Source organism: Culturomica sp. (genome assembly GCF_003524185.1).
In the GTDB taxonomy this organism is placed as follows: Bacteria; Bacteroidota; Bacteroidia; order Bacteroidales; family Marinifilaceae; genus Culturomica; species Culturomica massiliensis.
Genome location: NZ_DOED01000023.1, coordinates 48,134 through 103,257, shown reverse-complemented (window position 1 = coordinate 103,257; position 55,124 = coordinate 48,134). Strand labels below are relative to the sequence as shown.

45 protein-coding genes are annotated in these 55,124 nt (G+C 42.2%); 28 read left to right on the top strand and 17 right to left on the bottom strand.

Annotated features, from left to right (window positions below; genetic code table 11):
- Positions 1-195: 195 nt before the first annotated feature.
- From DD657_RS08345 to DD657_RS08285, 13 genes are all read left to right on the top strand, one after another.
- Entirely contained in the window at positions 196-1,434 is a 1,239-nt protein-coding gene (locus DD657_RS08345) for a sigma-54 interaction domain-containing protein (RefSeq protein WP_021987945.1), read from the top strand.
- 40 nt (positions 1,435-1,474) lie between these two features.
- On the top strand, positions 1,475-1,996 hold the full coding sequence (locus DD657_RS08340; protein WP_021987944.1) for an LptE family protein: 522 nt from the start codon (positions 1,475-1,477) through the stop codon (positions 1,994-1,996).
- 13 nt (positions 1,997-2,009) lie between these two features.
- Positions 2,010-3,200: a DUF8458 domain-containing protein gene (locus DD657_RS08335; protein ID WP_287049562.1), complete on the top strand. Its 1,191-nt coding sequence runs from the start codon at positions 2,010-2,012 to the stop codon at positions 3,198-3,200.
- A 2-nt stretch (positions 3,201-3,202) separates the two neighbouring features.
- Positions 3,203-3,577 carry a preprotein translocase subunit SecG gene (gene secG / locus DD657_RS08330; protein ID WP_287049560.1) on the top strand — a complete coding sequence of 125 codons (375 nt, stop codon included), beginning with the start codon at positions 3,203-3,205 and terminating at the stop codon, positions 3,575-3,577.
- A gap of 298 nt (positions 3,578-3,875) precedes the next feature.
- Entirely contained in the window at positions 3,876-4,145 is a 270-nt protein-coding gene (locus DD657_RS08325; protein ID WP_021987940.1) for a co-chaperone GroES, read from the top strand.
- 99 nt (positions 4,146-4,244) lie between these two features.
- Positions 4,245-5,873 (top strand): chaperonin GroEL, encoded by a 1,629-nt coding sequence (gene groL / locus DD657_RS08320; RefSeq protein ID WP_021987939.1) that lies wholly within the window; start codon positions 4,245-4,247, stop codon positions 5,871-5,873.
- A gap of 216 nt (positions 5,874-6,089) precedes the next feature.
- A complete protein-coding gene (locus tag DD657_RS08315; RefSeq protein WP_068691565.1) occupies positions 6,090-7,856 on the top strand; it encodes a Na/Pi cotransporter family protein in 1,767 nt (588 codons plus the stop codon).
- 41 nt (positions 7,857-7,897) lie between these two features.
- Positions 7,898-9,589, top strand: coding sequence for a Na/Pi cotransporter family protein (locus DD657_RS08310; RefSeq protein WP_021987937.1), 1,692 nt, complete (start codon positions 7,898-7,900; stop codon positions 9,587-9,589).
- Between the two features lie 94 nt (positions 9,590-9,683).
- Positions 9,684-11,237, top strand: coding sequence for a glycine--tRNA ligase (locus DD657_RS08305; RefSeq protein WP_287049556.1), 1,554 nt, complete (start codon positions 9,684-9,686; stop codon positions 11,235-11,237).
- Positions 11,238-11,475: 238 nt separating this feature from the next.
- Positions 11,476-11,904 (top strand): hypothetical protein, encoded by a 429-nt coding sequence (locus DD657_RS08300; protein WP_287049554.1) that lies wholly within the window; start codon positions 11,476-11,478, stop codon positions 11,902-11,904.
- Complete coding sequence (locus DD657_RS08295; RefSeq protein WP_287049552.1) at positions 11,894-12,193, top strand: Imm26 family immunity protein; 300 nt, start codon at positions 11,894-11,896, stop codon at positions 12,191-12,193. The genes DD657_RS08300 and DD657_RS08295 overlap by 11 nt, the downstream gene beginning before the upstream one ends.
- Positions 12,190-12,672, top strand: coding sequence for a hypothetical protein (locus DD657_RS08290; protein ID WP_287049551.1), 483 nt, complete (start codon positions 12,190-12,192; stop codon positions 12,670-12,672). The genes DD657_RS08295 and DD657_RS08290 overlap by 4 nt, the downstream gene beginning before the upstream one ends.
- Positions 12,673-13,047: 375 nt before the next feature.
- The gene (locus DD657_RS08285) at positions 13,048-14,298 is read left to right on the top strand and encodes a DcaP family trimeric outer membrane transporter (protein ID WP_068691551.1); all 1,251 of its coding nucleotides are present in this window, start codon (positions 13,048-13,050) and stop codon (positions 14,296-14,298) included.
- A gap of 181 nt (positions 14,299-14,479) precedes the next feature.
- Here DD657_RS08285 and DD657_RS08280 read toward each other — a convergent pair whose 3' ends face one another.
- The 9 genes from DD657_RS08280 to DD657_RS08240 form a co-directional block, all read right to left on the bottom strand.
- On the bottom strand, positions 14,480-15,412 hold the full coding sequence (locus DD657_RS08280) for a bifunctional riboflavin kinase/FAD synthetase (RefSeq protein WP_068691549.1): 933 nt from the start codon (positions 15,410-15,412) through the stop codon (positions 14,480-14,482).
- Positions 15,413-15,707: 295 nt separating this feature from the next.
- Positions 15,708-18,245: an adenosylcobalamin-dependent ribonucleoside-diphosphate reductase gene (locus DD657_RS08275; RefSeq protein WP_021987931.1), complete on the bottom strand. Its 2,538-nt coding sequence runs from the start codon at positions 18,243-18,245 to the stop codon at positions 15,708-15,710.
- 312 nt (positions 18,246-18,557) lie between these two features.
- Complete coding sequence (rimM, locus tag DD657_RS08270) at positions 18,558-19,100, bottom strand: ribosome maturation factor RimM (protein ID WP_287049549.1); 543 nt, start codon at positions 19,098-19,100, stop codon at positions 18,558-18,560.
- 7 nt (positions 19,101-19,107) lie between these two features.
- Positions 19,108-19,680, bottom strand: coding sequence for a 30S ribosomal protein S16 (locus DD657_RS08265; RefSeq protein ID WP_021987929.1), 573 nt, complete (start codon positions 19,678-19,680; stop codon positions 19,108-19,110).
- A 118-nt stretch (positions 19,681-19,798) separates the two neighbouring features.
- Positions 19,799-21,070 (bottom strand): Nramp family divalent metal transporter, encoded by a 1,272-nt coding sequence (locus DD657_RS08260; RefSeq protein ID WP_021987928.1) that lies wholly within the window; start codon positions 21,068-21,070, stop codon positions 19,799-19,801.
- Positions 21,071-21,193: 123 nt separating this feature from the next.
- Positions 21,194-22,132: an adenosylcobinamide-phosphate synthase CbiB gene (cbiB, locus tag DD657_RS08255; RefSeq protein WP_021987926.1), complete on the bottom strand. Its 939-nt coding sequence runs from the start codon at positions 22,130-22,132 to the stop codon at positions 21,194-21,196.
- Positions 22,122-23,135: a pyridoxal phosphate-dependent aminotransferase gene (locus tag DD657_RS08250; RefSeq protein WP_287049546.1), complete on the bottom strand. Its 1,014-nt coding sequence runs from the start codon at positions 23,133-23,135 to the stop codon at positions 22,122-22,124. The genes cbiB and DD657_RS08250 overlap by 11 nt, the downstream gene beginning before the upstream one ends.
- Positions 23,136-23,168: 33 nt before the next feature.
- Entirely contained in the window at positions 23,169-24,641 is a 1,473-nt protein-coding gene (locus tag DD657_RS08245; RefSeq protein ID WP_287049544.1) for a cobyric acid synthase, read from the bottom strand.
- Between the two features lie 30 nt (positions 24,642-24,671).
- Positions 24,672-25,187 carry a histidine phosphatase family protein gene (locus DD657_RS08240; protein WP_287049542.1) on the bottom strand — a complete coding sequence of 172 codons (516 nt, stop codon included), beginning with the start codon at positions 25,185-25,187 and terminating at the stop codon, positions 24,672-24,674.
- A gap of 106 nt (positions 25,188-25,293) precedes the next feature.
- Here DD657_RS08240 and cobU point away from each other — a divergent pair, with 106 nt between their 5' ends.
- The 4 genes from cobU (at position 25,294) to cobC (ending at position 28,254) form a co-directional block, all read left to right on the top strand.
- Positions 25,294-25,818 carry a bifunctional adenosylcobinamide kinase/adenosylcobinamide-phosphate guanylyltransferase gene (cobU, locus tag DD657_RS08235; RefSeq protein WP_287049540.1) on the top strand — a complete coding sequence of 175 codons (525 nt, stop codon included), beginning with the start codon at positions 25,294-25,296 and terminating at the stop codon, positions 25,816-25,818.
- Between the two features lie 97 nt (positions 25,819-25,915).
- The gene (gene cobT, locus DD657_RS08230) at positions 25,916-26,953 is read left to right on the top strand and encodes a nicotinate-nucleotide--dimethylbenzimidazole phosphoribosyltransferase (RefSeq protein WP_068691541.1); all 1,038 of its coding nucleotides are present in this window, start codon (positions 25,916-25,918) and stop codon (positions 26,951-26,953) included.
- A gap of 10 nt (positions 26,954-26,963) precedes the next feature.
- On the top strand, positions 26,964-27,713 hold the full coding sequence (cobS, locus tag DD657_RS08225) for an adenosylcobinamide-GDP ribazoletransferase (protein ID WP_287049538.1): 750 nt from the start codon (positions 26,964-26,966) through the stop codon (positions 27,711-27,713).
- A gap of 13 nt (positions 27,714-27,726) precedes the next feature.
- Positions 27,727-28,254, top strand: a complete 528-nt coding sequence (gene cobC / locus DD657_RS08220; RefSeq protein WP_118773561.1) for an alpha-ribazole phosphatase — start codon at positions 27,727-27,729, stop codon at positions 28,252-28,254.
- A gap of 74 nt (positions 28,255-28,328) precedes the next feature.
- On the opposite strand, the gene DD657_RS08215 is transcribed toward cobC, so the two are convergent.
- From DD657_RS08215 to DD657_RS08200, 4 genes are all read right to left on the bottom strand, one after another.
- Entirely contained in the window at positions 28,329-28,925 is a 597-nt protein-coding gene (locus DD657_RS08215) for a flavodoxin domain-containing protein (protein WP_021987918.1), read from the bottom strand.
- Between the two features lie 118 nt (positions 28,926-29,043).
- Positions 29,044-29,748, bottom strand: coding sequence for a hypothetical protein (locus DD657_RS08210; protein WP_068691539.1), 705 nt, complete (start codon positions 29,746-29,748; stop codon positions 29,044-29,046).
- Between the two features lie 15 nt (positions 29,749-29,763).
- Positions 29,764-29,928: a hypothetical protein gene (locus tag DD657_RS08205; RefSeq protein ID WP_021987916.1), complete on the bottom strand. Its 165-nt coding sequence runs from the start codon at positions 29,926-29,928 to the stop codon at positions 29,764-29,766.
- Positions 29,929-30,042: 114 nt separating this feature from the next.
- Positions 30,043-32,100, bottom strand: coding sequence for an acetate--CoA ligase family protein (locus DD657_RS08200; RefSeq protein WP_287049535.1), 2,058 nt, complete (start codon positions 32,098-32,100; stop codon positions 30,043-30,045).
- A gap of 374 nt (positions 32,101-32,474) precedes the next feature.
- Here DD657_RS08200 and DD657_RS08195 point away from each other — a divergent pair, with 374 nt between their 5' ends.
- The 7 genes from DD657_RS08195 (at position 32,475) to DD657_RS08165 (ending at position 44,445) form a co-directional block, all read left to right on the top strand.
- Entirely contained in the window at positions 32,475-33,734 is a 1,260-nt protein-coding gene (locus DD657_RS08195; RefSeq protein WP_021987914.1) for an aspartate kinase, read from the top strand.
- 187 nt (positions 33,735-33,921) lie between these two features.
- A complete protein-coding gene (gene ileS, locus DD657_RS08190; protein WP_068691535.1) occupies positions 33,922-37,362 on the top strand; it encodes an isoleucine--tRNA ligase in 3,441 nt (1,146 codons plus the stop codon).
- 64 nt (positions 37,363-37,426) lie between these two features.
- Positions 37,427-37,807: a TraR/DksA family transcriptional regulator gene (locus DD657_RS08185; RefSeq protein ID WP_021987912.1), complete on the top strand. Its 381-nt coding sequence runs from the start codon at positions 37,427-37,429 to the stop codon at positions 37,805-37,807.
- Between the two features lie 61 nt (positions 37,808-37,868).
- Positions 37,869-38,528, top strand: coding sequence for a lipoprotein signal peptidase (locus DD657_RS08180; protein ID WP_021987911.1), 660 nt, complete (start codon positions 37,869-37,871; stop codon positions 38,526-38,528).
- Positions 38,529-38,722: 194 nt separating this feature from the next.
- The gene (gene topA / locus DD657_RS08175; protein ID WP_287049532.1) at positions 38,723-41,059 is read left to right on the top strand and encodes a type I DNA topoisomerase; all 2,337 of its coding nucleotides are present in this window, start codon (positions 38,723-38,725) and stop codon (positions 41,057-41,059) included.
- A gap of 162 nt (positions 41,060-41,221) precedes the next feature.
- Positions 41,222-43,348, top strand: a complete 2,127-nt coding sequence (locus DD657_RS08170; RefSeq protein ID WP_021987909.1) for a peptidylprolyl isomerase — start codon at positions 41,222-41,224, stop codon at positions 43,346-43,348.
- A gap of 161 nt (positions 43,349-43,509) precedes the next feature.
- Positions 43,510-44,445, top strand: a complete 936-nt coding sequence (locus DD657_RS08165; RefSeq protein WP_118773559.1) for a UDP-glucuronic acid decarboxylase family protein — start codon at positions 43,510-43,512, stop codon at positions 44,443-44,445.
- On the opposite strand, the gene DD657_RS08160 is transcribed toward DD657_RS08165, so the two are convergent.
- Together DD657_RS08160 and DD657_RS08155 are read right to left on the bottom strand one after the other, a co-directional pair.
- Positions 44,440-45,225: a class I SAM-dependent methyltransferase gene (locus tag DD657_RS08160; protein WP_021987907.1), complete on the bottom strand. Its 786-nt coding sequence runs from the start codon at positions 45,223-45,225 to the stop codon at positions 44,440-44,442. The two genes, DD657_RS08165 and DD657_RS08160, sit on opposite strands and share 6 nt — an antisense overlap.
- 4 nt (positions 45,226-45,229) lie before the next feature.
- Positions 45,230-46,369, bottom strand: coding sequence for a glycosyltransferase (locus tag DD657_RS08155; RefSeq protein WP_287049528.1), 1,140 nt, complete (start codon positions 46,367-46,369; stop codon positions 45,230-45,232).
- A 102-nt stretch (positions 46,370-46,471) separates the two neighbouring features.
- Between DD657_RS08155 and DD657_RS08150 the strand changes: the two genes are divergently transcribed.
- Entirely contained in the window at positions 46,472-47,395 is a 924-nt protein-coding gene (locus DD657_RS08150; protein WP_068692371.1) for a glycosyltransferase, read from the top strand.
- Positions 47,396-47,420: 25 nt separating this feature from the next.
- Here the strand turns inward: DD657_RS08150 and DD657_RS08145 are convergent, their stop codons facing one another.
- Complete coding sequence (locus tag DD657_RS08145) at positions 47,421-49,895, bottom strand: YfhO family protein (protein WP_287049525.1); 2,475 nt, start codon at positions 49,893-49,895, stop codon at positions 47,421-47,423.
- A 123-nt stretch (positions 49,896-50,018) separates the two neighbouring features.
- Here DD657_RS08145 and DD657_RS08140 point away from each other — a divergent pair, with 123 nt between their 5' ends.
- The 3 genes from DD657_RS08140 to DD657_RS08130 are packed head-to-tail and all read left to right on the top strand — an operon-like array spanning position 50,019 to position 54,098.
- Positions 50,019-51,818, top strand: coding sequence for an aminotransferase class I/II-fold pyridoxal phosphate-dependent enzyme (locus tag DD657_RS08140; protein WP_287049524.1), 1,800 nt, complete (start codon positions 50,019-50,021; stop codon positions 51,816-51,818).
- Complete coding sequence (locus tag DD657_RS08135) at positions 51,815-52,867, top strand: NAD/NADP octopine/nopaline dehydrogenase family protein (RefSeq protein ID WP_287049522.1); 1,053 nt, start codon at positions 51,815-51,817, stop codon at positions 52,865-52,867. Before DD657_RS08140 ends, DD657_RS08135 begins: the two co-directional genes overlap by 4 nt.
- A 10-nt stretch (positions 52,868-52,877) precedes the next feature.
- Complete coding sequence (locus DD657_RS08130; protein WP_287049520.1) at positions 52,878-54,098, top strand: CDP-glycerol glycerophosphotransferase family protein; 1,221 nt, start codon at positions 52,878-52,880, stop codon at positions 54,096-54,098.
- On the opposite strand, the gene DD657_RS08125 is transcribed toward DD657_RS08130, so the two are convergent.
- The gene (locus tag DD657_RS08125; protein ID WP_287049519.1) at positions 54,091-55,074 is read right to left on the bottom strand and encodes a glycosyltransferase family 2 protein; all 984 of its coding nucleotides are present in this window, start codon (positions 55,072-55,074) and stop codon (positions 54,091-54,093) included. The genes DD657_RS08130 and DD657_RS08125 overlap by 8 nt on opposite strands.
- Positions 55,075-55,124: the final 50 nt, after the last annotated feature.

The window sequence follows — 55,124 nt, the reverse complement described above, 5'->3', positions numbered from 1 at the left end:
AAATCATAAATCTAAAATCGTAAATCTAAAATTCATTTTATACCTATATATATTAGGTCACATATTTATAAAAACGCCACCACCATCCAATCGGAAAACAATCCCACTTTTTCGACTACATTTCATAATATTAATGGCAAATTGTCAGGAGAAACTGCTATTTTTGCAGAAAGGAATATTCAACTGGTCGAAAAGATGGAGGAATTACAGGCGATCAAGCAAAGATTCGAGATTATCGGGAATAATGAAGGCTTAAACCGGGCTATCGATGTCGCCCGACAAGTAGCACCGACAGATTTATCCGTGTTAATTACCGGCGAAAGCGGTGTTGGAAAAGAAATTTTTCCCCGCATCATTCACAGCTACAGTTCCCGGAAACATGCCCCATACATTGCCGTAAACTGCGGGGCTATTCCGGAGGGTACAATTGATTCCGAATTATTCGGACACGAAAAAGGAGCATTTACAGGAGCATTATCCGACCGGAAAGGCTATTTTGAAGTAACGGACGGAGGCACCCTGTTTTTGGATGAAGTGGGAGAACTCCCGCTCTCTACACAAGCCCGTCTGTTACGGATTCTGGAAACCGGTGAATTTATCCGGGTAGGCTCATCCAAAGTGCAGAAAACAAATGTACGGGTTATTGCAGCCACGAACCTCGATATGTCTACCGCCATTAAAAACGGAAAATTCCGGGAAGACCTTTATTACAGACTGAATACAATTCCGATCTCTATACCTCCTTTGCGGGAACGGGACGGAGATATTCAACTGTTATTCCGGAAATTCGCGGCCGACTTTGCTGAAAAATACAGAATGCCGGCGATCCGGTTGACAGAAGACGCAATCCGGCTATTAGAAACCTATCGTTGGCCGGGAAATATCCGGCAATTGAAAAACATCACCGAACAAATATCCATTATTGAGCAAGAACGACTTGTCGATGCCATAACATTGAAAAAATATATTCCGGCAGATACTCCGATACTACCGGCGCTCACAGGTACACACGACAATTCTGAAAATAATTTCGCGTCAGAAAGGGAAATTCTATACAAAATTCTTTTTGACATGAAAAAAGACATGAACGACTTGAAACGGCTGGTGTACGGCATTATTGAAAAAGAGGATCTGCCGGAAACACCCGCAACTACCAATACATCTCTAATATTAAGAAATCAATATCCTCCTCAAACATCAGAACTGCTAAAGCATTCGGCCGTTCCGGTCAACACCAAACAAGCCGAAGATCAGATACAGGACACGGAAGCTTTTATCGAAGAGTCTTTTTCTATTGAAGAGAAAGAAAAGGAACTCATCAAAAAAGCATTGGAAAAAAACCACGGAAAGCGCAAACTGGCAGCCAAAGACCTGGGTATATCAGAACGTACACTCTACCGAAAGTTAAAAGAATACGACATCGAAAATTTCTAAAACTAATATTACTATATTTGTCAGAATAATCTCAATACACATGAAATACTTTAAGCCTCTCGTTTTCACGCTATTTATTGTCCTCTGTTGCGATTCATGCAAATTAGCAAAAGTGAGTTACAACATGACAGGCGGTTCATTGAACCCTGATATCAAAACATTCTCCGTAGACTATTTCCCCAATAAAGCATTACTCGTAGTACCTTACCTGAGTACCCTATTTACGGAGAAACTACAAACTTACATGCGTACCAAAACGAGTCTCAAAGAGGTCACAGACAACAACGGCGACATCCGCTTTGAAGGTCAGATCGTCGGATATAACCAACGTCCTATAGACATCCAACGAGACGAGGTAGCAACCAACAACCGCCTGACTATTGAAATACAGGTAAAATATACCAATACGAAAGACGATAAATTCGACTTCAATACCCGCTTTTCCAATTACAAAGATTATGGTATAGACGAAGACTTCAATTCCATAGAAGAAAGTCTGATCAATGAAATCCTTGATAAAATCATTGACGATATATATAATAAAGCCATCGTAAACTGGTAACCTCCGGAAAAACATGAAAGCAGACAGGTTGATAGAACTGACATGCCACCCTGAAAAAATGGGGAGCGATGATTTACGGGAATTAGATACTCTCGTGAACCGCTATCCCTATTTCCAGGCCGGCAGAGTACTCTATCTCAAAGCCCTGCACATCTTTGCCAGTGTACGATTCCGCAATGAACTAAAAGCAGGGACCATTCACATTGCCGATCATAAGCAATTATACAAATACCTGAATAATTTATTAGAATTCGATTATCTACAACCGGAAAACAAAAAAGAAAACTCTTCTTTAAGTGATATCGTCACCGACCGGATAAAAGAGATCAACGGTTACATTCCGGTCAACACGGTCGGGATTCCGGCGCAAAAAACACCTCCGGATCGTCTCCAACAAACCGAAGACGAAACGTTGATTGATATCAATTATCAAGCGCAGCAAACGGTTTCACCTCCTGTCAGTACAGTATCCGGCAAGCCGGATACGGAAACCATCTCAAATCCGATCCTGCTGGATGGAATACCGGGGATTGTCAATGATTATGCCCAACCGGAAATTGTCGGACAAAACAAACCGGTATTTGAAAAAGTTGAGTCCCATGAGTATGAAGGTTATATTATCGAAGCCGTTCATCCCGATAAGCCGGTCCAACCGGAGACAAGTCCGGAGTCTGCCACTGATTCCGAAGCCGGAAAAATCACATACTCACCGATAGAATTGATCGAAGAAGAATTTTTCATCCCCGAAAAAGAAGAGCCGGTTGAAAAGGAAACGGTAAAAAACGTAGAGAAACACCGGCAACCGGCAATTACGCCGAAAGAATTACCGGAAATAATGGGAGCTTATCTTCTATCTGACGACACAGAGGAACAAGAAATTCCACTCGGGGAACTGGCAGGAGAATTAAAAAAGAAAAGGAAAAAACAGGAAAAAGAAAATCTGATTGACAAATTTATCAATGAAGAACCTTCCATTCCCAAAGGGCAATTGGATAGTGTAGACGACAAAGATCTATCGGAGGAAAGCAGCGCAGAAAAAGAAGATCTTTTCTCTGAAACACTTGCCAAAATATACATCAAACAAAAGCTATACGAAAAAGCCATAGCAACTTATATAAAATTAAGTTTGAAATTTCCGGAAAAAAGTGTTTACTTTGCAAACCGAATTGAGAAAATAAGGGAAAATATTAATAACAACGAATAATCATGTATACTGCAATTTCAGTTTTAATCGTAATAGTCTGCATTTTACTAATTTTAATCGTATTAGTACAAAATTCAAAAGGCGGTGGTTTAGCCTCTTCTTTTGCTGCCTCCAATCAAATTATGGGTGTAAGAAAAACAACCGATTTTTTGGAAAAGGCAACCTGGGCATTAGCTGGTGCGATGTTGCTATTATGTGTAATAGCCGCTTTAGCTATTCCGAGAGACGAAGTAGGAGGTAAATCCGCTATTCAGGAACAAGTTCAAAATGCTCCGGCAAATCAGGTAATTCCTTCTTTTACCACTCAACCGCAAAACAATGATAACGGTACGACCTCCGGAGGTGAAACGACACCGACCGAAGAACCGCAACAATAATTTATAGTTGTCAATGAAAAATAAAAAATGTCAGTATGTCAGTCATACTGACATTTTTTATTTCCTCCCTGTCAGCCTTCTTCAGACCCCACTCCAACTCCATTATTACTCTCATATTAATTTTCAATAAGTTACATTTTTTATTTATTAATCATCCTCTCCTTTCTATTTTTTGGCACAGAATATGATTTAGAAGAGACAGTTGTAACATTACAGACGTTACAACCGTTTCAACGAATATTGGTGTTGAAACCTCTCAAAGAATTTTATATAATTTATAAACTAAAAAAATAGAATCATGACACTGAAGACTGTACTTAACAAAGTAATTGTTGAGCCTGCTGAAGCAGAAACGGTAACCAAAGGGGGAATCATCATTCCCGATACCGCATTGGAAAAACCACAAAAAGGTACGATTATCGCAACCGGCCAGGGTAAAGCAGACGAGCCGATGGAGCTAAAAGCTGGTGACACGGTATTATTCGGAAAATATTCCGGAACGGAAATTCATATCGATGACAAGAAATACCTGGTCATGAACCAATCTGACATCCTGGTAGTTCTATAAGTATAAATTGTAGATTGTAACTGTAAGTTAATCCAAAATTAAAATACATTGAACTCTATAATTTAAAATCTAAAATTTAAAATCTATAATTAAATTGTTATGGCAAAAGAAATAAAATTCAATATCGAAGCCCGGGACCTGATGAAAAAAGGTGTCGACGAATTAGCAGATGCAGTAAAAGTAACTCTCGGCCCGAAAGGACGCAACGTTGTGATTGAAAAAAAATTCGGAGCTCCGCATATCACTAAAGACGGCGTGACTGTTGCCAAAGAAATCGAGTTAGCTGATCCGTATGCAAATATCGGAGCCCAAATGGTAAAAGAAGTTGCCTCCAAAACCGGTGACGATGCCGGAGACGGTACGACAACAGCTACCATCCTGGCTCAATCCATCATCAATGTAGGATTGAAAAACGTTACAGCCGGAGCCAATCCGATGGAATTGAAAAGAGGTATAGAAAAAGCGGTTGCTGCTGTAGTTAAGCATTTGGAAAGCCAAAAAGAAGTTGTAGGCAACAATTTTGAGAAAATCCGTCAGGTAGGCCGTATTTCAGCCAATGGGGACGAAACCATCGGTAATTTAATCGCTGAAGCGATGGAAAAAGTAGGCATCGAAGGTGTTATCACCGTAGAGGAAGCCAAAGGTACCGAGACTGAAGTAAAAACCGTAGGGGGTATGCAATTCGACCGGGGCTATATTTCTCCGTATTTCGTAACCGACAGTGAAAAAATGACGGTTGAATTTGAAAATCCGTATATTTTACTTTACGATAAGAAAATCTCTTCCATGAAGGAATTGCTTCCTGTTCTGGAACCCGTTGCTCAATCCGGCCGTGCTTTATTGATCATCGCTGAAGATGTTGAAAGCGAAGCATTGGCAACCCTGGTTGTCAACCGTTTGAGAGGTTCTTTGAAAATCGCCGCAGTAAAAGCACCGGGATTCGGTGACCGCCGGAAAGAAATGCTGGAAGACATCGCTATTTTAACCGGTGGCGTTGTAACCTCTGAAGACAAAGGTTTAAAGCTGGAAAACCTGACAATAGACATGTTAGGACGTGCCGACAAAATTACAATCGACAAAGAAAATACGACTATCGTAAAAGGGGCCGGTAAAAAAGAATTCATTCAGGAAAGAATTGAACAAATCAAAAAATTGATTGAAAATTCAACTTCTGACTACGATAAAGAAAAACTGAAAGAACGTTTGGCTAAATTGTCAGGAGGTGTAGCCGTACTGTATGTAGGAGCTGCTTCTGAAGTGGAAATGAAAGAAAAGAAAGACCGCATTGACGATGCTTTACATGCCACCCGTGCTGCCAGCGAAGAAGGTATCGTACCGGGAGGTGGTGTAGCTTATATCCGCGCACAGGCTACTTTGGATGGTTTGAAAGGAGAAACGGAAGACGAGCAAACCGGTATTGAAATCATCAAACGTGCTATCGAAGAACCGTTACGCCAGATTGCTTACAATGCCGGAGTAGAAGGTGCTGTTGTCGTACAAAAAGTACGTGAAGGCAAAGGCGATTTCGGATACAACGCCCGCAAGGATGTATACGAAGATCTGAAAAAAGCCGGTGTGATCGATCCGAAGAAAGTAACCCGTGTGGCTTTGGAAAACGCTGCTTCTATCGCCGGAATGTTCCTGACAACGGAATGTGTACTGGTTGAAGAGAAAAAAGACGAACCCGCAGCACCTGCAATGGGTGGCGGAATGCCGGGGATGATGTAATCCTGAATTTTCTATAAATAAAGAGAGCCTCCGAAAAACGGAGGCTTTTTTTATTCCCGAAATTTTTTAAAGCCGCCTGCCGTAATTCCTGTATCTCAAACGGAATATGTTAAAAACATTTGATTTTTATATCAAAAAGTTTATGGTAATATTTTCGTAATTAAATCGAGTTATTTACTTTTACGTTGCGAAAAATCAAATCTAAAAACAGCTCCAATGGATTATGGAATCTTCGAATTGCTGAAGCTGATCGGATCATTAGCATTGTTCCTTTATGGAATGAAGTTGCTGAGCGAATCTCTCCAAAAGCTGGCTGGCAATAAAATGCGCCAGATTTTGACAGCAATGACTTCTAACCGTGTCACAGGTGTCCTTACCGGCTTAATTATCACGGCTCTTATCCAAAGTTCTTCGGCGACCACCGTAATGGTTGTTAGTTTTGTAAATGCCGGCTTGCTTGATTTAGTCGGTTCTATTGGTGTAATTTTAGGTGCGAATGTAGGGACGACCGTAACGAGCTGGATGGTAGCTATCCTGGGGTTGGGCAAATTCAGCATGAGTGATCTGGCATTACCGATTATCGGCTGTACACTGCCGCTGCTGTTTTCAAAGAAGCGCTCCCGAAAAAACTGGGGGGAAATGTTTATCGGCTTCGGTCTGTTATTTCTAGCTCTGCGCTTTTTACAGGAAAGTATGCCGTCGAATATCCACGATTATCCCGGTGTCGGTGAGTTTATCCAACAGATCAGTTTTCTGGGATTCCGGTCGTGGATGATCTTTCTGTTTATCGGAGCTGCCTTAACAACACTTTTCCAGTCCTCCTCTGCAACGGTTGCACTGACACTGGTTATCTGTTCCAAAGGGTGGATCGGGTACGAAGATGCTGCAGCCATGATTATGGGAGAAAATATCGGGACGACAATTACAGCCAATCTGGCGGCAACAGTGGCCAACGTCCAGGCTAAACGGGCAGCCCTCGCTCATTTTATAATCAATGTATTCGGAGTTGTCTGGCTCTTTGTCATTTTCACTCCTTTTCTCCACTTTATCGGCGATTTATGCGTTACCCTCCATATCTCAAAATACAACCCCATCTATTCCGATCCCCGGCTGCTGACCGAAGCATTCTCACCGGAAGCCCGAGCCGGAGTCACCGCCTCCATCAACATGGCTATGCCGCTTGTCCTCTCCCTTTTCAACACATTAGCCAAAGGAATCAATGTCGCTCTGTTAATCTGGTTCACCAAATTCATCGCCCGCCTGGTAAGCCGTATCATACCTCCGAAGACAGGAGAAGATACATTCAAGCTAAAACATATTAAAATCGGAATGCTTTCGACACCGGATGCGTCGTTATTCCAAGCCAAGCAGGAAATATGCCATTACGGACAAAACACCCTGGAAATGTTTCACAAAATGGTACGGGCATTCAGTATGTCCCGTAACGAATATGAAAAAGAATTCGATCAGTTGCTAAAACTGGAAGATGAAAGCGACCAGGTCGAGATCGAAATTGCCGATTACCTGACGATGGTATCGGAATCCAAGCTTTCGACAGAAAACTCACAACGTGTCCGGGCCATGTTCAAAATCGTATCCGAAATCGAAAGTGTGGCCGACTCTATATTAAATGTATCTAAAGCCATATACCGCCGCAATGAGCAAGGCGTTGTCTTTCCGGAGGACTTAAGCAACAAACTGAAGCATATGTTCTCCCTGGTCGATGAATCGATCGTTATCATGTGTCAGAATCTAACGACAGAATATACCCAGGTAAATGCCAAAAAAGCGTATGAAATTGAAGACGCGATCAATAGTTACCGCACAATTCTGAAACAGGAACATTTATTGGCCATCGAAGAAAAACGATACGATTACTCAACGGGTATCTTATATAATGACATGTTTTCCGAATGTGAAAAAATCGGGGATTACACAATAAATGTAACACAATCAATCAAAGAAATTGGGCACGAAGATTAAATCCCAATCTCCTAATTTTTAAATTTTCAAATAAATTATTTATGGATTACGGACTTTTCGATTTTTTAAAGCTAATTGGTTCACTGGGGGTATTCCTCTTTGGAATGAAATTGATGAGTGAGGCCCTACAGAAAGTAGCCGGTAATAAAATGCGCCAAATTCTATCGGCTATGACCTCTAACCGGGTAAAAGGAGTAATCACCGGTATACTGATTACAGCTATTATCCAGAGTAGCTCGGCCACAACTGTTATGGTTGTCAGCTTTGTAAATGCCGGATTATTGAGTTTGATCGAATCGATCGGAGTAATCATGGGTGCCAACGTAGGTACAACTGTAACGGCCTGGCTGATCTCCATTTTAGGTTTTAAAATCAGCATGGCAGAAATATCTTTACCCCTGATCGGTCTTTGCCTGCCTCTATTATTCTCCGGAAAGCGTTCCCGGAAAAGCTGGGGAGAGTTGATTATCGGCTTCGGCTTGCTATTCATCGGCTTGGAATTTTTAAAAAATGCCATGCCCGATCTGCATAAAAATCCGGAAATATTCACATTCTTAAAGGAATATACGGACATGGGCTACGCCTCTTATATTCTTTTCATGTTAATCGGTACGGTACTGACAATCCTGATACAATCTTCTTCCGCAACAATGGCACTGACTTTGGTTATGTGTGCCAATGGCTGGATCAGCTTTGAAATCGCAGCTTCGATGGTATTGGGAGAAAACATCGGTACCACAGTAACAGCTAATCTGGCAGCCGTCGTCGCCAATACGACGGCCAAACGGGCGGCACTTGCCCATTTTGTATTCAATTTCTTCGGAGTCCTTTGGGTATTGGCTATATTCCCCATTTTTTTGAATTGGATCGAACAATTGTGTATATTTCTGGGTATCGGTAACCCGGCCACGAATGCCAGTTCCGTCCCGATGGCACTCTCCCTGTTCCACACCGTATTCAACATCACCAATGTTTTGATTTTAATCTGGTTTACCCGATTTATCGCACGGATCGTAACCAAATTGATTCCCATACGGGAAACCACAGAAGATGCTTTCAGTCTGAAACACATCAAAATCGGATTACTTTCTACCCCGGATGCCTCTTTATTCCAGGCTAAAGAAGAAATCACACTTTACGGTAAAAACACCTTATCCATGTTTCGTAAAGTAATAGAATGTCTCGATCTTCCCGCCAAGGATTTCGCTAAACCATTCGAATATTTGGTAAAACTGGAAGACGAGAGCGATAACATTGAAGTTGAAATTGCCAATTATTTGACAAAAGTTTCCGAATCCAAGCTGACAACCGAAAACTCACAGCGTGTCCGGGCCATGTTTAAAATCGTATCCGAAATCGAAAGCATTGCCGACTCTTCTCTGAACGTAGCCAAAGCCATCAACCGCCGGAATGACCAAAAAGTGACTTTCCCGGAAGAACTGACAGTAAAACTGAAACACATGTTCAGCCTGGTAGATGAAACATTGGTAACCATGTGTAAAAACCTGGCGACGGAATACAGGGACGTAAATGCTAAAAAGGCTTACGAACTGGAACATGCCATCAATGACTACCGGACGATACTGCAACAGGAACATTTGCTTGCAATTGAAGAAAAACGCTATGATTATCCGACAGGGATACTTTACAACGACATTTTCGCCGAATGTGAAAAAATCGGGGATTATGCAATCAATGTTACCCAGGCAATCAAAGAAATCGGACATGAATAAATGGTGACCGAGGATTCAATGAATCTTCGATCGCATGCTTATTTCAGGTAATTATTTCTACTTTTGTAATTCAATTATATAGACTCATAATATTATGGCACAAGAAGACGTTTTTAAAAAATTAGTAGCCCACTGCAAGGAATATGGATTTGTATTTCCGTCATCGGATATTTACGACGGGCTGGGTGCTGTGTATGACTATGGCCAGTACGGTGTGGAACTGAAAAACAATATCAAACGGTATTGGTGGGAATCCATGGTCCGGTTACACGAAAACATTGTAGGAATCGATTCTGCCATTTTTATGCATCCGACAATCTGGAAAGCATCCGGACACGTAGATGCTTTTAATGATCCGTTGATCGACAATAAAGATTCGAAGAAAAGATACCGGGCCGATGTATTGATAGAAGATCAGATAGCCAAATACGAGGATAAAATTGAAAAAGACGTCGAAAAAGCACGGAAACGCTTCGGAGAAAAATTCGACGAAACATTATTCCGCCAAACCAATCCGCAAATATTGGAACATGCAAGGAAAAAAGAGGCACTACACGAGCGGATGGCTGATGCTTTAAATGCGAATGATTTGAATGAACTACGGCAGATCATCCTCGATGAAAAAATTGTCTGCCCGATTTCAGGCACCTGTAACTGGACGGAAGTACGCCAGTTCAACCTGATGTTCTCCACCGAAATGGGTTCGACAGCAGACGGTACCAGCAAAATATATCTACGTCCGGAAACAGCGCAGGGTATCTTTGTAAATTTCCTGAATGTTCAGAAAACCGGCCGTATGAAAATACCTTTCGGTATTGCACAAATCGGTAAGGCTTTCCGGAATGAAATCGTCGCCCGTCAATTTATATTCCGGATGCGCGAATTCGAACAAATGGAAATGCAATTTTTCGTACGTCCGGGCTCGGAACTCGAATGGTTCAAAAAATGGAAGGAAACACGTATGAAATGGCACCAGCTACTCGGTTTCGGTGCAGAAAACTATCGTTTTCACGACCACGAAAAATTGGCACATTACGCCAATGCGGCTTCGGATATCGAATACCGTTTCCCGTTCGGATTCAAGGAAGTAGAGGGTATCCATTCCCGTACCGATTTCGACTTGTCCCAACATCAAAAATTTTCCGGTAAAAAGATTCAATACTTCGATACCGAACTGAATGAATCTTATGTACCTTACGTTGTCGAAACCTCCATCGGAGTAGACCGTATGTTCTTGCAAATTGTTTCTGCTGCATACTGCGAAGAAGACTTAAGCAAAGACGGCAAACAGGATTCGCGGGTCGTTATGCGCCTTCCGGCAGCTTTGGCACCGGTAAAAATGGCCATCATGCCATTGGTCAAAAAAGACGGTCTGCCGGAAAAGGCACAGCAAATCATGGACTTGTTGAAATACGACTTCAACTGCCAATACGATGAAAAAGACTCCATCGGCAAACGCTACCGCCGTCAGGATGCTATCGGTACGCCATTTTGTATTACCATCGACTACCAAACCGTAGAAGACAATACGGTAACCATCCGCAACCGCGATACCATGGAACAAGATCGTGTAACCATCGACAGCCTATTCGGTATTCTCAAAGAAAAGTGCGACATCCAAACGCTGCTGCGTAAAATCACAGACTAAACCAAACGACATACAAAACCCAAAGAGCCTGTCTATAGATTATTATTTAGACAGGCTCTTTTCATTCTGATTTTCTTTTCTTTCAAAGTCATCTTTTTCCCATCCACTGCAATAAAGATAGTCCGGGAGATATTTATCCCAGAGGAAAGCCGGAGAGGCTACGTATGAATATGACCATTCCGGCCATCTGTTAAAAGATTCCCGCAGGGCTTTGAAATTTAAGTATAATCTTTTAAATTTGACAGAACGGGCGGAGGATTTGTCGGGATTGGAGGTGATCCGCTACGTATATGGCTACGACGGGCTGAAGAATAGAGCGATAAGCGGAGCCGGTATAGAATACGTCTATCTGGGTTCTTTGATATATATGGGCTTTGCGCAATCTCTGAATCCGGAAAGCATTGTTTTTCCGGAGGGTCGTATTGCTTTTTCCGGTCAGGTTCCGCAAACTTATTACCACCTGACAGACCATCTGGGGAGTGTGCGGACGATTCTGTCTTCCGATGGCAGTGTCAGGGAACGAAACGGCTACTATCCCCTTCGGTGCCCGTCATTCCCGCAGCGATTATCCCCAACTGGCACAAAACCGCTACAAATACAACGGCAAAGAATCGCAGCAAAACTGGAAACGATAACAAAGAACCGTTGGTGCAATTTTGAGAACTGATTTAGAGGATGATTATTACAATTATGCACAGATTTTGGAATTTGGAGTAACTTTCTTTGATATCCATGTAAAAGAAGCCAAATTAGAAAGTTTGGATATCTTATTCGAAAAACCAATTTTATTTATTGTAGAAGTATACAATGATATGATTACAAGGGGAAGATGGATAAAAGTCGGAAAATTACCCATCATTGATTTTGAAAACTATGCAAGGCGAGTAATCGGACTTCCTATTCGCCCATACGATTTAAATCACAGTAAAACAATAAGAACCAATTCTACAAAATGAAAACACATATTTATTTGACGCTAATTTATTTGAATATTTTTTTTAATTTAAATGCCCAAACAGGAATTGCAGGGAATGAACAATATAATTCTTATGAGCAATGCATTTATATTGATAATTTGGCACAAAAATTAACTCCTGACATCTTTGTTAGCCTATATTATTCTAAACTTAAAACATCTGATTTTAAAACTTCGCAAGTAATTGACACCATTCACCAAAAAAGAGAAGTGCATACCTACACTAAAAAAGCAAAAGACGGTTATTTATTTGTGAATAAAAGCATTATGGATAAAATTAGAGGTTTAGATTACGATTTGGACAAATTGAAAGTATCCTATGTGTATAACAATAAAGCTGTAACGACAAAGGAAGATGTAATGCGGATTATTAAGTTAAGAAAAAAACATACTCAGATTTTTAAAATTTTACAAGATAAACAGCCGGGAGTAATAACTGTATATATTTTCGACAAATAGTACCGATTGGCGTAAGTTTTCGAACTTGCGCCTTTTTCTTTTCAAAAACGTGATTTTGTGAAAGACTTTCGAAAAGAGAAGTAATCTTTCCTCCGCACTTAGCTATACGCCTTTTCCTACAACAGTGCCGGACGTTTTACGGACAGCCGCCGGTATACCCTGAAAAACGGATCGATGAGTCCGGACAATTATTTCTGTGAAAAAATCTCACCTTATGATTTAAAGTGCCAGACGGGTCTTCTTTATTTCCCATTATTTTTAAACGATAACAAAAACGGGAATATAACATTCAACGAATTTATTTAACACCTCACATCCAATCTTTTAAGTAGACCGACCGTATAACAGCTTGTAATAAATAAAAACACACAAGCTATGAGAAAAATTTTTGCACTGATTTTACTGACATTTATCGCTGTTGCTCTCTGCCGTCCGGTAAAAGCGCAGAAAATAAATGTAGCATCTATCTCTGAAAAAAAGGATCTGCATAATTTTTACAAAATGATGAAAGAAGCTTTTCCTTTAGCCTATAATGATCCGGCAGCTCCCCGTTTTATCTTTTTTGACAACGACAGACGTTTTGTTTTCGGTATCGGAGGTTATGTACAGGCAACCGGAGTATATGATTTCAACGGAGTGGAAGACTACAACTTTTTCACAACTTCGGCCATTGCCCCCAAAGGCCATCAGGCCGGTTCCAGTTTCGGCATGACCGTCAATCAATCCCGGATTTTCTTCAAATTAGTCGGCGATACAGACCGGGGACGTTTGGTGTCTTACATCGAAATGCAGTTTGAAGGACCGTCAAATACACCCAAATTAAACCAGGCCTTTGTTCAGTTTAAAGGTTTTTTGGTAGGGCAAGCCTGGAGTACTTTCTGTGACATGCCCGCCGTTCCGACCACGATCGATCAGGAAGGTCCCTCAAGCAGCATAGAAGTCAGACAACCCCAGGTCCGGTATACTCACAAATTCAACGATAAATGGCAGGCATCCCTGGCTCTGGAATACGCTGTCCCGGATTATACAAATCAGGCAGATAATTATACGGCCAATATACGCCAACGGATTCCGGATATCCCATTGGTAGCCAAATATACCTTCAAAAACGGAGGACATTTACAGGGAGGTGCTATTCTACGGAATATCTACTACAAAGACAATGTCCGGGACAAAGACAAAGTTGTCACCGGATGGGGTACAACTTTAAGCGGAGTCATTCCGATGTGCCAAAAAACAAGTTTTATGTTCCAGGGGGTATACGGTAAAGCCATAGCCAATTACATACAGGACATCAGCGACCTCGGTTACGACCTGATCCCGAATCCGGATAAAAACGGACGTCTGAAAGCGTCCGCCATGTGGGGATTTTTTGCCGCTGTACAACAAAACTGGACACCGGATTTATATTCGACATTGACCTACAGTTATGCACGCATGGAAAACATTGGCGACCTAGCTTCCACCAATTACAAATATGCCCAATATGCCGGCGTGAATTTACTTTGGAATTTTACAGAATACGGAACAACCGGTATCGAATATGTTTTCGGCCGCCGCAACAATTTCGACAAGAACTACGGTAATGCCAATCGTATCAATGCCATGTTGCAATACCGGTTCTAATAGATTCCATTCATAAAAAATGAAAGTCCATAAAACCGAATAGCCGGTCATATTTATACGGCCCCTTCAATTTTAGATTTATGATTCTTCCTTTTTACCGGAGAGGATTGTGTATTCAATCTAAAACCGTAAATCTAAAATCTACAATACAGATGAAGGATTTATTCGGTTTTATGGACTTTCAACCCTCATTTTTCAGCCTTAAAACGGCTTCTTTGTCTTTCTGCAACTGAAGTTGTAACTCGCCGGTATTTTCGAATTTCCGCTCTCCCCGGATCCGTTCCAATACAGTCACCGTAATACCGGCTCCGTAAATATCCCGGTCAAAATCAAAAATATGCACTTCCAGGCGGACAATACCCGAGGTACTGACTGTCGGGCGGACACCGACATTAAGCATTCCTTCGTATGTTTCCCCGTCTATGTATACATGAGCCGCATATACACCTGCTGCGGGCAATAGTTTCCGATGGTCACTTACATTTATATTCGCTGTGGGGAAGCCCATCTGCCGTCCGATTTTATCACCGTGTACGACAATCCCGCTGATAGGATAGTCATAACCAAGCAAAGCCTTCACCAAACCGACATCCCCCAATTCCAAAGCCGTCCGTATCTTGGTGGAACTGATATTGACTTCCCGGGTAACACAAACCTCTTCCTGTTCTATGTGAAAATGATATTTTCCGGCTAAAATCTTCAATGCCTCAAAATCACCTTCCCGGTCCTTTCCGAAACGATGGTCGTATCCCACAACCAAACCGGCGATACCGATCTTATCCACCAATATATGTTTGACAAAATCATCATACGTCAAATTAGCCAGTTCTTCCGTGAATTTTAAAACGATCAAATGCTGAATGCCGTATTCGGACAATATTTTTATCTTTTCATCCAAGGTCGTCAAAATACCGGGACGCTTTTCTAAAGGGTAAAGAACTTCCCGGGGATGGGGATCAAAACTGATGATTACCGATTCACCCTGCAACTTCCGGGCACAACGTCTCAAACCCTCAATCACCTGCACATGCCCTTTATGTACCCCATCGAAACTTCCGATCGTCACAACCGGTTTCTCGATACGTATATTTTCTAATCCGTAATGAACTTGCATTCTATCCAAATAAAAATGAAAAGTGAAAATAGCTTTTCGGTTGAGGATACAAAAATACGAAATTGTTACAAGTTAACAAGTTGCCAAAGGACAAAGAAAAGAGGGATTTCACATTTCAGATTTATGATTTCTGATTTTCGATTCCTTCTTAATCCGACAGACAACCGTTTATTTAACTATGCATATCATATCCTGCAATTTACAGATCGTATTTCATAAAATTATACCTAAAACATACCCCCGAAGTCGGATAAAACTTCGGGGGTATTTCAGTTTTCATGAGTTGTTATACCTGTTACCCGCATTTAGAAGTTCCGCAGGTTTTACAAATCAGGCAACCTTCCTGATAAACAACAGGAGAGCCGCAATTCTCACAAACCTCTCCGGCAGCCTCCGTGCCATCCGGAACATATTTTTTCAAGGCTCTTTCAACACCGTTTTTCCAGGTATTGATATTCTCGTTATCGAATTCCATTGTACCGATCAGTGCAATAATCTGGTGTATCGGCATTCCATAACGCAATACCCCGGAAATCAATTTTGCATAATTCCAGTATTCTTTATTGAACTTATAAGAAAGTCCTTCAACGGTTGTCTTAAAACCTCTTTTGTTACAGAACTGGAAGTCGTAGCGGGAATTGCCTTCTTCGTCATAATGTTTCACGATTTTTCCGGTTACAACAGACTTCGGCAGCATAATGCCTTCCTCGTCATCAGCAATACCCGTAAATATTTCATAAGGACGTCCCTGATACAAACCGACAAAAGCAATCCATTTCTCTTTATTGTTCTGAAAACGTACCACCTCTGCATCCAATTCGGCCGGTCGTTTGGAAGGCATTTTGAATTCATCCGGTCCTTTTTTCTCTTTTGCAGAAACCAATACGCCGGAACGGGAACCGTCGCGATACACGGTACATCCTTTGCAACCGCTTTTCCAGGCTTCGATATACAACTGTCCGACCAGTTCTTCGGTTACATCAGACGGTAAATTTACAGTCACACTGATAGAATGGTCTACCCATTTTTGAATCATTCCCTGCATTCTGACTTTAGCCACCCAGTCAATATCATTGGAAGTCGCTTTATAATAAGGCGATTCAGCTACCAAACGGTCTATTTCCTCATCCGAATAATGCTTGGTCATATCATAACCGTTAACCTTCATCCACTCGGCAAATTTATGATGAAACACGATAAATTCCTCAAAAGAATCTCCGGATTCATCCACAAAATCCACATGCACATTCACATCATTCGGATTCACCTTTCTTCTTCTCTTATACACCGGCATAAATACAGGCTCTATTCCGGAAGTCGTCTGGGTCATCAAACTGGTCGTGCCCGTAGGTGCAATTGTCAGACAGGCTATATTACGACGTCCGTATTTCACCATCTCTTCGTACATATCCGGAGCAGCTTCCCGTAAACGTTGAATATACGGATTATTCTCTTCCCGCTTGGCATTGAAAATCTTAAAACTACCTCTGTCCTTAGCCAGATTTACCGACGAACGGTAAGCTTCTACAGCCAGGGTTTTCTGGATTTCTACCGCAAAATCAGTAGCTTCGTCACTACCGTAACGCAAACCCAAAGCTGCCAGCATGTCTCCTTCTGCCGTAATGCCGACTCCCGTACGTCTTCCCTCTTTAGCTTTCCGGCGGATTTTCTGCCACAAACGGATCTCGACACCTTTTACTTCCTCATCTTCCGGATCGGTGTCAATCTTTTCCAGAATTGTATCGATCTTCTCTAACTCCAGGTCGATAATATCATCCATGATCCGTTGTGCTATGGCTACATGCTTTTTAAACAAATCAAAGTCAAAGCTGGCATTCTTCGTAAACGGATTCTGCACGTAAGAATACAAATTGATGGCTAACAAACGACAGGAATCATAAGGACACAAAGGAATTTCTCCGCAAGGATTTGTCGATACAGTACGATATCCCAGATCCGCATAACAGTCGGGAACACTTTCCCGGATAATCGTATCCCAGAACAATATGCCCGGTTCTGCCGATTTCCATGCGTTATGGACAATTTTATTCCACAATTGCCGCGCATTGATGTCTTTTACATTTTTAGGCGTATCGGAATAGATCGGATATTTCTGCGTATACTCGTGATCATCAACCACTGCCTGCATAAACTTGTCATCAATTTTTACCGATACATTCGCTCCCGTCACTTTTCCTTCCGTCATCTTTGCATCAATAAAGCTTTCTGAATCCGGATGGTTAATAGACACACTCAGCATCAATGCTCCCCGGCGTCCATCCTGAGCAACTTCGCGGGTAGAATTGGAATAACGTTCCATAAAAGGTACAATACCCGTTGACGTCAAAGCTGAATTCTTTACAGGAGACCCTTTGGGCCGGATATGAGACAAATCATGACCGACTCCCCCCCGGCGTTTCATCAACTGTACCTGTTCCTGATCGATCTTCATAACACCGCCGTAAGAATCCGAAGGTCCGTCATGACCGATGACAAAACAATTGGATAAAGAGGCGATCTGAAAGTCATTACCGATTCCGGTCATCGGCCCCCCTTGCGGTACGATGTATTTAAAATCCCGCAAAACCTCAAAAATCTCATCTTCAGACATCGGATTTTCGTATGTCTTCTCAATACGAGAAATTTCTTTGGCCAATCTCCGATGCATATCATCCGGATTCTTTTCAAAAATATTACCAAAAGAATCTTTCAATGCATACTTATTTACCCAAACCCGAGCCGCAAGCTCGTCTCCTTTAAAGTATTCCAATGAACTTTGAAACGCCTCTTCCTGGGTGTAAGTCCCTTCTTTTACTGATACCTGCTCATTCATTTCTATATATTTTATCGTACTATTCTTTATTGAACTGAATGAAGCAAAGATATGGAAAAAAATCAAAAAAGGCACAACAAAACAGGTATCATTTTTTTAAAAGTTTTCCAATTAAAATACTTAAATAGTTATATATTAAATACATACCAATTTTTAAACACCAAAAAGTTTTCCAAAAAAATATTTTATCACCAGAGAAACAATATCAAAAATATTATTTAAGACATTCTTAAAATAACTATAACCTGAAATCGTAGATCAGTCAATTCCAACGACCTATTCCAAGTTTCAGTAAACAATAAAGAAGATGATTTAATAAAGATCGATAATATCCCGGGGGATAGAAGTAATTATTTTTTTATCATCCCAACTTACCTCTTTTATATAATTTTCGGAAAGCGGTAAAAGGATTTCTTTTCCAAAAATATCGATCGAAAAGACAACATTACCGGAATAATCTGCGACATCGGTTATTTTCCCTGTTTCACCCGAAAGCACATCCTCCACGTCGAAACCGTTCAAATCAAAAATATCAAATTCTCCTTCCTCTTCTTCCTCTTCTTCCTCCTCTTTCAATAATTTCTTTTCGAGCAGTATATCATTTCCAAGCAATCGCTCCGCCAAAACCAGGCTATCTACATAATCGAATTTCACGATATAAGAAGTATGATTTCTCGTGACCAATCCGTCCGGTGCTATAAAAAAAGGAACCGGTGCTCCGTCCAAAAGAACGAATACCGGTTCACTTACATACTTTTCAAGAAGATCATTATCGGTCGTTACGACAACCTGCCCATCTAAACTATGGGTTTTTGTTATTGTGCCGATTTTAATACAATCTTCTTTCGCTATCATTTCTGACTTATTCTGCGGCAGGTGTTTCTTCAACAGCAGGAGCAGCTTCTTCTGCAACCGGAGCTTCAGCAGCGGCAGCAGCTTCTTCTTCAGCTTTCTTCGCAGCTTCGGCAGCTTCTAATTCTGCACGTTTTTTAGCCACGATTTCTTCTTTTGCAGCCCGTACTTTTGCTTCAGCCTCTAAACGTGCTTTAGCAGCCTCATCACCTTCCTGAGCCAACTTGCCAATCTTCTCCTGAATCTTAGCATCTTTGGATTTCAACCAGGCTTCGAATTTGCTTTCAGCAGCAGCTTCATCAAAAGCTCCCTTTTTAACACCTTCCAAAAGATGCTTTTTCAACAATACACCTTTGTAAGACAGGATTCTCTTAGCCGTATCCGTAGGCTGCGCCCCGGTCATCAACCAATACAATGCTCTGTCAAAATTGAGATTGATAGTAGCAGGATTCGTATTCGGATCATACGTACCTACTTTTTCAATAAACCGACCATCACGTGGTGCTCTACTATCTGCTATCACTACATGATAGAATGGACGACCCTTGCGTCCGTGTCTCGCTAATCTGATTTTTGTAGCCATTCTTTTAATTTAAAAGATTAATATTTTCCTATACCCGATAGGAGCCGCAAAGATAGAAAAAGAATACGAGAAACAAAAAAAGAAAACACAAGAAATGAGTGAATTATAACAGTTTCCTTTAAAAGTTCCAGATCATGCTTCCCAATAGCATCAGATTCAATACCGTTACAATAATCCCCAAAGTATATAATATCCATTTCGTCGAAAGACGATTCTTGTATTTTCCCATCACTTTTTCAGAAGACGTAAGGTAAACTTGCAGGAAAATCGTAATCGGCAATTGAATACTCAGTATCATTTGAGAATAAATCAATCCCATGAAAGGATTGGATATCAACATAATAATCACCAATGCAATAATCAGGGACAACAAAACTCCCCAACGCGAATGGCTGTCTTTAATATCGTAAGGTTCTTTATAAATACCGGCAAAAATAGAACCGGCAGCCATACCGGAAGTGATGGTAGAAGCAATACCGGCAAACAACAAAGCTACAGCAAAAACGATAGCTGCATTATTGCCCAAAAGCGGATGCAATAAAGCACTGGCATCCTGTAACTCGTTTACAGAAGTACCGCTTTTAAAAAAAGTAGCAGCTGCCAGCAAAATCATAGCACTATTGATCGCCCAGCCGATCATCATAGAAAGAAAAGTATCCCAGAATTCATAACGTAATTGCTTACGGATCACTTTATCATCTTCAAGATTCCATTGACGGCTCTGGATCACTTCTGAATGCAAAAAAAGATTATGAGGCATAACGACAGCTCCCAGCACACTCATAATCACCACCATCGAACCGCGGGGAAAAGAAGGGGTAATCCATGCACGCACAGCCTCTCCCCATTCGATATGCACCAACGACAATTCATAAATAAACGAAAGTCCGATAATCGATACAAAAGCGATAATCCAGCGTTCGATCACCCGATAGGAATTCGTAAAAAGCATAATAACGACAAAAACAGTCACCAGGACAGCCCCAATCCGGACCGGTACATCGAACAACATCTCCAAAGCAATAGCACCTCCGAGAATTTCAGCAAGAGAAGTCGACACGGAAGCCCCCATCGCGCTCCAAAGCATCGTTCTGGCATAAGGAGGCTTCAAATAAGTCATTGCAGCTTCCGACAAACAAAGTCCTGTTGCAATACCGAGGTGGGCGACATTATGCTGCAATACGATCAGCATAACCGTAGATAACGACACCATCCACAAAAGAGCATAACCATAGTCGGCACCGGCAGCAAGATTCGAAGCCCAGTTTCCCGGATCGATAAAACCGACAGTAACCAGTAAGCCGGGACCTATATATTTTAATATTTCCAAACCACCTAATTTCGGATGATGTTTGGCTGTTCTCAATGATTTACGAATAAAATCAAACATACCTTACAAATTGCAGATTTACAACTTTAGATTGAACCGACACGCCCTGGCCTGCAAAACTGGCAGTCATCAGTATCCGGGACATGTCTCAATTATTTTACAAAGATAAGTATTACTATCGAATTAAAGACAATAATACCCCACCACCACGAGAGCAACAGTTAAAAAGGTAACACCTTGATTTATTTTTACCGCCCGGCGATAATCACGGTGATTCAAATTCCGGTCATTATTCCCGATATAAGGCTTCTTAACTGATATCCCGTGGTAAATATGTGTTCCTCCGAAACGGCAATTCAAAATGCCGGCCATAGCAGCTTCCGGATAACCGGCATTAGGGCTGGCATGTTTCTGTCCGTATTTCCACACGAAACGCAGTAACCCCCGGCGATAACCGACAAAAACCATCAACAAGGCCGTCAGCCGAGCCGGAATATAATTCAATACATCATCCAGACGGGCAGCGCAACACCCGAAATCCCGGTAACGCTCATCCCGGTAGCCGATCATAGAATCGAGTGTATTCACCATTTTATATACCATCATAGCCGGAAATCCTCCCAAAGCATAATAAAACAAAGGTGCAACAACCCCATCACTCAAATTCTCCGCCATAGTTTCCAGCACGGCTGTATAAATCTGCTTCGGGCTCAAACGGGAAGTATCCCGTCCCACGATCCAGGACAACCGCCGTCGCCCCGCTTCCAACCCCTTTTCATCCAAAGTTCGGATAACAGCCCCTCCCTCCTGAATCAAACTACGGTTTGCCAAGCCGTAAAACACAAAAAGGGTCGCAATCATTCCATAGCACCAATTCCCAAGCTCCAAAGCCCAATAAGCCATACCCCGGAAAAAAATGCCCGTCAATACCGCCAATCCGACAGCAACGGCACACCCTTTTAATTTACGATGTTTTCCCCGGTTCAATCGTTTTTCCGCAAAAGCAATACTTTTTCCAAAAATGACGACCGGGTGAGGAATCCCTCTCGGATCTCCGAAAAGCCAATCCAAAAGATATCCGCCCGCCAGAGGCAAAGCTATCAAATAAAATTTATCCGGCATAACTCTTCAACGCATCGGTCAACAATCTATTTTTCGCCCCGGTAAGCGTATTAACCCGGAAATAAACAGGCTCAAGTCCCCTGAAATTAGAAGCATCCCGGATAAGAATACCATGCCGCTCCAATAAATAGCATTTCAAAGCACCTACCGGATAATCCGTTTTGACCAGAAAAAAAGAAGTTCCCGACAGTTGGGGATAATAACCGGCCACACGCGATAACTCCATCGAAAAACACCGCTGCCTTTCCAGTAAAGACATCGCATCCGGCAAGAGCTTCTCTCCATACTCCAAAAGATATTTCCCGATTTCTATCGCCAAAGCATTTACCGTCCAGGGTTGTTTAAAACGGACAATCTTTCTTATCAGTTCAGGCTCTCCCAGCATGTACCCCAAGCGGAGTCCGGGGATGGCATAACTTTTCGTCATAGAACGGATTACCAGCAAATTAGAAAATTTCCCCAACCAGGAACAAACCGTTCGGGCAGCCGGAGCAAAATGAATAAAAGATTCATCCACAACCAAGATCATATCCGGATTAGCAGTCAACAGATTATTAATTTCCTTCTCCGTCCAGATTCTCCCATCCGGATTATTCGGATTACAGATAAACATCAGCCGGGAACCTTCCGGAATAGCCGAAACTTCAGAATGTCCGGGGAATGTCAACCGATGCCCATACAAAGCACATGCATCCTCATATTCGGTAAAAGAAGGAACCGGGATCACCGTAGATACTCCGGCAAAAGCATGGGCCACCAGATAAAACAATTCGGTAGCACCGTTTCCGACAACGACATGTTCCGGCGAAAGTCCGTGATAAGCCGCAACGACTTTCCGAAAAGAAGCCGCATCCGGTTCCGGATAATGCAAAACAACTTCCGCTTTTTCTTCCAACAGTTTCCGCAAAAGCCTTTCATCGGCTCCATACCATACATTAGTAGAAAAATTGGCTATTACCTTTGCCGTTAAATTGTATATATCATCTCCGTGTCCGTAAATCATAATAAAGAATCAAAACATTAAAACCACACCGGTTCAGACAACAATCGTTGAATAGATATAATCCATATCGACAGCCTTACGTACATGGCCGGCCAACAAATCGTATTGCTGCTGTTTAAACTCCGAAAAATTAAAACCAGATTTTTCCGGATTTCCGCAAGCGGCGGCCAAATCGTTTAACACCACCGGATTATCGAGGATTCCGTGCATATATGTTCCCCAACAATAGTCATTCAACCGGCAACCCTCCGTCGTACCGTCGACAAGCACATTCAATCCGGGAAAAAGTGCAGGCCCTTCCGGCCTGGTCTGTCCCATGTGAATCTGATATCCCTCACATATATCATCGTAATCTTTGTACCGGAAGCGGCTCTGACAAACAACTTTTTTATCCTGTATCACCGAAACCAAAGGCAGCAGTCCCAAACCCGCCATCTTTTCCTGTCTCCCTTCAATCCGACCGGGGTCCTCAACCCTTATCCCCAACATTTGATATCCCCCGCATATACCGATCACCCTTTTACCATTCCGATATGCCCGAACCACGGCCTCCGCTATACCGTTGGAATGAAGAATTTGTAAATCTTCGACGGTATTTTTAGTTCCGGGTAAAATAATAATATCCGCCCGCTGTATTTCCGACAGGCTGTCTGTAAAATACAAATGAAAACGCTTGTCATGTTCGAGCACATCAAAATCTGTAAAATTAGACATCCGCCGGAGTAATACCACAGCTACATTTATTTTACCTTCCACGGCAGTAGTAGCCCTTGTTTCCAATGCTACCGAATCTTCTTTTTCAATAAAAATATCCCTGAAATAAGGTATAACTCCGACGACCGGAACTCCGGTAAGTTTCCGGATCAGCTCTTTTCCATCCTCAAACAGAGAAGCATCTCCCCTGAACTTATTAATAATAATCCCTTTCAACAATTTTCGTTCATCTTCCGGCAAAAGCATCACCGAACCGTAAACCGAACCGAATACTCCACCCCGGTCGATATCAGCCACCAAATAAGTTGCAGCTCCGGCCTCCTGTGCCATCCGCATATTTGTTATATCCCGGTCTCTTAAATTCAATTCAGAAATACTTCCGGCACCCTCCAGAACAATCGGTTCATACCGGGCTTCCAAACGCCGGAAAGCACGTACTACATCTCCCCATAATTCCCGTGTATTTCCCGTGCGGAAATATTCACGGGCAGACATACTCCCGACAGGCTTTCCATTGAGAATTACCTGGGACGTCTGATCGGAAGAAGGCTTCAGCAACACCGGATTCATATCCGTATGAGGCAATAAGCCACATGCTTCTGCTTGTACAGCCTGTGCCCGGCCAATCTCTCCCCCCTCCGGTGTCGCATACGAATTCAATGACATATTTTGAGCCTTAAAAGGAGCAGGCCGGTAACCGTCTTGCCGGAATATCCGGCAAAAAGCCGTATTTAACACACTTTTCCCGGCATCTGAACAGGTACCCACAAACATAATCGGACGAAGAGACATGATTTCAAATTAAATCCTTTAGACAAACTTTTACAATTGCAATCGGATAACCGAAGTATTCTTCATAATCGGCATATCCATCATTTCCGTTACTGTTTTCCCTTCCAGATAAGCAACAATAGCCCGGTCTATCGCCCCATGACCGACAGCCAGAACAACCTGATCCCGGTATTCGGCACACAGCCAGTCGATAAAAGCCTTGGCCCGCACCATCAAACTCTCCAGACTCTCACATCCTTCCGGCAGATGTTTCCAATCGATAGAAGACAAATGTCCCCCGGTATGTTTTCCCCAATCGATCTCCCGTAACAATATTGTTTGCCGGGGCTCCAATCCTTTCCGTTCGCCGACAATCTTTGCCGTATCGTAACTACGGGCCAAATCACTGGAGACAATCGCATCCACCTTCTCGTCTTCCAGCATACCGGCCAACTGTTCGGCCTGACGGATACCCAAAGGAGACAAGGTCCCGGGCATATGCCCCTGCATGATGTCCCTTTTATTTTCCAGCGTCTCACCGTGACGCGTCAACAACAATTCAATCATTTTTCTTCATTCTTAACGCCTGCAAAGTTAACAGAAAATGAATATACCCCGAATATTTCTTATTTCCCATTTCCCTTTCTATCTTTACCCATCGAAAAAACCGATTATGGAAAAAAGAATTATTCTGATCACCGGAGGACAACGTTCCGGTAAGAGTAGTTACGCACAAAGTCTGGCATTGCAATTATCAGACCATCCGGTATACCTGGCCACCTCCCGGATCTGGGACGAAGAATACCGGGAGCGTATCCGCCGCCATCAACAAGACCGGGGGCCTCAATGGACAAATATCGAAGAAGAAAAACAACTGAGCCGTCATGCGTTGCAAGGCCGGGTTATTGTAATCGACTGCCTGACCCTATGGGCCACTAATTTCTTTTTTGACAACAACTCCGATGTCGGGCAATCATTACAGGAATTAAAACAGGAATTCGATAAATTTACCGCTCCAAAAGCTACGTTTATTTTTGTGACCAATGAAATCGGTCTGGGAGGAGTATCCGAAAATCTTATTCAACGACGCTTTACCGACTTGCAAGGATGGATGAACCAATATGTTGCCGGAAAAGCAGATGAAGTCGTATTAATGGTATCGGGAATTGCAACGAAAATCAAACCGGTACAATCTTAAAACAGAAAACGTCCGAAAAGACAGAATGAAAGATAAAAATCAAACTTTTTAAAATAACAGCAACACCCCAGCATATCGGTTTATAACATAATAAAACATGTATACATTCAACATTAAAACTCCGGATAAAAAAATTATTCCGGCTTTGCAGGATAAAATCGACAACCTGACCAAACCCAAAGGCTCTTTAGGGCGCCTGGAGGAACTTGCCGTACAAATCGGCACCATCCAACAAACTCTCTGTCCGGTTTTGAAAAATCCCCAGAATATTGTTTTTGCCGCCGACCATGGCGTCATTGTCGAAGGGGTCAGCTTTTCCGCCCCGGAAGTAACGGCCCAACAAATCTATAATTTTCTGAAAGGCGGAGCCGGCATCAACATGTTCGCCCGGCAGCATCATTTCATGTTGAAAGTGGTCGACTGCGGGGTAAACGCAGATTTCGGACATTTACCCGGACTTTTCGACCGGAAAATCCGGAAAAGTACGACCAATTATCTCCACCAGGCAGCCATGACAAAGGCTGAGATGAACCGGGCCATCGAAATCGGAATAGAAATGGTGGATTTAGCCTGGCAAGACGGCACCAATATTATCAGCTTCGGCGAACTGGGCATGGCGAACACCTCTGCCTCTTCGATCTGGATGTCTTACTTTACAGGAATACCTTTAAAAGAATGCGTCGGTGCAGGCAGCGGCCTCGACAACAAAGGAATTGCCCACAAATACAATGTCCTGCGTCAGGCTATGGCAAACTACAAAGGAGACGGCAGCACGGAAGATATCTTACGCTGGTTCGGCGGTTTCGAAATGGTAGCGGCAGTAGGAGGCATGCTACGGGCAGCGGAACGGGGCATGATCATCATCATCGACGGTTTTATCATGACAAACTGTGTTTTAGCTGCCAGCAAACTATATCCGGAAGTTCTGGAATACTGCATTTTCGGACACCAGGGAGATGAAGCCGGCCATAAACTGGTTCTGGATGTATTGCAAGCCCGGCCTTTACTGAACTTAGGACTGCGGCTGGGCGAAGGCACCGGTGCCATTTGTGCTTATCCCATTATCGAATCGGCCGTACACATGATCAACGAAATCAACTCATTTCAAAAAGCGGCTATCACCAAATATTTCTAAATAAAACACAATGAGAGGATTCCTTGCTGCACTCATGACGCTGACCCGTCTTCCCTTATGGCGTATCATCACCTTAGACAAAAAATACTTCTGTGATACGTTGCTATATTGGCCCTTAGTCGGCTTCATCACAGGCGGGACAACAGCAGGCGTATTTTGGGCTGCCTCCTATTTTATGCCGGGACTGCCGGCCTGCATACTCGCCATAATAGCCCGGCTTTTATTAACCGGTGCTATGCACGAAGACGGTTTAGCGGATTTTTTCGACGGATTCGGCGGAGGTAGCACAAAAGAAAAAATACTGGCGATCATGAAAGATTCACACATCGGCAGTTACGGAACAATCGGATTGATCGTCTATTTCCTGCTTTACGCCTCCTTTCTTTACAACATAGATCGTACAACCCTGCTACCGCTTATATTCCTGGCCGATGTATCTTCCAAGCTGTGCAGCTCTATTCTTATCAACAGCCTGCCTTATGCAAGAAAAGAAGAAGAAAGTAAAACAAAGTTGGTTTACAGGAAAAATCATTTTTTCAAAATTCTCACGATAAGCATTATCGCCCTTGTTCCCTTTTTGCATATTACAGAAATCATATATATCTTAGCCATCATTCCGGCAATATTGACCGCCATCCTACTCCGGTATTATTTAAAAAAGAAGATAGGCGGATATACCGGAGATTGCTGCGGCGCCTGCGTTCTAATCATCGAGCAGGTTATTTACTGCGGATACTGTATCATTTATTTTTTACCTTAGACGACGAAACACAATGGAGATTACGCTCATTCGCCATACCCGTGTCGCTATTCCGCCGGGTATCGTTTACGGGGCGACGGACGTCAACGTCGCTTCAACTTTTGAGGAAGAAGCACAAATCATCGCTTCGCATATAAGAGACAAAAAATTCGATGCTGTATTCTGTAGTCCACTTACACGCTGCCGGAAATTAGCCGCATTTTGTGGCTATCCCGCCCCCATCATCGACGAGCGGCTTAAAGAATTAAATTTCGGGAAATGGGAAATGCAAGCCTGGAATAAAATAGAAGATCCGCTCATTGAGAAATGGTATGCCGACTGGGTTAATATCCCCGCCGGCGGGGGAGAATCTTTTCATCAGCAATATCTGCGTGTTGCCGGCTTTTTAAGCGAAATCAAACGGGAAACATTCGACAAGGTATGCCTGTTCGCTCACAGTGGAACAATCCGTTGTGCAAGGATCTATATCGGAAAAACCGATTTCAAAAGCGCCTTTTCCGACGAGATCCCTTTCGGCGATATATTGACAATACATATATAATCGCAGATTTACGATTTTAAATCAGGGGCACAATCACATCTCCCGCAAAAGAGAGAAGTCTAAAATCGTAAATATTAAGATTCCATAGCAGGCAGGACGAAAGACAGCCATTTTTCGATACGGGCATCCGTTTTACCCGTCTCGTTATCTTCATCCAGCGGTAATCCGGCAAACACCCCGTCTTTCACCGCCCTCGACATATTAAAAATATAACCGTCGGCCTCCGTTTTTCCGATTAAAACCCCGCCAAGTTCTTCTATCAAATCCGCCAAATCCGCCAAGCCGTCGACAAAATTATTCGGATATAACACATGATTTCCCAAACCTACTAATGCAACACGCCTGCCGTCTAAATCCAATTTTCTCAACTCAGGCAGAAAAGCAGCCCATTCATCCGTTTCATTATTATTCCATGCATCTTTCCCCAACGTAGAAGACACCAATATAATATTCCGGTAATTTAAAAACTGCTGTGGCCGGATATTCCGGATATACAACATATCAATTTTACGACCTTTCACCTTTTGTTTTATCCGTTTAGCAACTTTATGCACACTTCCCCCCGAAGGAGCATAAAACAATCCGATCGCTCTTTCTCCGACACTTTCCTTATCAATCAGATAATTACCTTCCAAATCTGCCGTAAGCTGAGGTTGTTCCTTATTTTCCATAAACCGTATTTTTTATATTGTATACCTCATTCATACGGCAAATAAAAGAAAAAGTTAAAGAAGGAAATATAAAAAGGATATCCACATCAAAACGGATAATCTGACAATACCGGCTTTTTTACGACCCGGTATTTTTTTCACCCATCCGGGCCCCGACCGCCAACAATACCCCCAACACCACTCCGAGTAAAGCGGCAAACAACACCCGCATATTTCCAGGCAGCAGGAAAGTAATCGTATGGGCAGGATACCAAAACAAAGGAATCGTCTTTTTAAAAACAAATCCCCACAATACCCCCCAATTCAGATTTATTAATATCTCACGTATATGTATCGGAGTAAAAAAACCGCGAAGAGTACCCCCCTGCGTTAAAATATGGATATCCGTTACCTTGTGTAAAGTCATAAATACCGGAGCAAACAGAGTGTTCATACTGACCGATACGGCGAAGGCAACACCGGCCTTTTTCCAGGATAGCGTTTCATGCATAACCTGTACCGCATCCTGCATTCCCAAATATTGCAACACCACCGGAGTACCGTTGGAAAAGATAATCATAGCGATATTGATTCCCATTCCCAAAACACCCCACACCAACATCCGGGGCAAAATACCGAACCCCCGGCGATTATATACCCCGGAACTGATACGCAATCCGATCATTTCTCCCAACGTTGACAAAACGGCAAATTTCAGAAAACTCATTATCATGCCATGGGAAGCATTAAAAGCATAATACCATTCGGACACCGGCTTGCAGATGAAGAAAGGGAGCAACAAAACGGTTACTCCCAAAATAAAAATCAAATCCTGTTTTTTCATTCGTACCAGTCTGAATTATTTCTCCTGAACGGTATCTGCCGGGGTGGAAAAGAAATGACTGAAACCATTGCGTACACCTTGATTAACCCGGCCAAAAGTCAATACAATCAATATGACCAAGACCCCGAGAACAATAATCATTCGTTTTTCCGAACCACTAAACTCATTCCATTTCTTCATAAACAAACATGAAATTAATTTCAGATTTACGATTTTAGATTTTAGATTGAACCAACGCTCCTCCCCTGTAAAAAAGAAAAATCGTAAATCTACAATTCAAAATCTTTCCAGCCCTTATTTTTCTATTCTGATACGGGCATCCACAGCGACCACATTTTCCTTATTTCCCAACAAGGGATTGAGGTCCATCTCAAAAATTTCCGGAGCAACTTTAACTAAAACAGATACCCGGGCAACAGCCTCCGCAAATTTAATTTCATTTACAGGTTCCTGTCCTCTTACACCCTGAATAATTTTATACGATTTCAAACCCTTTATCATGTCCAGAGCTTCATGACAGGACACAGGAGCCAATCCGGCTTTTACATCCTTCAACACTTCGATAAAAATACCGCCTAAACCGCACAGCACCATATGCCCGAATTTATCTTCCCGTTTAGCTCCGATAAATACTTCAGTTCCTTTTAACTGCTGAGCCAACATGACGGCATAGGTATCTTTGATTTGCATCATTCTGCGGAATTCCTTACGCACAGTTTCTTCGTCCGATACATTCAACACTACGCCCCCGACATCTGATTTATGAACAGGACCGACGACTTTCATAACCAAGGGATAGCCGATTTCATTTGCCAGAGACACGATCCGGTCCTCTGTATCTGCAACGCCTTCCTTAGCACGGGCAATTCCTGCAGCATCCAGCAATTCATGAATCTGCACAGGTGTCAGATAACCGTTCTCTGCTCCGTCGATAACTTTCCGGATCCGGGCCTCATCCACCGCAGGCAATTCCGGTTTTTCCGGCTGAGGCTGCGGTGTACTGCAAACCTTAACCAGTGCATTTCCGAAAATCACTTCATCCGGAAAATATACCCGCCCTTTGTTTACGAAATCAGCGATTTCCTCTTTAACAATCGTATAAGAAGGGAAGATCGGGAAAATCGGCTTATGCACTTCCCGCATTTTACGATCCAGCATGTCATAAACATCGAAAACGGGAAATAATCCGGGATTTCCAAAAATCACAGCAATACCGTCGATTTTATCGAAATCTTTATCACAAGCATCCAAAATGAACCCCAAATGTTCAGCCGTACCGGTAGCCAGAAAATCAATCGGATTTCCGACCGATGAACCGTTGAACAGTTTCGCCAACAACTCCTCTGCCTTCGGTCCCTCCAAATGAGGTACTTCCATTCCCCCGTTTGACAACGCATCCGTCAGCATAACGGCAGGTCCGCCGGCATGAGTTACTACCGCCATATTTTTGCCTTTTAAAGCCGGATACATAAAAATACCGGCAACCGTCGCTAATTCATCCCGTCCATGACATCTTACTATACCCGCCTTCCGAAACAAAGCTTCCACTGCAATGTCGGGACTTGCCAAAGCTCCGGTATGCGAAGAAGCAGCCCGGCTTCCTGCCGCAGAACCTCCCGATTTGATCGCAGCAATCCGGCAACCTTTGCGGATCAAAGAAGAAGCATGCTTCAATAATTTCGCCGGCTTCGCTATACTCTCTACATACAATAATTTCACCCGGGAACTTTTTTCGGGATCGAAAGATTCGTCCAAATATTCCAACACTTCTTCCACGCCCAATTGAGCCGAATTACCGACAGAAAAAACACTGGAAAATTTCACCCCCTTCTGCATGCCGGTATCCATAATAAACAAGGCCGTAGCCCCCGATCCGGAAATCAAATCCACCCCATGAGCATCCAACTCGGGTATCGGTGTCGTAAACACACCCTGATAATGAGTCGTCAACACGCCGATGCAATTCGGTCCGATCAATGCCCCGCCCACTTCATTCACTACATCTACAATCTGTTTCTCCAAAGCAGCCCCTTCCGCATTTTCTTCACTGAATCCAGCCGAAAGGATAATAAAAGCACGGGTTCCTTTCTGCCGTGCCAACACCTCTACTGCTGCCGGACAATATTTAGCCGCAATTGCCAAAATAGCACAATCAACTTGAGGCAATTGCTCTACCTGTTGAAAAGTTTTCACCCCCTGAACAGCCTCTGCTTTCGGATTTACAACATATAAACTCCCGGAAAACCGACCGTCAATCAGATTTTTCAACACCTTCCCTCCCGGTTTCTGAATATCGTCCGAACCTCCGACAACCACAATGCCGGATGGATTCAATAATTGATCGTTAATCATATTCTTGTTAGATAAGGTTTTATTTTATTAGAAAAAGCAAATATATAATTACGAATTATAATCTGCAAACGTTTGTTACTAAAAGAATGATAGATTTACTTGTAGCTTTACGAATTTTAATTTACACATTTACCGTTCCCCGAAAGAAAAGCACTTACCTGTCAGATAAATCTAACATAAAAAATGTCCGTAAAGACGGATCAAGAGGCAAAATACAACGTCTAAAATAATTTCCGTCGTTACTCCTTTCATCTGAAAAATACAATCGTCCGGTCGAATATACCCATTTTCCTTTCGGCTTATATCAGAATTTAAAAACTACGATCTGAAATTTACAATTTAATCCTTATTTTTGTCGGCAAATTTTGAACAATATGAACATTTTCAAGTTCGGTGGTGCTTCTGTATGTAATGCGGAAAGCATCAGAAATTTACTTAAGATTCTCAATACACAAAAGACGAATCTGATCATTGTCGTTTCCGCCATGGGAAAAATGACCGACGCACTGGAGCAGGTGTGCAATGATTATTTCCACAAAACCGAAAGTTTCGGACAGTCATTCGACAAGGTCAGAGTATTTCACCAAAACATCGTACACGATCTGTTCGGAGACAACGATGAAGAAGTAAACGGCAAAATCAATGCTCTATTCGAAGAATTGCAGGAAATTCTGGACAGCGAACCGTCTTTGTGTTACGATTATGAATACGACCGTATTGTATCTTTCGGAGAATTGCTTTCCACAACGATTGTATCCGCTTATCTGAATAAGCAAGGACGTAAAATTAAACTGATCGACATCCGGAAATGTCTGAAAACTGACGAAACCTACCGGGATGCCAACATAGATGTGGATTTATCGACACAACTGTGCCGGAAAATTTTCACGTTCCAGGATACATTTATGTATCTTACACAAGGCTTTATAGCCGGAACCCCGACCAACCAAACCACGACATTAGGCCGGGAAGGCTCGGATTATACGGCGGCAATTCTTGCTAATTTACTGGAAGCCGAAAATGTAACGATCTGGAAAGATGTTCCCGGTATTATGAGCGCCGATCCGAAATTATACGACGATCTGGAGATCATACCCAAACTATCCTATCGGGAAGCGATCGAATTATCGAATTTCGGGGCGAAAGTCATTCATCCCAAAACAATAAAACCGTTACAAAATAAAAGAATACCTTTATTTGTCAAGTCGTTCCTCCATCCGGAAGAACACGGGTCGGTCATCCGGGATCTGGAAGAAAAACTGAAACTACCGCCGATATACATCAATAAAGACAATCAGTTATTACTGACCCTGACACCCCGGGACTTCTCGTTTATTGCAGAAGCCAAGCTAAGCCAGATTTTCGGAACTTTGGCCAAATACCGCCTACGCCTCAATCTCATGCAGAATTCGGCAATCAGCTTTTCATTCTGTATCGACAACAACGAAGCGGTTTTTGACAGCTTCATTCTCGAAATGAAAGACGATTTCGAGGTATTATATAATAAAGATGTCCGTTTGATTACGATCCGTCATTATACGGAAGCAATCATCGACAAACTGATCGGAGACACCGAAGCTTTGGTCGAACAACGTAGCCGGCTAACGGCCAGGTTTGTCGTAAGAAAAAGCTAAGTCGTTATCTATCTTCAATTAAAAATCATATATTTGCACCTTAGTTTTTGAAAATAAAATATAACTTAGGTTTTAATTTTAGATTTACGATTTTAGATTTTAGATTAAAAGGATCTGATAACGAAGCAGATTGCCAAACAATTTAAAATTTAAAATCTAAAATTTACAATTTTAAAGTATTATAACAATGGACAAAAAATTCCCTGAATACAAAGGTTTAAATCTTTCACAAGTAAACAAAGACATTTTAAAAATCTGGGAAGAAAATAATACATTCGAGATGAGTCTGAAAACACGGGAAGGCCATCCTTCTTTTGTTTTTTATGAAGGCCCTCCCTCTGCCAATGGTATGCCTGGTATTCACCATGTCATGGCCAGAACTCTTAAAGATGTCATCTGCCGGTACAAAACGCTTCAGGGATTTTATGTCGAACGTAAAGCCGGTTGGGATACCCACGGACTTCCTGTCGAACTGGGTGTTGAAAAAAAATTAGGAATAACCAAAGAAGCCATCGGTAAAACAATCAGTGTTGTCGATTATAACAAAGAATGCCGGGCTGATGTGATGAAATTCACAAAAGAATGGGAAGACCTGACAAAAAAAATGGGGTATTGGGTGGATATGGAAAACCCATATATCACCTATGACAACCGTTATATCGAAACGTTATGGTATTTATTGAAAAAATTATACGATAAAGGTTTTTTATACAAGGGATATACGATTCAGCCGTATTCTCCTGCTGCCGGAACCGGACTGAGTACCCACGAGCTGAATCAGCCGGGATGCTACCGGGACGTAAAAGACACGACTTGTGTGGCGCAATTTAAAGTTATCCGGGACGAAAAATCGGAAAAACTATTTGCAAACAACGATGTCGTTTATTTCCTGGCCTGGACCACAACACCGTGGACATTGCCCTCGAATACGGCTTTAGCAGTCGGTCCCAACATATCTTATTATGTGGTTAAAACTTATAACCCTTATACCTATTTGCCGATAACCGTTGTATTGGCAAAGGACCGTTTCAACGCTTATTTCAATCCGAAAGCCGAAGGCCTGGCTTTAGAAGATTACAAAGAAGGCGATAAACTGATTCCTTACCAAAAGGTAGGTGAATTTAAAGGCGCCGAATTGGAAGGTATCCGTTACGAACAACTGATGCCCTGGATGCGCCCCGAAGGTGATGCTTTCCGGGTAATCACCGGTGATTTTGTAACGACCGAAGATGGTACCGGCATCGTGCATATCGCCCCGACCTTCGGTGCTGACGACGACCGGGTAGCCAAAACAGCGGGCATAGCACCGATGTTGCTTGTCGATAAGGACGGCAACAAACAGCCGATGGTCGACAAACGCGGCCGGCTTTTCGTGATCGGAGAAATCGATCCGCAATTTGTAGAAAACAATGTAAATACAGAATTATACGGCGAATATGCCGGCCGTTTTGTAAAAAACGCCTATGATCCGAGCCTAACCGAAAACGATGCGACACTGGACATTGACATTGCCGTCATGTTGAAAAAAGAAAACAAAGCGTTTAAAGTTGAAAAGCACGAACACAGTTACCCGCATTGCTGGCGCACCGACAAACCGGTATTGTACTATCCGCTGGATTCCTGGTTTATCAAGACAACAGCCGTACGCGAACGCATGATCGAACTGAATAAAACGATCAACTGGAAACCGGCCAGCACCGGAGAAGGACGTTTCGGAAAATGGTTGGAAAATCTGGTAGATTGGAACCTGTCCCGTTCCCGTTATTGGGGAACTCCGCTACCGATCTGGATCAGCGAAGACGGCAATGAACAAAAATGCATCGGTTCTGTCGAAGAATTAATCCAAGAGATCGAAGCTTCCATCAAAGCCGGATTCATGACTGAAAATCCCTACGCAGGATTCGTTGCAGGAGATAATTCCAAGGCAAACTATGACAAAATAGATTTACATCGTCCCTATGTAGACGACATTATCCTGGTGTCTTCCAGCGGTCAAAAAATGTTCCGTGAAAAAGACCTGATCGACGTATGGTTTGACTCGGGTGCCATGCCTTATGCTCAACTGCATTATCCGTTCGAACACAAAGAGGATATCGACAAGCATTTGCGCTTTCCGGCAGATTTCATTGCAGAAGGAGTCGATCAAACACGCGGCTGGTTTTTCACATTACATGCCATCGCTACAATGGCTTTCGACTCCGTTGCCTTTAAAAATATCATCTCGAACGGTTTGGTGCTGGATGCCAAAGGCAACAAAATGTCTAAACGTCTGGGGAATGCAGTCGATCCGTTCGAAACCATCGAAACATTCGGTTCCGACCCATTGCGCTGGTATATGATCACAAACGCTCAGCCCTGGGATAATCTGAAATTTGATATAGCGGGAGTCGACGAAGTAAAACGTAAATTTTTCGGAACATTATACAACACCTACGGGTTCTTTGCTTTATACGCAAATGTCGATAAATTTTCATACAACGAACCGGAAGTACCGGTACAGGAACGACCGGAAATCGACCGGTGGATACTTTCTCTGCTCAATTCTTTGATAAAAGAAGTAACAGAAGCTTATGAGAAATATGAACCCACACGAGCAGGCCGGGCCATACAAGATTTCGTAATTGAAAATCTGTCTAACTGGTATGTACGGTTATCCCGAAAAAGATATTGGGGCGGAGAATATTCCACCGACAAAATCTCTGCTTATCAGACATTGTACACATGTCTTGAAACAGTAGCACTTTTGGCCGCTCCGATCGCTCCGTTTTATACGGAACAAATATTCCACGATTTAAATACCGTTACCGGAAGATTTGCTGGCAGCGTACATTTAGCCAAATTCCCGACAGCAGATGAGACACTGATCAACAAGCAGCTGGAAGAACGTATGCAATTGGCTCAACAAATTTCATCCATGGTGTTGGGATTGAGACGCAAAGTGCAAATCAGGGTTCGCCAACCGTTATCTAAACTGATGATTCCGATCCTGAACGAAGACATGAAACTCCAACTGGAAGCGGTAAAAAATATCATATTATCGGAAGTCAATGTCAAAGAGATCGAATACATCACCGATACCACAGGCGTATTGATCAAAAAAATCAAGCCGAATTTCAAAACCCTGGGACCGAAATACGGTAAATACATGAAACAGATTTCAGCAACTGTCGCAGCAATGACTCAAAGCGATATCTTTGAATTTGAGAAAAAAAGCGAATATCGGTTGCAAATCGGCGACGAAATACTAACTTTGGGATTGGAAGATGTGGAAATTCTTTCAGAAGATATTCCCGGCTGGCTGGTGGCCAACGAAGGACGTGTTACAGTCGCTTTGGATATTAACATCACCAAAGAACTGAAAGAAGAAGGTATAGCACGTGAATTTATCAACCGGATCCAAAACTTACGCAAAGAGAGCGATTTCGATGTCACTGATAAAATCCGTTTATACATAAAGAAAAACGAACAGATCAACGAGGCTGTAGAAAATTTTTCAACTTATATTGCCAGTCAGGTTCTGGCCGAAAGCATTGAATTGGTTGATTCTATCCCGGGTGAAGCAAAAGAAGTTGAAATCGACGACATGAGCACAAGTATTAAGATCGAAAAAAATGTAACCTCCGAATAATAAGAAAAGTATAAGATCACATTTTAGACTACTTTTTTATTATCTTGGATAAAAATTAAAAGCTATGGCAGAAAAAACCAGATATTCGGACGCGGAGCTACAGGAATTCAAAGAAATTATTCTTGAAAAGCTCGAAAAAGCAAAGAGAGATTATGAGACTTTAAAAGCCGTTATCTCGGGAAGTGACGGGAATGATATTGCAGACACCTCACCTACGTTCAAAGTACTTGAGGAAGGGGCTTCTGTATTATCCAAAGAAGAAGCAGGCAGACTGGCGCAAAGACAGGCCAAATTTATTGCACACCTGGAAGCAGCCCTAATCAGAATTGAGAACAAGACATACGGCATTTGCCGGGTTACGGGCAAGTTGATTTCCAAGGAAAGACTGCGTGCTGTACCTCATGCCACTTTAAGTATTGAAGCAAAAGAAGGACAGGAGTCCTGATAAAAACGAAAAACTAAGGACCTGTAAAAACGGTTCTTAGTTTCATTTTTCGATAATATACATGAGTCTGAAAAATAAGCTTTTCATTTTTGTAATCGCTTTGCTGGTCATAGATCAGGCCGCAAAAATATGGATAAAAACCCATTTTATGATCGGGGATGAATTCAATGTGCTGGGTGACTGGTTCAAAATTCATTTCATCGAAAATAACGGTATGGCTTTCGGCATGGCATCGGAAAGCGGGAAAACCGGCAAAACCATCCTCAGCCTTTTCCGCATTGTCGCTGTCGTTGGAATTGCCTGGTATACGTTGAGATTACTTAAAGAAAAAGCCCCCATAGGCGTTATCTTTTCTTTCGGGATGATTTTTTGCGGAGCTTTGGGAAACATCATCGACAGTATGTTTTACGGACTCATTTTCAACGATAGTTATAGCCAAGTAGCCACATTTTTACCGGAAAGTGGAGGTTATGCTCCGTTTCTACACGGGCGGGTGGTAGACATGCTCTACTTCCCTATTTATGAAGATTTTCTACCTTCCTGGATTCCGATCTGGGGCGGAGATTATCTGGTCTTCTTCCGGCCTGTATTCAATCTGGCGGATTCCTATATTACAATAGGAGTTTTAATATTGATCCTGTTCCACCGAAAATTTTTTTCCGGGAAAAACAACAAGAAAAATGAGGTAAAAACAGATAAAGGCAACACAGCTAAAGTATAAAACTTTTTATTTTCAAAATTCTACTTTCAATTTTCCATTATTTTTTCGTAGGTTTGCAGCCGAATTAAAATTTATAACTTCGGCACAGTCCATATGCAATTATTTTAAGTCCATCGACTTATTTAATGTTAGTTTCTTTTAGAGACTAGCAAAGTTTTTGTGTCATTAATTATTTTAGATTAGGTATATAAGGCATGATTGAGAATTTGGTTATAGTGGAGTCCCCGGCAAAAGCCAAAACCATAGAACGATTTTTAGGTAGTAATTATACGGTAAAATCCAGCTTCGGTCACATTAGAGACCTAGAGAAAAAAGATCTCGGAATTGACATTGAGCACAATTTCCAACCGAAATACGAAATATCAGCAGATAAAAAAGCTGTTGTAAAAGAATTAAAGGCATTGGCCAAAGAAGCGAAAACGGTATGGCTCGCTTCCGATGAGGACCGTGAAGGAGAAGCAATTGCCTGGCATCTTTTCGAAGTGTTGAAATTAAAACCGGAAAATACCAAGCGGATCGTTTTCCATGAAATTACAAAAGATGCCATTTTACATGCCATTCAAAATCCGCGGGATATAGACCGCAACCTGGTAAATGCCCAGCAAGCCAGAAGGGTATTGGATCGTTTAGTCGGTTTCGAGGTATCTCCTGTATTATGGAAAAAAGTAAAACCTTCACTTTCTGCCGGACGTGTACAATCTGTTGCAGTCAAACTGATCGTTGAACGGGAAAGGGAAATAAATGCCTTCCGGGAACAACGGTATTTCAAAATCACCGGAACCTTTGAAACCACAGAAAAAGCTGAACTGAAAGCTGAAGTATCGGAACGCTTTGAAACGCCCGAACTCACGGTTCAGTTTCTGGAAGCCTGCAAACAATCGGTATTTAAGGTCTCCGACATAGAAACCAAACCTTCTATCCGGAAGCCCGCACCTCCTTTCACGACATCGACATTGCAACAGGAAGCCTCCCGTAAACTCGGTTTCTCTGTTTCACAAACCATGGCCGTAGCCCAAAAGCTTTATGAACACGGATGGATCACCTATATGAGAACAGACTCGGTCAACCTATCCGATCTTGCCATTCGTAGTGCAAAAGCCGTCATTTGTCAAACTTTAGGAGAACGGTATTCCCACAGTAGAAAATACACCACCCACAGCAAAGGAGCACAGGAAGCGCATGAGGCTATTCGTCCGACCTATATGGACAAACCCCATATCGAGGGAGATCATAACGAGCAATCTCTATACGAATTGATATATAAAAGAACGATTGCTTCACAGATGGCTGACGCCGAACTGGAAAAAACCAATATTACGATCGAAGCTTCAGAAAGCAAAATTCCCTTTGTAGCTTCCGGGGAAGTCATCATATTCGACGGTTTTCTACGTGTTTACCGGGAGTCCAATGACGATGAACACGATGACGAAAAATCGGCACTCTTACCTCCGATTAACGAAGGTGACAAACTCGGCCGGAAACAAATTATCGCTACGGAACAATATACATTACATCCGCCCCGTTACACGGAAGCCAGCCTTGTAAAAAAGATGGAGGCTCTGGGAATCGGACGCCCGTCAACCTATGCACCGACCATAACAACCATACAAAACAGGGGATATATCATCAAAGAATCCCGGGAAGGAGCTGAAAGAGAAATTATCCAGTATGAGCTGAAAAAAAACGATATCACAACGACGAAATCCAAAAAGAATTTCGGGGCGGAAAAGAAAAAACTCTTTCCTTCCGACATGGGAATGGTGGTAACGGATTTTCTGGCTGCCAATTTCCCCAATATTATGAATTACAACTTCACTGCCCAGGCAGAAGAAGCCTTGGATAATATTGCAGAAGGAGATATTGAATGGCAAAAAATGATCGGACAATTTTACAGTCCTTTTCACGAAAATGTCGAAAAAACACTGAAAAATTCCGAACGGAACACCGGGGCCAGAGTATTGGGCAGCGACCCCACTACAGGGGAAACGGTCAGTGTGAGGATCGGCAGATTCGGACCGATGGCACAAATCGGAGAAGGTGATACAGTTCGTTATGCCGGTCTGCGCAAAGGACAGTTGATGGAAACCATTTCACTGGAAGAAGCCTTGGAACTTTTCAAATTTCCAAGGAAGCTCGGCAACTTTGAAGACAAAGAAATCAGTATCGGCATCGGCAGATTCGGACCCTATATCAAACACAACAACAACTTTGTATCCCTGAAAAAAGGAGAAGACGATCCCGGAACCATCACATTGGATACGGCTATTCAACGCATCCTGGAAAAACGGGAGAGTGACAAAAACAAACAAATCAAGGTATTTGATAACGGTGTGATGATATTAAACGGAAGATTCGGACCCTATATCAACTACGAAAAGAAAAATTTCAAGATTCCCAAAAGTCGGAATGCGGCCGAATTAACACTGGAGGAATGTATGGAAATCATTGAAAAAGAAGGTTCAAAAAAAGCAACCGGAAAAAAGAGCACTGCAAAAAAAACTTCCGGAAGTACGAAAAAAACAAAGAAGTAACGACAAAATCATCACAAAATAAGCCGGAAGAGAGAGGAATACAAAAATCCGCCAGCACAGAGAATTTGGATTAAATATTTGCACAACAGTAGGCTTTTATCTATATTCGTAGCTTCAAAAAAACGAGATAAACGATAAGAAAATTTAAAAATTCGAAAATAAATGGCAACATTACAAAACATCAGAAATCGTGGTGGACTCCTTGTAAGTATTATCATCGGTCTGGCACTCGTTGCATTCATCGTCGGTGATGCTTTAAGCTCGGGCGCAAGTGTGTTCAACCGTTCCCGCAACCAAATCGGAGAAATTGCAGGAAAAGGTATTTCCATTCAGGAATACCAAAACAAAGTAACAAAGAATGAAGAGGTAGTGAAAATGATGAACGGTCTTACCGCTTTAAATGATGAACAACAAACCATGTTACGGGAAAATACCTGGCAACAGATGGTGATGCAGGACATCATGAACCGGGAATACGAAGAACTGGGAATCAATGTAAGCGGAGACGAACTGTACGACATGCTGTTGGGTGAAAATATTAGTCCGATCATCCGTCAGATGTTTACTGATCCGAATACCGGGATACTGGATTTAAATCAAGCCCGCACAGTCATTAAAAATTTGATTGATTCTCCGGGAAATTCACAACAGAAAGCGTATTGGCTGAACATAGAAGAACAAGTTTCAGATACCCGTAAACAATCAAAATACAACAATCTCCTGGCGAAAGCATTGTTTACAACAGATGCTCAGGCAGAGGAAGCAGTTGAAGGCAATGCCGTAAAATCGGACATCAGTTACATCGTAAAAAATTATTCCAGCATTGACGATTCCACAATACAGGTTTCTGACAGTGAAATCAAAGCTTATTACGATTCCAGAAAGAAACTGTTCGAACAGCCGGAATCCCGGAAAATCGTATATGTAAATTTTGATATCGAAGCTTCTTCTGACGACTATAATGAAACAGAAAAATTGGTTGCCGATCTCGTTGATGAATTTACAGAAGCTCAAAATCCGGCTGAATTCGTTAGCTTATCTTCCGATAAAAAGTTCGACGGAACCTATTACAAAAAAAGCGAAATCACCAATGATAGTCTGGCCGAATTCCTTTTCAAGAATCCGAAAGCCGTTTTCGGCCCCTATCTGGAAAACAATTCATTCCGGATCAGCCGCGTAGCAGACCGCCGGATGCTTCCGGACTCTGTCAGAGCACGCCACATCCTGATCACTCCCCAGAACAATGATTATGCTCATGCGAAGAATATGGCAGACAGCTTGGCTAATGTATTGAAAAAAGGAGGAGATTTTGAAACAATAGCACGCCAATATTCGACAGATCAGAATTCTGCAGTAAACGGAGGAGATTTGGGATGGTTTGGACAGAAAGATATGATACAGCCTTTCAGCGATACCGTATTTTTCGCTAAACCGAAAGATATAAAAGTCGTACTGACACAATACGGTGCTCATATCGTACAAGTTACAGCTCAAGCGAAGCCGGTGGAAAAAATCCAGATTGCAACTGTAGAAAAAGAAATTGTAGCTTCACCTAAAACAACGAACAAAATTTATAACGAAGCACGTAACTTTGCCAATGCTGTCAACACACTGGAAGACTTCAACAAAAAAGTAGAAGAAACAGGAATGACCAAACGTATCGCAACTTTGAGCAAAAATGACAAAGGCATTGCAGGTATGGAAAATGCCAGAGACCTGGTACGTCAGAGTTATTTGTCCGACAAATTAAACGGAGTTGTACTCACCGGAGAAGGTGCCAATATTTTCGAGTCGGACAATAAATTTACAATTGCTATTCTGACCGAAATCAATGAAGAAGGCATTGCTCCTCTTCAATCCGTTGCTTCTAATATAAAAAGAGAATTGATCCGCAAAAAGAAAGCGGAAATATTGTCAAAAGAATTAGCAAATGCGACCAGCGGAAGTGAAAGTTTATTGTCTGTAGCACAAAAAGCCGGACTTGAAGTAAAAGAGGCTCCGGAAGTTACTTTCAATTCATTCCAAATCGCGGGAGCCGGCATTGAACCCAAGGTTATCGCAACGGCAACCTTATTGGAACAAGGAAAAATCTCCGCTCCGATTGAAGGAAACCAGGGCGTATACGTAATCATGGTAAATAACCGCACCGAGGAAGAAGTAACTCCGGATATGGTTGAACAAACCAAAAACGGTTTGACACAGTCCAACATGTACCGTGCCAACTACCAGGCCATGCAGGCTTTGATCAAAAACGCTGAAGTAAAAGACACTCGTTACAAATTTTACTAATATCCCAACCCACAAACTTATGTTTGAACAGGAGGGTTAATTCCCTCCTGTTTTTTTTAACATAATCCTTGTGTAATTTGTATATCTAGTAATTTTGTAATACGTTTGTACAATCATTTGTTTGCCAAGGGCAAAAGCATCAAGGGGAAGATGAATTTTGTATGAAAAAACGTATTTTAGTTACAGGCGGTGCCGGATTTATAGGCTCTCATTTATGTAAAAGGCTTTTAGCTGAAAACAACAGAGTCATATGTCTGGACAATTTTTTTACGGGAAATAAAGCGAACATCTCTCCGTTTTTATCCAATCCTGATTTCCAATTAATTGAACACGATATTACGGTTCCTTTTGAAGTCGAAGTCGACGAGATATACAATCTAGCCTGCCCTGCCTCTCCCATTCATTACCAATACGATCCGGTCAAGACCATAAAAGCTTCCGTTTTGGGAGCAAACAATGTACTGGAATTGGCCCAGCGTACCAAAGCAAAAGTACTCCAGGCTTCAACGAGTGAAGTTTACGGCGACCCCATCATACATCCGCAACAGGAAAATTATTGGGGTAATGTCAATCCCATCGGCCTCCGCTCATGCTATGACGAAGGAAAAAGATGTGCGGAGACCCTATTTATGGATTTTCACCGATATTACGGCGTAAATATTAAAATCATCCGCATTTTCAATACATACGGTCCCAACATGCAAAAACACGACGGACGCGTAATTTCGAACTTTATCGTACAGGCATTACAAGGCAGAGACATCACGATTTACGGCGTCGGAGGACAAACACGAAGCTTTCAATACATCAGCGATCTGCTGGACGGAATGATTAAAATGATGGCAACGGAATCTTCTTTTACCGGTCCGATAAATCTGGGAAACCCCTGTGAGATAACCATAACGGATATTGCAAAAACAATACTGAAACTCACCGGCTCTCAATCCCAGCTTATACATGCAGCGCTACCTCCCGATGATCCGGCACAACGGCGACCGGATATCTCTCTGGCCAAAACAAAATTGAATTGGGAACCCCACATTTCATTAGAAGAGGGCCTGAAGGAAACAATTGCCTATTTCCGGACAATTCTATAAATCGTCACTGATCAGCCAAAAACTGGAGGTACAAAAAAAGTTTCTCAAATAAGGGATAGCCACAATTACCTTTGATAACTTACGCGGTTTGAGCTTGAATTTCACTTCATAATGAGGATTTATAAAATAAAATTCCCGTTTGTGAATCTTATAATTAAAGCGGTTAATATACTTTTTACAGCCTTCAATTGTAAGTCCGCAATCTTTTATAGACAGTAATTCGTCTATTGTATTTTCAGCTTCGCCGAAAAGCTTCAACATCCCTTTATACATAAAACGAGGCAACAAATGATAAAAAGGCAGATGTGACAAAAATTTACTCTTACAAATCTGTTGGTGTCCGCCAAAAGGCATTTGCCAGGCCGGAAAAGCTAAAAATACCAATCCCTGCGGACGAAGAAATTCCCGGATCAACCGGAAAAACCGGACTTTATCCGGAATATGCTCAATGACATCATGCACAATAATCAAATCGAAACAGCCTTTCAAATGTTCTACGGTAAAAATATCCGCGCTGATCAGCTCAATACCGGGCCGGTGAGCGGCGTCCAACATGCGGGCAGCATTCTCTATACGGTCTTGGCCCAGATCGACTCCGGTCACCCGGCATCCTCTCTGTACAAAAGGCTGTAAATTTCCTCCCATTCCACATCCGATTTCCAATACCTGCATACCGGAAGTCACCTCCTTCACCGATTCAATAAAAGGAAGCAAATATTTTTCAGAAGTATATGCCAATTCATTGAAATAGCGTTCCCCGTCGGCATGTCTTTCTTGCATATTCTCAATTATTTTTCAATTCGTCATAAATTTCAAAAATATTCCGGGTCAAATTCGTCCAGGAAAATTTCTGTTTCAACTTCCGGGTCTCCATACGATAACTCTCTGCCCGTTCATTCACATAAAAATCGATAATCGCATCGGCAATCGCCCGGCTTTGCGGCTCCACGACATATCCGGATTTTCCATCCGCGACAATCTCTGCCAGTCCACCCACATTACTGACCAACATCGGTTTATCAAAATGATAACCGACTTGAGTCACGCCGCTTTGAGTCGCAGAGCGATAAGGCTGTACAACCAGGTCTGCCCCACAAAAATAATCATTCATTACCTCGGATGGAATATAATCGGTATGCATAACCAACAAATCTTCTATCCCATATTGTTCAATCAGCTTCTGATAAAAATCGGCATTTCCATAAAATTCTCCCGCCACAATCAATCTGATATGCTGCTCTCTGATCCGCTGATCCGCCATCGCCTCCAATAAAATATCCAGCCCTTTATATTCCCGGATGAAACCGAAAAACAATAAATAGCGGAATTTTGCATCCAGCTTGAGATGCGCCAGAGCAACCTCCCGGGGAATGATCTCGCCATAATGATCGTAAACCGGATGGGGGGCAAAACGCCGGACCGGATGAGGCACAAATTTTTCCAAATCTTTAAACACTTCCTGTGACATGGCGATAAATCCGTCAACTCCTTTCACAAAGTAAGAGGTAAAAGGGACGTCCCCGATCCGCTTTTCATGAGGAATGATATTGTCTGCAATACAGATAACTTTGGTATACTTATTCCGGCGGGCAATCCGGCAAACCGTTCCCAAAGCCGGTCCCATAAAAGGCAACCAAAAACGGACGATAATCAACTCCGGGCGTAAACGCCGCAATTCCCGCCCGACTTTCCACCAGTTAAGAGGGTTTACCGCATTGACCTTGCGAAGAATAGTAACATTTCGGGGAGCCGGATCATCCGTATACTGCGTTTTACCGGGAAAAAGGAACTTCGGATACTGCAAACTGAAATTGAATACCGTCACCTCATGCCCCTCTTTTATTAACTCTACTGCCAGACGATCATTCAAAGCTGCAATTCCTCCCCGATAAGGATGTGCCGGACCTAAAATTACAATTTTCATAAAATAGTCGATAAATCTTTCAAAATTATGAAATAATCCGGATTATCCATACCAAACCAGTCCTTAAGAATGCTATTTTTGTAAAGATAAAATATGCTGGAAATGAAAACACAAATTTCAATCATCGTCTGTACTTATAACCGGGACAAATACATATATAAAACCCTGGAACATATTGCACAAAATGATTTTCCCAAACAGCATTATGAAATCATTCTGGTCGATAACAACAGCACAGACCGGACCGTTCCGGAGTGTGCACGATTTCGCCAAAATTATCCGGACATTCCTTTTTTCTATTTTCTTGAAGCCAATCAAGGGCTTTCCTTTGCACGTAACCGGGGAATTGCAGAAGCCCGAGGGGATATTCTGGTCTTTTTAGACGACGATGCTTTTATGCATAAAAACTATTTACACAACCTGAAAAACAACCTGAAAAATCATCCGGCTTCGGCTTTCGGAGGAAAAATCATCCCGGAATACGAAACCGGACAACCACCCGTCTGGATGAGTAAATGGAGTTACATCTGGGTATCGGCTCTCGATAAAGGAGATAAAATATGTCTGTTCGAAGGCAAATCTTTTCCCATCGGCGCCAATATGGGATTCCGACGGACAGAAATACCTGCCGACGGATTTAACACCACCTTAGGGAGAAAAAAAGGCAATCTGATGGGAGGGGAAGAAAAAGATATTTTCAACCGGATGAAAGCCCGGGAAGCCAAAATATATTATTTTCCCGATGTCGAAGTACGGCATATTATCCCGGAAAAACGTACAACCCGGGCATACATCCGTCAGCTCGCTCTGGGAGTCGGCATGAGTGAACGCCTCAGAACCCGGAAAATATCCGGAACGGCTTACCTGAAACGTATCCTGTCTGAAATAATCAAATGGGGTGCTTCCTGTACATTATGCTTAGGCTATCTGTTAAAATGCACCCCGCAAAAAGGGACCATCCTGATTTATTTCCGGTGGTACGTCACCCGCGGACTATTATCTGCCGACAATAAAATTCCCCGTTAAATCCGGTATCCGGATATATCTTTCCTTATTTTACAGTCGTTTTCTTCCAATAACCGAAATAAAAGGCAACTCCCGCCAACAAAATCAACAGTACGGAAGAAATCAGGGAGACCATCATGGATGTCGATACCACCGAAGGCTCGAAACGGAACTCAACTTCATACCGGCCGGCCTTCAACGGCATGGCACGCAACAGATAGTTCGCCCGGAAATAGGGTACTTTCTGCCCGTTCACATAAGCATTCCAACCATCCTTATAATAAATTTCCGAAAATACGGCAACCTGATCACTTTGAGTATTTACATCATATACCAACCGGTTCGGGGCATAACTTTTTAAAAGAATCGTTGCTGTCGTATCCCGGTCCTGAATCGACGGGATTTCTGCAGCAAATTGCTTATCGGCAACAAATTCACGTTTAGTGTCGATCTCTCCCAACACTTGTATCTCCTCATCGGCATTATCGGCCAAACGATAGCTATCCACAAACCAGGCATTCCCATTCGCCTCAGGATTGACCAAAGGCTGGGCATTGGGATTGTAAATCAGATATTTCATATTCAGCATATCCAAAACCCCCAACTGCTTCATCAAAGCAGGAAATTCCTCAAGCTTTCCGTTTTTCAGACTTGCCAGCAACATCTGAATTTCCCCCTCCAGATGATAATCGATCAGCTCCTGATAACGGCTCAATTTAGCCGCATGATATCCCCCGATGCTTTTATGAAAATAAGCAGGACGGGCATCATTGAAAATATTCACGGTCGCATCCAATACCCGGTAATACGATTTATCGTTTAAAATATACTGATCGGCAGCAGAAGGCTGAACCTGTTGCCGGGTCTTTTTTTGTATTGTAAAATCCTTATCACTCAAATAACGTTTATTGATCGCCCACATATCCGCCAAAACCAAAACAAAGAGCAAAGCATAAACCATATTCAGTTTCAGTTTCGAAACCAGATACATCCAGAGTACACCGAATGTCAAAACGATAAAAATCAAAGAACGTAAGGCATCATGCCGCAACAAAGCCATACGGTCAGCCGGCAATGTATCCCTCAAAAAACTATACTCTCCTCCCAACTGACGATCGCTCTGCGCGACGAAACTACCGGATAAGGAAGGTACAATCCAAAACAACAAAGCCAGACCACCCGTAATATACAAAGCATACTTCAAACTCCTCTTCGCCTTCTCCCGACTCAATTCCGGATCGAAAAAAGCTTTCAACCCCAGCATTCCCAATAATCCCATACACAAACAGGTAACCACTAAAATCATAGATACCGTCCGGAATTTATTGTACATCGGTACATAATCGATAAAGAAATCCGTCAAAGACATAAAATTATGTCCCCAAGCCAGCATCAATGTCAAAACGGTAACCGACACCAACCACCATTTCGTCCGTTTCTCCACCAAAAACAGGCCCAGCACAAAAAGGAAACAGACAATAGCACCCAAATATACCGGTCCCGAAGTAAACGGTTGGGTACCCCAATATAATGGCAATTGAAAATCTTTCATCGTCTCCTCAATGTTGGGAACCCCCATCGCTTTCAATTTTTGCGCCGTCTCGCTATTTGCCGATAGAGTACCGCCACTGGCACCGCCCTTAAAATCGGGAACCAAGAGGGTCATCGACTCGTCCACCCCATAACTCCAGGCCGTAATATAATCTTTATCCAAACCGTGTCCGGCTGCACTCTTATTTTCGTTTGACAAACCGTTGGATTCTCCGCGCATCGTCGCTTTACTGTACTGATACGTCGACGCCAGCCCCGGAGCATTCAATCCTACTGCAATCAATAGAGCACATATCCCCAGTCCCACCGAAGTCATATAATTCCGCAATTGTTTTCCCCGGATGGCATAAACCAATTCGATAAGGCCGAATATCAATACGATAAAAAGCGTATAATACAAAATCTGAACATGGTTGGCCATAATAGCCAACGCCAGAAAAAGAGCCGTCAGTATAGCACCGGCCCATTTATTGCCCCGGAAAAGCAAATATACACTCCCCACCAAAGGCATCATATAACCGATAACATTTGCTTTTGTGACATGCCCTGCCACCAGAATAATAAAATTATAAGACACGAAACCCAAAGCAACGGCCCCGATAGCCGCAATCCATTTATTGATCCGGAAACAAAGCAACAGGATGTAAGCACCCAGCAAATACATGAAAATCGTACTTACAGGAAAAGGGAAGGCCCCCAAAGCATTCCGCACATACGACAACACATTATATTGTCCCATCGGAGCCGCAATCTGATAATTAGGCATTCCACCGAACATGCTGTTGGTCCAAAAAGTCTGACCTTCTCCCCTGGCATTATAATCCATGGTCTCTTTAGCCATATAATTCCAACTTTCCAGGTCATGGCCTAACAAAGTCTTGCCTTGCATAACCGGAGCACAATAGATAAATGCCAAAGCTAAAAAAGACAATACAATTATCACCTGTACACCGACAGCACGTTTATTCATCTTCATTTCCATAAAATACGTTGTGTTCTCATTTAACCTTGCAAAAATAATGTATTTTTGTGAAATTAAAGGCTGAAAGTCAAAACAAAACGGAATACAGTCAAAACCACTCAAATATATATTATGCAAGCAATCATATTGGCGGCAGGTATGGGAAAACGCCTGAAAGAACTCACCCGTGATAATACAAAGTGTATGATTAAAGTGAACGGTGTCACTCTGATCGAAAGGATGTTGCAACAAATCGACACCCATCACCTGGAACGCATTATCATTGTTGTCGGATATGAAGGAGAAAAATTAAAAGAATACATAAATACCTTATCCATAGCCACTCCGATTGTATTTGTAGAGAACCCGTATTTTGACCAAACCAACAATATCTATTCGTTATATTTAGCCAAAGACTATCTGACAGAAAAAGACACACTTCTATTCGAATCCGATTTGATTTTTGAAGATGCCGTTATCGACAGGCTGATCGAAAACCCTTACCCCAGTCTGGCGCTGGTTGCTAAATTCGAAAGCTGGATGGACGGAACTGTCGTTACATTGGATGAAAATAACAACATCAAACGTTTCATCTCACCGAAACAATTCTCGTTTGAAGAGATTCCGGGTTATTACAAAACAGTAAACATTTACAAATTCAGTAAAAAATTTTCTTCTTCACATTACGTTCCCTTCCTGGAAGCCTACTGCAAAGCATTGGGAAATAATGAATACTACGAACAGGTACTGCGTGTCATTACCTTATTGGAAAAACCGGAATTAAAGGCCCTGCCTCTCCATCACGAGTTGTGGTACGAAATCGACGACATCCAGGACCTTGACATTGCAGAATCCATTTTTGCAGAAGACACAATAACCCCCATTGCTTCCCGCTATGGCGGTTATTGGCGTTACCCTCATATTTTGGATTATTGTTATCTGGTAAACCCTTACTTTCCTAATTCAAGACTATTAGCGGAAATAAAAGCCAACTTCGAACGTTTGATCTGTCAGTATCCTTCAGGGGTAAGGGTAAACAGCCTGCTGGCCGGAAAAAATTTCAATATAAAACCGGAATACGTTGTCGTGGGAAACGGTGCCGCCGAATTGATTAAAAGCATCATGGAAAATATGGAAGGAAAGATAGGCATTACCTTACCGACCTTCGAGGAATACCCCAATCGCCGGGACAAAACAACTGTCGTCTCATTTATCCCTTCCAATCCCGATTTTTCATACACGGCACAGGATTTAAAAACACATTTTGCCGATAAGGACATTTCCGCCTTATTACTGATCAATCCTGATAATCCTTCGGGAAATTTTATCGGTTTCAACGAGGTTCTGGATCTATGTGAATGGACACAAAAAAAAGGTATCCGGTTTATATTAGACGAATCATTCGTTGATTTTACAGATGAATCCGTCCACAACACGTTGTTAAGAAACGACATTTTGGAAAAATACAACCACCTGATCATTCTAAAGTCCATTTCCAAATCGTATGGTGTTCCGGGACTACGTTTAGGCATTCTGGCCACATCCGACCCGCTTGTTATCGGCCGGACAAAACAGGACATCGCCATCTGGAATATCAATTCCTTTGCTGAATTTTATATGCAGATATACGGTAAATACGAAACCGATTACCAAAAAGCATGTCTGCGTTTTATCGAAGAAAGGGACTATTTAAAAAAACAATTAGAAGCGATTCCATGGCTTCGGGTAATCCCTTCTCAAGCCAATTACTTCCTGTGCGAGATAACCTCAAAATATACGGCTACAGAATTAACGCAGGCCTTATTGAAACACAATATCTTAATCAAAGACTGTTCCCGTAAAGCAGCATTTAAAGGCAGAAACTACATCCGGATTGCCATACGGGATACGGCAGACAACAATCAACTCGTTCAAACCCTGAAACAATTATGAATACCTCCCCTCTGACCATTTGCATCTGCGGAGGCGGCAATCTCGGCCATACGGTTGCAGGATATGTCGCTGCCAAAAAACAATTTTCGGTGAATTTGCTGACCAGCCACCCCGAAAGATGGCAACGGGAAATCACCGTAAAAGATGGCAACGGACATACTTTTTGCGGGGAACTGGCCGTCATATCCAATCAAGCGGAACTGACCGTTCCTCAAAGTGATATTATTTTACTTTGTTTACCCGGCTTTGCCATACAGGATGAATTATTAAAAATCAAACCTTTTTTAAAAGAAGGACAGATTATCGGTTCTATTGTTTCAAGTACCGGTTTTTTCTTTATTGCCAAACAACTTCTTTCACCCGGGATAGGCTTATTCGGATTCCAGCGGGTTCCTTTTATCTCCCGGATAAATGAATACGGCCGGTCGGCCTCACTTCTGGGATATAAGAAACAATTGAAAATTGCCATTGAAAATTATCCGGAAAAAGAAAAATTGCAACAGATGCTGTTTCAATTATTGGATACTCCTATCGAGGTTGTGCCCCATTACCTTGAAGTGTCTTTATCCAATAGCAACCCACTATTACACACCAGCCGTCTATATAATTTATTTCAAAATTACCGGGAAGGGATTTATTACGAAAAAGTACCTCTTTTCTATGAAGACTGGACAGACGAAGATGCAGAATTACTTATCCGGTGCGACAATGAATTTTTCCGGATACTGGATCGATTACCGGTCAATATCCGGGAAATACAGCCCATACTCAAATATTATGAGAGCCGGGATGCCCACTCTCTGGCATTGAAAATCCGCAGTATAGAAGCCTTCAAAGGCCTGCCCAGCCCTATGAAAAAAATAGCAGAAAACAAATATATACCTGATTTTACAAACCGGTATTTTCAGGAGGATTTCTCATTCGGATTGTCGTTTATCAAAATTATCGGAGATCAACTGGAAGTCGACATGCCCCATATCACGAAAATTTACAACTGGGCTTCCCGGTTTATATCGATAAAACAACCCGATTTTAAAATCGAATTCTAAATCCTTAAACATGGTCAGACAATTTTTTATCTTATCAGCCGGCATCCTGCTGTTCCCTTTTGTCTTTCTACTTTACATCCTCATAGGCAGAAAGAAAAAATTGTGGATTTTCGGATCGTGGAGAGGACAAAAATATTCGGACAACAGCAAAGCCCTGTTTGAATATGTATTGCAAAACGAAAAAGATATAAAAGCAGTCTGGATAACGAAAAACAAAACGGTCTATCATGAATTAAAATCCAAACAGTTCCCGGTGGTGATGAATCATTCTCCCAAGGCCGTGTACTACATGCTCCGGGCAGGATTCTCCACAGGTTCGTTAAGTGCCACAACAGATACCTTTGGATCCAAATGGTTTCTCGCTTATAAAATCACTTGCCTGTATCTCACGCATGGCATGCCATCCAAATACGCCGGATATGATGAACCCAAACTGGCACATAAAAAGAAACTCATCACAGAGAAAAAATCCATAGGACTCAAACTCTATTTTTCCGTATTTCCTCAAAAAAATCCCCGCAATCTATATTCTGTCAGTACATCCGATTTTTTTGTACCCTTTTTGGAATCTGCTTTACTGATTCCTTCAAACCGGATATTCGTTACAGGCACTCCCCGGTTAGACACATTATTCTCAACAAAAAAGAACGATTATATCACCGATATCCGGAAAAAATTTCCGACAGCCAAAATTATTATTTATATGCCCACCTTCCGGGCTTCCTTTGACGGCGGACCTTCATTCAAACCATTCGGGCAATTCGGATTCAATGCTGAAAAATTCATCCGGATTCTGGAAAAACACGACTATGTTTTCCTGAACAAAGGCCATTTTTGGGATGGAAGACTGTCAGAACGGGAATTTTCCGAACGTTTCATCAATGTCATCGATAACCCGCTGCTGGATGTCTATGATTTAATCAAAGACACAGACATACTCATGACAGATTATTCCAGTATTTATTTTGACTTCCTGCCCCTTTTGAAACCGGTTATCCTAACTCCTTTTGATTTTGATTCCTATACTCAAAATTACCGGGGACAATATTATGACTACCGGCAAGAACTACCCAGTATCAAAGCCTTCAACTGGAATGAAGTCTGTGATATACTGGAGAAAAAAAGCTATTTCCCCCTCACCGAAGCACAGACCCTAAAATACCACAAATACATCGACGGTAACAGTTCCGCCAGATTGACTAAAGAAATCCGAAAAATCCTGTCTATCTGACTTTATTCCGGGGCATATAAAACCAACGGAGAAAAAGAAAGAAACACCTCATCGGAAAAGAAATCCCGGACTTATGTTTCTGAAAATTCTGCAAAGCCTTTTGTAAGAAGGTGCTATGTTTTATTCCACCCAAAATCCGGCAGGCATAACACAAAGATTTATAACGAATCTCCGGTAAAAAACTATAATACAATCTTTTTACAACCTCCCGGCTATAATCCGCCTCATACTTATCTGCATATTCAGGATATTGTTCAAAAAAACGAGCGACATACTCCAAATGGCCGATCATCGGTTGTAAACTTTTAAATTCATAACTGTGCTGTGTACTTCCGGGATATAATACATGGTACAAATAGACACCGGAAGAATAAACGACTTTCCGGGCATAATGATATGCATAAAGATTAAAACCCCGATCCTCCAAACTGATTTTCCGGGTATCCGCAAAAACCAGCCGATACGTCATCAAAAACTCCCGCCTGTACAAATGATTTAAAACAGAAAAATAAAAACCTTCTCCTTTCAAAAGCCCCGATAACATGGAATCCCGGGCCGATTTTACTGCCGTAGGAAAATAATTCTTCCTTTTCAACTCTCCATTGAAGGCCACCTGATACATATCGGAAAATACGATATCGGCATCGTTCCCGACAGCTATGTTATACAAAGCTTCATACATATTCTCCTCACAATAATCGTCGTGATCAGCAAAAGCGACATACTCCCCGCCGGCCACCGACAATCCGGCATTACGGCTCTCTCCCACATGACAATTTTCTTTATTGGGGATAATCATTATACGCCCGTCGGCCGCAGCATATTTCTCAGCCAATTGCCCGCTTCCGTCCGTCGGACAATCCAATACCAGAATAATCTCGATATCGGACAGCGTCTGGGCAATCAAAGATTCCATACGTTTTTCAAAATACGGACCGGCATTATAAACCGGGACAATAACAGACACCTTGGCCATAACCTATAATTATTTAATAATCAACTATTTTTAAGACAGAATAAACGTCC

Coding starts and splice junctions, on each gene's coding strand:
- DD657_RS08285 (WP_068691551.1), top strand. CDS start 13,048: ATGAGAAAAATTTTTGCACTGATTTTACTGACATTTATCGCTGTTGCT.
- DD657_RS08290 (WP_287049551.1), top strand. CDS start 12,190: ATGAAAACACATATTTATTTGACGCTAATTTATTTGAATATTTTTTTT.
- DD657_RS08180 (WP_021987911.1), top strand. CDS start 37,869: ATGAGTCTGAAAAATAAGCTTTTCATTTTTGTAATCGCTTTGCTGGTC.
- DD657_RS08340 (WP_021987944.1), top strand. CDS start 1,475: ATGAAATACTTTAAGCCTCTCGTTTTCACGCTATTTATTGTCCTCTGT.
- DD657_RS08145 (WP_287049525.1), bottom strand. CDS start 49,895: ATGAATAAACGTGCTGTCGGTGTACAGGTGATAATTGTATTGTCTTTT.
- DD657_RS08275 (WP_021987931.1), bottom strand. CDS start 18,245: ATGAATGAGCAGGTATCAGTAAAAGAAGGGACTTACACCCAGGAAGAG.
- DD657_RS08125 (WP_287049519.1), bottom strand. CDS start 55,074: ATGGCCAAGGTGTCTGTTATTGTCCCGGTTTATAATGCCGGTCCGTAT.
- DD657_RS08245 (WP_287049544.1), bottom strand. CDS start 24,641: ATGTCTCTTCGTCCGATTATGTTTGTGGGTACCTGTTCAGATGCCGGG.
- topA (WP_287049532.1), top strand. CDS start 38,723: ATGATTGAGAATTTGGTTATAGTGGAGTCCCCGGCAAAAGCCAAAACC.
- DD657_RS08260 (WP_021987928.1), bottom strand. CDS start 21,070: ATGTTTGATTTTATTCGTAAATCATTGAGAACAGCCAAACATCATCCG.
- DD657_RS08315 (WP_068691565.1), top strand. CDS start 6,090: ATGGATTATGGAATCTTCGAATTGCTGAAGCTGATCGGATCATTAGCA.
- DD657_RS08200 (WP_287049535.1), bottom strand. CDS start 32,100: ATGATTAACGATCAATTATTGAATCCATCCGGCATTGTGGTTGTCGGA.
- DD657_RS08130 (WP_287049520.1), top strand. CDS start 52,878: ATGGTCAGACAATTTTTTATCTTATCAGCCGGCATCCTGCTGTTCCCT.
- cbiB (WP_021987926.1), bottom strand. CDS start 22,132: ATGCCGGATAAATTTTATTTGATAGCTTTGCCTCTGGCGGGCGGATAT.
- DD657_RS08325 (WP_021987940.1), top strand. CDS start 3,876: ATGACACTGAAGACTGTACTTAACAAAGTAATTGTTGAGCCTGCTGAA.
- DD657_RS08155 (WP_287049528.1), bottom strand. CDS start 46,369: ATGAAAATTGTAATTTTAGGTCCGGCACATCCTTATCGGGGAGGAATT.
- DD657_RS08210 (WP_068691539.1), bottom strand. CDS start 29,748: ATGAAAAAACAGGATTTGATTTTTATTTTGGGAGTAACCGTTTTGTTG.
- rimM (WP_287049549.1), bottom strand. CDS start 19,100: ATGATAGCGAAAGAAGATTGTATTAAAATCGGCACAATAACAAAAACC.
- DD657_RS08345 (WP_021987945.1), top strand. CDS start 196: ATGGAGGAATTACAGGCGATCAAGCAAAGATTCGAGATTATCGGGAAT.
- secG (WP_287049560.1), top strand. CDS start 3,203: ATGTATACTGCAATTTCAGTTTTAATCGTAATAGTCTGCATTTTACTA.
- DD657_RS08140 (WP_287049524.1), top strand. CDS start 50,019: ATGCAAGCAATCATATTGGCGGCAGGTATGGGAAAACGCCTGAAAGAA.
- DD657_RS08135 (WP_287049522.1), top strand. CDS start 51,815: ATGAATACCTCCCCTCTGACCATTTGCATCTGCGGAGGCGGCAATCTC.
- DD657_RS08240 (WP_287049542.1), bottom strand. CDS start 25,187: ATGATTGAATTGTTGTTGACGCGTCACGGTGAGACGCTGGAAAATAAA.
- DD657_RS08185 (WP_021987912.1), top strand. CDS start 37,427: ATGGCAGAAAAAACCAGATATTCGGACGCGGAGCTACAGGAATTCAAA.
- DD657_RS08165 (WP_118773559.1), top strand. CDS start 43,510: ATGAAAAAACGTATTTTAGTTACAGGCGGTGCCGGATTTATAGGCTCT.
- cobC (WP_118773561.1), top strand. CDS start 27,727: ATGGAGATTACGCTCATTCGCCATACCCGTGTCGCTATTCCGCCGGGT.
- DD657_RS08265 (WP_021987929.1), bottom strand. CDS start 19,680: ATGGCTACAAAAATCAGATTAGCGAGACACGGACGCAAGGGTCGTCCA.
- DD657_RS08250 (WP_287049546.1), bottom strand. CDS start 23,135: ATGATTTACGGACACGGAGATGATATATACAATTTAACGGCAAAGGTA.
- DD657_RS08310 (WP_021987937.1), top strand. CDS start 7,898: ATGGATTACGGACTTTTCGATTTTTTAAAGCTAATTGGTTCACTGGGG.
- DD657_RS08195 (WP_021987914.1), top strand. CDS start 32,475: ATGAACATTTTCAAGTTCGGTGGTGCTTCTGTATGTAATGCGGAAAGC.
- cobS (WP_287049538.1), top strand. CDS start 26,964: ATGAGAGGATTCCTTGCTGCACTCATGACGCTGACCCGTCTTCCCTTA.
- DD657_RS08335 (WP_287049562.1), top strand. CDS start 2,010: ATGAAAGCAGACAGGTTGATAGAACTGACATGCCACCCTGAAAAAATG.
- DD657_RS08205 (WP_021987916.1), bottom strand. CDS start 29,928: ATGAAGAAATGGAATGAGTTTAGTGGTTCGGAAAAACGAATGATTATT.
- DD657_RS08160 (WP_021987907.1), bottom strand. CDS start 45,225: ATGCAAGAAAGACATGCCGACGGGGAACGCTATTTCAATGAATTGGCA.
- DD657_RS08280 (WP_068691549.1), bottom strand. CDS start 15,412: ATGCAAGTTCATTACGGATTAGAAAATATACGTATCGAGAAACCGGTT.
- cobU (WP_287049540.1), top strand. CDS start 25,294: ATGGAAAAAAGAATTATTCTGATCACCGGAGGACAACGTTCCGGTAAG.
- DD657_RS08150 (WP_068692371.1), top strand. CDS start 46,472: ATGAAAACACAAATTTCAATCATCGTCTGTACTTATAACCGGGACAAA.
- DD657_RS08215 (WP_021987918.1), bottom strand. CDS start 28,925: ATGGAAAATAAGGAACAACCTCAGCTTACGGCAGATTTGGAAGGTAAT.
- groL (WP_021987939.1), top strand. CDS start 4,245: ATGGCAAAAGAAATAAAATTCAATATCGAAGCCCGGGACCTGATGAAA.
- ileS (WP_068691535.1), top strand. CDS start 33,922: ATGGACAAAAAATTCCCTGAATACAAAGGTTTAAATCTTTCACAAGTA.
- DD657_RS08305 (WP_287049556.1), top strand. CDS start 9,684: ATGGCACAAGAAGACGTTTTTAAAAAATTAGTAGCCCACTGCAAGGAA.
- DD657_RS08170 (WP_021987909.1), top strand. CDS start 41,222: ATGGCAACATTACAAAACATCAGAAATCGTGGTGGACTCCTTGTAAGT.
- cobT (WP_068691541.1), top strand. CDS start 25,916: ATGTATACATTCAACATTAAAACTCCGGATAAAAAAATTATTCCGGCT.